Origin of the sequence: Actinomycetospora callitridis, assembly GCF_028737265.1 — a bacterium.
Lineage (GTDB): Bacteria > Actinomycetota > Actinomycetes > Mycobacteriales > Pseudonocardiaceae > Actinomycetospora > Actinomycetospora callitridis.
Genome location: NZ_JAQZAK010000016.1, coordinates 1 through 54,681 on the forward strand (window position 1 = coordinate 1; position 54,681 = coordinate 54,681).

Genomic DNA, 54,681 nt, shown 5'->3' on the forward strand with positions numbered 1-54,681 from the left:
CTTCGGGGGCTTCGGGGGCTTCGGGGGCTTGGGGGGGTCCGGGGGGTCCGGCGGTTCCGGGGTGTCCGGCGGTTCCGGGGCGTCCGTCGTCGTGGCCACCACCGGGGCCTCGGGTGCGGTCAGGGCCTCCGACACGACGTCCTCCACCGCGACGCCGTTGGTCTGCTGCTTCTTCTTCCCCTTGGCCATCGTGCGACGCTACGCCCGAACGGGGGTGATCCGGGAGGGTCAGGCGCCGACCGCGCGGGCCCAGGCGTCGGGGGACGCCACCGGCCGCCCGTGCAGGGCCACCACGAGCGCCGGGCGCAACGCGGCGAGCCGGCGACGCGAGGCGTCCGCGACCGCCGGGTCGTCGTGGAGGCCACGGGGGAGCGGCAGCCAGCGCGGCGAGGTCGGGTCCGAGGACACGTTCACCGGGCCGTCGCCGACGACGAGGACGCCGTCCGCGGCCCGCCACAGCGCGAGGGTGCCGGGGCTGTGGCCCGGCACGGCGAGCACCTCGAAGCCCGCGACGCGGTCGCCCTCGACCAGCCGGCGGTCGACCGGCCGTCGTTCCCGGGCCAGCCCACCGAGCACGAGGCGCCCGGCCGCCCCGGAGTGCGTGTCGATGCGGCCGCTCTCGAAGAGCGGGGCGTCGGCGGCACCCATCGCGAGCGGCGCGCCGGTCTGGCGGCACAGCCAGGCGCTCGCGCCGACGTGGTCGCCGTGCGCGTGGGTGACGGCGTGCTCGACGATGTGACGACCGCGCAGCAGGGCGGCGAGCCGGCGCGCCGACCAGGGGAACCCGGCGTCGACGACGACGTCGCCGTCCGGACCCTCGAGCAGGACCGTCTGCAGGAGCTCCGCGGGGGCCAGGGCGCCGAGGTGCACTCCGTCGGTGATCTCCCGCAAGCGCGCTGCCATGCGGGGAGCCTGTCAGGTCCGGAGCACCGCGGTCACGAACCCGTCGCGCAGGGCGGTGCCGGTGACGGATACGGGGACGGGGTGCGCGAAGCCCGGTCCGTCGGTGACGAGGGTGTGGAACTCCCCGTTCTCGCCGCACGGGTCGACGTCCTCGGGCAGCGCGCGCAGCAGGTCGGCGTCCCACGTCCGCCCGGCGAGCTCCGCGGGCACCCGGTTGGGGTCGACACAGACCACGACCGCGCGCACCCCGCGGTCGAGCATCTCGCGGGCGAGCCCGTCCGTCGCGCGCTCCCAGAGCGGGAAGCGCGCGGTGAGCTCGGTCCCGGCGAGGGCCCGCTCGCGGAAGGCGCGGATGTCGGCGAGGAACAGGTCGCCGTACACGACCTCGCTCGCGCCCCGGCGTCGCAGCGCCGCCCACGACGCACCGGTGCGCTCCTCGTAGGCCTCGTCCGGGCACGGCGAGGGCGGCTCGACGGTCTCCAGGGGCAGCCCGAGCGCCGCCGCCTGCGCCTCGACGAGCGCCCGCGGGACGTAGCTCGCGGCGACCTCGCCGCCCGCGAGGACGGTGGTGTGGAGCCCGGCGATAGGGCCGCGCTCGCGGGTCACGGCGAGCGCGAGAGCGCCGTCCTTGCCGCCCGACCAGCTCACCCAGGTCGTCACGGTCACCCGTCCCGGTCGCCACGCCCGTCGTCGGCACGGCGGCTCTGGGCGAAGAGTGCGCCCCCGAGGGGGATGAGCAGGAAGAACACCCAGGAGTTCGCGATCGGCACGGTGAAGAAGAGGATCAACGCGATGATCGGCAGCGCCCCGCTCACGGCCGGTCCCCACCGGGCGAGGGCGCTCGGGCCCCCGGGCCGGTTCGCCGGCGGGGTGCCCGTCCCCGGGGCCGCCACCGCGCCCGGCCCTCCGTGCGGGCGGGGCTCGGGCAGGTCGGCGAAGAGGGGCTCCAGGTCGGCCGCGGTGCGAGCCTCGGTGACCTTCGCGCTGCGCTCGCCGTACTCCTCGGGGTCGAGTCGCCCCGCTTCCAGGTGCGTGCCGAGATCCGCCATGGCGGCCTCGCGCTCGGCCGTGCCGATGCGGGGCGAGGGGTTCGGGACCGGCTCGGTCATGGTCGACAGCATGGCACCGGCGAGGTGTCGTCGGCGCTACCGTCACCGCGTGCGGACCGGACTGTCCCCCCGGCTCGCGGCGGTCGTGGACGCGCTGCCGCTCGCGCCGGGGATGCGGGTGCTGGAGATCGGGTGCGGGCCCGGCGCCGCCGCCCGCGCCGTCGCCGCCCGGGTCGACCGCGAGGTCGACCCCGGTTTCGTCCTGGCGACCGACCGGTCCGCCACCGCGGTCCGTCAGGCCCGCGAGGGCGCCGCGGCCGAGATCGCCGCCGGCCGGATGGGTGTGCGGCAGGTCGCGGTGGAGGACCTGGTGCTGGAGGACGGCGAGGAGCCGTTCGACCTCGCCTTCGCGGTGCGGGTCGGCGTGCTCGACGGCCGGCACCCCGCGCACCACGGCCGGGCCCTCGCCGCGGTCGCGGCGGCGCTGCGCCCGGGCGGGCGGTTCGTCGTCGACGGCCGCGAGGTCGCCCTGCCCTGAGGCACGGTCAGCCCGGGACGAGCGCCAGCGCCACCGCGTAGGAGGCGGTGCCCGTCGCCATGCTGAGCAGGGCGTTCCGGCGCCAGAGGTGGACGGCGACGGTGACCGCGACCGGCACGAGCTCGCGCACCCCCACCAGCGCGCTGTCGAGGGGGACGTCGCTCAGCAGGTGCACCACCAGGATGATCATGATCCCGGCGGGTAGGTGGCGGGCGAGGTCCGCGACCAGGGCCGAGGAGCGCAGCGTCGCCGACATCGCGAACGGCGCGGCGCGCAGCGCGACGGTGATCGCGGCCGCGACCGCGACGACCGCGACGAGGTGGCCCGTGCCCGGGTCGCCGGTGTCAGGCACGAGCGGCTTCGCGCGCGGCCGAGAACCGGTGCCGGACCAGCAGCAACGCCACGAAGAGCCCCATCGCGACCAGCAGCATCTCGCCGGGCGCCACGAGCTGGGCGACCAACGCGCACGCCACGGCGAGCAGGGGCCCGGTGGCCTCGCGCCCGGCGACGGTGGCCTCGGTGGCGAGCACGACGAACAGCGCGGTGAAGACGAACTCGAGCGCGGGCAGGTGCAGGCCGAACCCGCTGCCGGCCAGGGCGCCGACCGTGCCGCCCCCCACCCAGCACGCCTGCATCAGCGCCTGGCCGGTCAGGATCCGCGGTCCCGACAGCGAGGTGGCGGGAGGGGCCGTGTAGATCGCGTACGCCTCGTCGGTGAGCGCGAGGACGCCGTAGACGCGGCCCGTCCGGCTGCGGATCCGGTGCAGCGGGAACGACAGGCCGTAGAAGGCGTGCCGCCCGTTGACCAGCAACGTCGTGAGGGCGATCGCGGCCAGCGGGGTGCCGGCCACCGCGAGGGCGACCAGCAGGAACTCCAGCGAGCCGGCGAACACCACCACGCTGAAGACCGGCGCCCACCACCAGTCGAGTCCCGAGCCGACGACGAGCAGCCCGAAGCTCGTGCCCAGCACGCCCATGCCCGGGCCCACAGCGGCGACGTCCCGCAGCGCGTCCCGGAGGTCGACCTGTCTCATGGGGCAACGTTAGGACGAATGCCGCGCCACCCGATGGCGAAGTGGATGCGCACTCGTCGCAACCCCGGCATCATCAGTGCGTGGACGAGATCGATCGCGCAATCCTCGACGAGCTGCGCCGGGACGGCCGTATCCCGAACGTCGACCTGGCCGAACGCGTCGGGCTCACGCCGGCGCCGTGCCTGCGCCGGGTGCGGCGGCTCGAGGACGACGGCATCATCATCGGCTACCGCACCGAGATCGACCCCGTGGTCGAGGGCCGCGGGTTCGAGGTGCTCGTCAACATCGACCTCGTCAGCAAGCACCGCGACGACTTCCTCGCCTTCGAGGAGGAGGTGTCGGCGTTCGACGAGGTGGTCGAGCTCCGCCGCATGTTCGGCCTGCCCGACTACTTCGTGCGCGTCGCCACCCGCGACCTCGAGTCCTACGAGGCGTTCGTGGTCGACCGCCTCGCCCGCACTCCCGGACTGGCGCGGATCGACTCGCACCTCACTCTGAAGAAGATCAAGTAGCGGGCGGCGGCTGCACCAGCATCGCGACACCCTGGTGGGGGTTGAGGTCGATCACCACCGCGTGCAGGTCGTCGACGACGCCCACGGCCTCCTGCGTGAACATGTCGATCACGGTGCCGCCGGGAGGCAGCACCGTCGAGCGCACGGTGGCGGGCACGGGCTCGGCGCCGAAGTTCAGGATCGTGAGCGCGTGGCGGGGGTGCTCTCCGGCGTCGAGGGCGTGCACCAGCACGAGGACGCTGCGATGGCTGACGTCGGGGACGTCCACCTGACGGCTGGTGGCGATGCCGTAGTGCTTGCGCACCCCGAGGATCGCCTGGAGCTGGCGCAGGAAGCTCGCCTCGTCGGCGAGCTGGTCGGGCACCGAGCCGTAGAGGCTGCGCCCGCGCGGCATGCCCTCGGCGGAGCGGGTCGCGTCGGGGTTGTGGCCCATGAGGTCGTGCGCGGCCCGGTGGATCCAGCGGGTGTCGCCCTCGGCGAGCAGGTCGGAGACCTGCTCGGGCGGCAGCGTGAGCATGCCGCAGAGGTCCCAGCCGGAGAGGGCGAAGACGCCGGGCTGCATCGCGTTGTACATCGCGAGCAGCAGGTGCACGCGGCGGATGTCGACGACGTCGGCGTCGGTGATGTCGTCGAGGCGCCGGATGCCGAGGGCGGCGGCGATCACCGTGGCCGAGGTGGAGGCGATCCCGTTGGTGGTGAACACCAGGTTGTAGGGAGCGTTCTCGCCGGCGAGCGCGGACGCGAGCTCGCGGCGCACCGTGTCGCCGATCTCGGCGCCGGTGGCGGGCTCGCCGCGGAAGGTGAAGACGTCGTCGCGGTGCCCGGTGGACCAGTGGACCAGCTCGTAGGTCATCTCGTCGTGGTTCTGCAGGGCGTGCACGAGCGAGGCCGGGTCGATGCCCGTCTCCAGGCTCGTGCGCAGGCACAGCCGCAGGAAGTCGGTGTCGCCGGTGGCCAGCGCGTGGTGGTAGGCGGGCCGGGTGACGAAGTCGTAGGACAGGTCCGCGCCGGCCTCGCCGACCTCGCGGATGTCGTCCATCGTCAGGTTCAGCTCCTGGAAGGTGAACCCGCCGACCTTGCGGACCATGCTGGCGATGAGGTGGTTGGCGGCCTCGGACAGCGGGTGGCCCTCCGACCAGGCCGGGCCCTCCGCCGCGCTCTTCTCGATGCCGAGGAACCCGTTGGCGTCGAGGCGCAGGGCCCCCGACCCGAGGTCGGCCAGGGAGTGCAGCGCGTCGCCGATCGTCAGGCGCATGCCCGCGAACGACGGGTCGAGCCAGTTGATCGAGGGCTGGCCCTCCTTGAAGTAGTGCAGGTACACCCAGCGGCGCTCGATGCCGTCGACGCCGGCCACCGCAGCCGTCGCGCTCCAGTTGGTCTCCTTGACCCCGGGCGCGTGGAAGATGACGCGCTGCAGGCGCCCGATGATGTAGCCGGCCTTCTCCAGGCGCTCCTCGGTGGCGGCGTCGAGGTTGATCGAGTCGCGGCCGGCCGGGACGTCGGGAAGGTAGTGCCAGTCGTCGGGCTCGATCTCGACCATGTGGTAGATGCCCGGGTAGTCGGCGAAGCCCATCTCGGCGAGCCGGAAGTCCGCGCCCTTGCCGGTGTGGCCGGGCACGACGTCGTCGATGATCGTGCCGCCGTAGAACGTCGCCATCCCGCACATCGCCCGGAACTCCTGCTCGGAGCCGAACGCGGGGTCGATGACCGTGGAGATGCGGTCGAAGTGCCCGTCGACGCTGGGCGTGTGCCCCCAGCCGGAGATGCCGCCCGCGCGCTTGACGGGGCCGGTGTGCACGGCCTCGATGCCGATGTCGGCGAACGACGACCAGAGCTCCTCCTCGCCGAGCGCGGCGAGGAACGACTGACCGGGGCGGGTGATCAGCGACAGCGGGTACGCGGTGAACCACACCGACGCGGTGTCGACGGCCAGGCGCGGGTCGGGGTCGGCGTAGGGGTTCTGCCACATCGAGCCCTGGCCGGAGAACTGGCGGGCGATCGTGTTGGCGTCGGCCAGCATCGACTCCGAGAGCAGCCACGAGACGTACGTCGGGTTGGTGCCCACCGGCTCGCCGTCGCGCGCGCTGGACCGGCGCTCGAAGGGAGAGCGGACCCGGGCCCGGTGACGCAGCGCCCGTGGGCGCGCGGGGTGGAGGTGCTCCGCGTACGTGATCTCACCGGGTTCGTGGACCACCTCGTCGTCGGTCGACGGATCGTCCGCATCGTCGGCCCGGGCGTCCACACGCACTCCTTCTCCACCGCGTCCAGCAGGACAGGCCGACCATCGTCACACGAGGCGGGCGCGCCACCGACGAGGGCTCGCTGTCCGCCGCGCTCCCGTCCGTGTCACGCAGGTGCCAGGTGGGTGCCGGGCGGCCGTCAGGCCATCGCGGCGCCGTCGGGCACCTCGTCGATCAGGTCGGAGAGGCCGGTGAGGTCGAGGACCCGACCGGCCACGCTGCCCCGACCCGCGCGCAGTCGCAGGCCCGGGAGCGCCCCGCGGAGCTCGTGGACCGCCTGTACGGCGGAGCTGGAGAACACGGTGACGGCGTCGAGGTCGACGGTGAGCCCGCGGGCGCCGCCGCGGGCGGTGGCGAGCAGCCCGTGGCGGAAGCGCTCCACGGTCCCGGTGTCGATCGGCCCGGCCACGGCGAGCACGCCGGGCTCCGGCTCCGTGGTGGTGAGCTCGCGGTCGACGCCGCGCAGGCCCGAGACCGCGGCCTCGTCGTCGTAGCTGCCCACGGAGACCTCGCGGTGCACCGGCGCCACCATCGTCACCGTCGTGCCGGTGGGTCCGGCCGCGACGTCCACGTGCTCGACGAGCCCCCGCATCATCATCAGGCCGCGCCCGCGACCGCCCGGGTCGTCGGGCGCCGGGAGCCAGCGCCCCGTATCGGCCACCGTCACGTGCATCCGGCCCTCGTCGTCGAGCACCGCCCGGACGCGGGCGCCCACGCCGTCGGCGGGCGGCTCCGGGTAGGCGTGCTCGATGGCGTTGGTGACGGCCTCGCCCACCGCGTGGACCAGCGCCATCGCGTCGTCCTCGCCGACGCCGGCGTGCTCGAGCCAGGCCCCCACCGCGCGGCGCATCCGTCCGAGGCGACGGGGGTCGGGGGCGACCTCGAGCGTGAGCGGGGCCAGCGGTTCGGCCGTGCGCTGCACGGCGAGCAGGGTGGCGTCGTCGGTGTGGCCGCCGCCGGTCCAGCCCATCCGCTCGACGGTGAGCGCGGCGATCCGGTCGACCTGCGCGGTGGGCACGGTCGCGTCGTCCTCGACGGCCTCGTGGCCGGCCGCCACCGCGGTGCGGGCGAGGGCCTCGAGGCTGTCGTCGAGCGTGCGCCCCGGCCGCTCGACGAGGCCGTCGGTGTAGAGGACGAGGACGTCGTCGGGCCCGAGCCGGTCGGACGTCACCCGCGGTGCCCCGGCACCGGTCCCGAGCGGTGCCCCGGCGGCCACCTCGACCCAGCGCGGGGTGCCGTCCGCGCGGACCACCAGCGGTGGCGGGTGCGCGGCGGCGGCCACCTCGAGGTCCCCGGTGCGCGGGTCGAGGACGGCGACGCACACGGTGGTCGCGCGGGTGGCGCGCTCGCGGCCCGCGAACCGGTCGAGCTCGGCGAGGGTGCCCAGGACGTCCCGGCCCCCGGCCAGCGCGTTCGCCCCGACGGCCCGCAGCCGGCCCATGGCCGCCGACGCCGCGGCGCCGTGGCCGACGACGTCGCCGACCACGACCGCCACCCGCCCGTCGGACAGCGGCACCGCGTCGAACCAGTCGCCGCCCGCGGCGAGCTCCCGCCCGGCCACCACGTACCGCGCCGCCAGGCGGACCTGCGGCAGCACGGGCAGCCCGGCCGGCAGCAGCGAGCGCTGCAGGGTCAGCACGACGTCCTGCGCGGCCTGCCGGCGCTGCTCGGACTCCGCGGCCGAGAGCTCGGCCTGCCGCCGGCGCAGCACCTCGTCGGTGACCCGCGCGATGTGCACCGTCATGCCCCGCATCGACCCGTCCGGGTGGTGGGTGGGGACGAACGTGTACGAGTACCAGTCCTCCTCGAGGCGGCCGTCGCCGTCGCGGTCGACGAGGATGCGCCGCTCGTCGCCGATCACCGGCTCGCCGCGTGCCCAGACCTCGTCGAGGGTCTCGAACACCTGCTGGCCGTCGAGCTCCGGCGCGACCTCGCGGATCGGCCGCCCGACGATCCCGGGGCGGAAGCCCATGCTCGCGCGGGCGAGGCGGTTCGCGGCGACGACGCGGTGCTCGGGGCCCTCGAACGCCCACAGCACGGCGGGGATGTCCTCGAAGGCGGCGACGACGTCGTCGGGGGTGCCCGCCGGTTGCTCGACGGGATCGTCCGCGGCCATGCGCCCATGGTTCTCCGGCCCGATCCGGCGCCACACGTCGGGTCCCTCCCCCGATCCGGGTGGCCCGACCAGTTCCTACCCCCGGTTCCCGGCCTGCAGATCGACGACCACCCCGGCGTGGTCGGAGGGCCACACCTCGTGCCACGGCCCTGTGCCGAACAGCCCGACGCGTTCGACCCGAATCGGCACGCGGCCCCGCCCGAGCCCGAGAAGGACGTGGTCGACGCGCGAGGGCGGCTCGCCGCGGGCGGCGACGGCCGGGTTGTCGGGGCGCCAGGTGGCCCCGTCCCACCGGTCGCTGCCGGTGGCCCAGCGCCAGGTGTCGGCGAGGAGGAGTCCAGGCTCCGCCGGCGCGGTCAGGTGTCCCTCGAGCAGGCGCATCTCGTCCGACGCCGGCTCCGCGTTGAAGTCGCCGACGACCACGGGCGCCAGGTCGGTCGCGTCCGCCGTCGCCACGTGCCGCGCGACGGCCCGGACCTGCTCGACCCGCTGGGCCGACGCGGTGAGCGACGGCGTGAGGTGGGTCGTCACGCACCGCAGGGAGCCGGCCGGGGTGTCCGCGACGACGCTGAGCAGCACCTGCGCCTGCCCGCCTGCCGGCAGGACCTCGGTGTGCACGTCGCGCAGCGGCCAGCGGCTGAGCACGGCGTTGCCGAGGCCGTAGCGGGCGTCGCCGAGCCGGTCGGTCCAGGGCGAGGCGTCGGGGACCGGCGCGAAGGCGACGTGCCGGTCGAGCTCGGCGGCGAGCCCGCCCGCCAGGTCGTCCCCCTCGAGCGACCACACCTCCTGCAGCCCGACCACGTCGGCGTCCAGCTCCCGCAGCACGGCCGTGATCGCGGGGCGGCGGCGCTCGGGGTCGCCGAAGCGCCACCAGAGGTTCCAGGTGGCGACGCGGATCGCCGTCACCGGGACGGGGTCCACGCGAGCAGCCGCCAGAGCACCCGTTGCGGGCCGTCGGGGAGCCCGGCCACGGTGAACGACCAGTCGTGCTCGGCGTTGATCCGGGCCAGCTCGCGCAGCGGCGGCGCGCCCGTCGCGGCCGCCATCGCCCGCAGCTGCGCCTGCAGCGGGCCCGCCGGGGTCTCGACCGTCCGCAACCGGACCGGCTCGTCGAAGGGGTTGGCGAACGCGTGCGTCGTCCCCGGCGGCACGCTCACGGTCTCGCCGGGCTGCACCAGGTGCCGCTCGCGGCCGAGCCGGACCATCAGCAGCCCGGACTCGACGGTGAACACCTCGCGCTCGCGGCGGTGCCGATGGGCGGGCGGGCCGGCGTGCCGGGGCGGCACGACGGCGGTGAACACGAAGTCGGGCTCCGAGGTCTCGATGGTGATGACCTGCCCGTCGGCGAACTCGATGGTCATCGCGCCTCCCGCGATCGGAGAACCTAGACGAGCGCGACCGTGTCCCCGCGCCGCACGGTGCCGCCGCGCACCACCTCCGCGTACACGCCGGCGCAGGGCAGCACCCCGAACCCCGGGACGTCGACGCGGTTGCCGGACAGCAGCGGGCGCAGCGCCTCGGGGGCCCGGGGCAGGTCGCCGTGCTCGAGCGTCGGCACCGAGCAGCGCGGCGTCGGTAGCACGATGCGCAGCGTCGCCTCACCAGCGGTGAGCTCCCGGCCCACCCAGTCGGTCTCGGCGAAGGGCTCGGTGTCGGACTCGACGACGAGGTTCGGCCGGTACCGCTGCGCGTCCATGCCCAGGTGGTCCAGGGTCGCGGTGGTGATCAGGTGGACGGGCGCGTAGTCGACGAACGTGTCCGCGGCGCTGCCCATCGAGATCTCCAGCGTGGGCGCCGCGACCTCGTGCTCGACGCCGTGCTCGAGCACGTCCTCCGGGTCGGGCCGCTCCACCTCCGCGCCGCCCGGCCGCGCCGCGGCGATCGTGACGACGCGGCCCAGGTCGGCCGCGAGCTCGTCGGACAGCCTCGGGTCGTCGACGTCGAGGGTGTGGCCGTCGGGGGCGGTGACGCGCACGCGGTCGTCCTCCACCGACGCCGTGTACTGCAGCAGCCGGCGCCACAGCCGCGGGTGCTTCGCCGTCGCGACGAGCCCGGTGGTGGCGTCGAGCAGCCCGTACCGGCGGTCGAGCGGCAGCCCCGCGGTGGCGAGCAGGGCCTCCTCGAGCGGCTGGCCGAGCATCGACTTGACGGGGTAGCGGGTCAGCGTCGACACGCGCACGGTGATCGCTCCAGGAGGGTGCGGGGGAGGGGCGTCACGAGGATTCACCGCGGCCGAGCGCCTCGTCCAGCACCCGGACGGCCTTGGGTCCGACACCGTGCAGGCCGAGCAGCTCCTCCCGCGGCACGGCGGCGACCTGCGTGAGGGTGGTGACGCCGGCGTCGGCCAGCGCGCGGGTGGCCGGTCGCCCGATCGCCCGCGGCAGGTCGCCCACCTCACCCGGGCGTGCCGTCGCCGCGGCGGCCGCGGTCTCGGCGAGCTCCGGCGGTGCCCGGAACGCCCAGGCGCGGCGGACCCAATGGTTGAGCTGCTGCCCGTCGATCCCCTCCAGGGCCAGCGTCACGCCGTCGGGTGCGGGCTCGGCGGCCGGGTGGGCCGCGGTGATCGCGGCGACGTCGGGGGCCGGCAGGTGCAGGCGCACGCGGCTCCCGTCGAGCACCGCGAACACCCGCCCGTGGACGGCGAACGTCGCCCGTCCCTGGTCGTCGGTCGTCTCCTCGGCGTGCACCAGACCGAGAGCCGCCGTCCGCAACCGGCGCACCGTCGTCATCGCCATCACCTCGGTCGGAGGCTAGCGAGGCCCCCCGACACCCCTCGACATCGCGAGATCCGACATGCGGTTGCGGCGCGGAGGTGGCGGCGGCGGCTACTGTCGGATCGATGAAGGCGATGTACTCGGTCGACGAGCAGCCGGTTCCCGGACACCCGCTGGCCAAGGGGGCGTCGCCGGCGGCCATCCGCGTCGTGCTCGCGCCCGAGGACCGGGCGGAGTTCGACGCGGCCTACGCGCAGGCGCTGGACGACGCGAAGGCCAGCGGCGACCTCGTCGAGCTCTTCACGACGCTCGACCGGTGGCGGCGGGTGGCGGCGCTGACCTCGGACCCCGAGGTGTTCCGCCGGGTGGCGCTCCGGGCGGCCATGCGGCAGACCGCGAGTCCCGGCGACGACCCGGTGGCGGCGACGCAGGCCCTACCCGACCGCTAGGCCACGTGAGGCGCCACGAGGTGGCGAGCCTGCCGGTCAGCCCTCCCGGGGCGCCGACGACGGGGCCACCGGCGGCAGGGTGAGCACCTGGGCGGCGTAGGTCAGGCCTGCGCCGAAGCCGCAGACCAGGGCGAGGTCGCCGGCCCGGACCTCGCCACCCGTCAGCAGCGCGTGCATCGCGAGCGGCACCGAGGCGGCCGAGGTGTTGCCGGTGTCGACCACGTCGCGGGCCACGGCGACGCCGTCGGGCAGGGCCAGGGCGCGCACGATCCCGTCGGTGATCCGGTTGTTGGCCTGGTGGGGCACGAAGGCGTCGAGGTCGTCGACGCCCACCCCGGCGGCCGCGAGGGCCTTCTCCGCGAGCGGCGCGATCTGGGTGCTGGCCCAGCGGAAGACCGCGGGCCCCTGCATGCGCAGGCCCGGCACCCCGTCCCCCGCGCCCCGCGCCGCCTCCTGCCAGGTGGGGGAGTGGACGATGAGGTCGGCCTGACCGCCGTCGCTGCCCCAGGCCACGGGGCCGATGCCGGGCTCGTCGGCGGGCCCGACGACGACCGCCCCGGCCCCGTCGCCGAAGAGGAACGCGGTACCCCGGTCGCGCGGGTCGAGCAGGTCGCTCATGCGCTCGACGCCGACGACGAGCACGTAACGGGCGGTGCCGCCGCGGATGAGCGAGGCCGCCACCTCGAGGCCGTAGCAGAACCCGGAGCACGCGGCGCCGAGGTCGAAGGCCGGCGCGGTCGTGCCGAGCTCGGCGGCGACCCGGGTGGAGACCTGCGGGGACGCGGTGTCGGGCGACATCGTCGCGACGAGCACGGCGTCGAGGGCGGAGGCGGTGAGGCCGGCCGCGGTGAGGGCGTCGCCGGCGGCGGCCGTGGACATGGCCACGACGGTCTCGTCGACCCCGGCGAACCGGCGCGTCCGGATCCCCGAGCGCGCGACCACCCAGTCGGGGTCGACGTCCTCGAGCGGCGCGCAGACCTCGTCGTTGTCCACCGTGCGCCGCGGCCGGTACGCGCCGAGTCCCAGCAGTCGTTCCCCGGTCATGACCGGGGCGGGACGGGCGGCGATGGGGGCTGGCGGCACGAGGGGGACCTCCACGAGGGTGCGGTCACGCCGTGGTGGACGACGCCCGCACTCCACGGTGCCGGTGGTCCGCGGTTACTCGGAAGTCCTACTAATCAGTACGGCCATGTCAATGGTCACAGGCCGGCGAGGTGTAGGCGCACCGGCTGGGTCGCGAAGGCGTGCATCGTGTTGTTGAGGTGGCGCGTCGGCTCGGCCGCGACCTCGATCCGTGCCACGCGAGCGGCCAGCGCGGTCAGCAGTGCCTCGGCCTCGAGGCGGGCGACGTGCTGGCCGACGCACTGGTGCAGGCCCATCCCGAAGCCGACGTGGCCCGAGGGATCGCGGTCGAGGTCGAAGGCGTCGGGGTCGTCCCAGTGCCGGGGGTCGTGGTTGGCGGACCCGAGGAACATCAGGATCTTGGCGCCCTCGGGGACGACGGTGTCGCCCACCGGCACGTCGACCTCGGCGGTGCGGAAGAACGTCTGGACCGGCGACTCCCAGCGGATCGCCTCCTCGAACGCCACCCGCGACAGCGTCGGGTCGGCGCGCAGCCGGTCCCAGGCCCCGGGGTGGGTGGCCATCGCGCGCAGCACGGCCCCGAGGCCGTGGACCGTGGTGTCGACGCCGGCCGAGAGCAGCGAGCGCACCACCAGCGGCGCCTGGTCGTGGGTGATGTCGCCGCGGTCGGCGGCGGCCCAGATCTCCGCGCCGAAGCCGTCGTCGGAGAGCACCTCGCGGGCGCACTGGGCGTTGACCCAGCCGGCGTGCTCCGCGACGTGCGGGGCGCCCTTCGCGACGAGGTCGTTGGGCGGGCCGAAGGCGTTGAACAGGTGGTCGCCGTAGGGCAGCAGGTGCTCGCGGCCCTCGCGGGGGATGCCGACGGCGTCGGGGAACACGCGCAGCGGGAACGCCTCGGCCAGCGCCGGCATGGCGTCGACCTCGAGGACCGGGCCTGCGCCCGCGAGCAGGGCGTCGACGTGCTCCTCGGCCACGGCGAACCACCGCTCGCGCAGCCGGCGCAGCGCCCGCGGGCCGAGGATCGGCGCGAGCACCCGGCGCGGCGCGTCGTGGTGCGGCGGGTCGGCCTCGAGCAGCAGCGACGGCGGACGCCACGGCGCCTCGCGACGGAAGTTCGACAGGCCGACCCCGGCCGACGAGCAGAACCGCTGCCAGTCGACGAGCGCGGCGTGCACGTCGGCGTAGCGGCCCATGCCGTACAGGTCGTCGTAGCGGGTCAGCGGGACGACGGGCCCGGCGTCGCGCAGCGCTGCCTGGAACGGCAGCGGATCGGCGAGCACTTCGGGGGAGAACGGGTCGACGGCGGCGACCGCGGGCAGGGCGGTGCTGGTCACGGGGGTGGTCGTCATGAGGCGCTCTCAGAGGTCGAGGACGAGACGGTCGGTGCAGGACCGGGAGACGCACGGGAACATGCAGTCCCCGGCCGCGCGCTCGTGGTCGGCGAGGATCGAGTCGCGGTGGTCGGGCACACCGCCGAGCACGGTGGTCTCGCAGGTGCCGCAGGTGCCCTTCTCGCAGGACGAGAGGGTCGTCGCCCCGGCGTCACGGGCGGCCGCGAGCACCGAGATCTGCGGGGTGACCGTGACGGTCGTGCCGGTGCGGGTGAGCTCCACGGTGAACGGGGCGTCCCGGACGGGCGCGCCGACCTCGGTGGCGGTGAACCGCTCGGTGCGCAGCCGGTGGGGCGCCCAGCCGACCGTGGCGACCGTCTGCTCGACGGCCGCGAGCAGCGGGGCCGGGCCGCAGCAGTAGACGACGGTGTCGGTGCGCGGCTCGCCGAGCCAGGACGCCAGCGGCAGCAGCCCGGCCTCGTCCTGGGGCACCACGTGCACCCGGTCGCCGTACCGGGCGAGGTCGTCGAGGAACGCCATCGAGGCGCGCCGGCGGCCGCCGTAGAGCAGCGTCCACTCCGCGCCGACCCGCTCGGCCTGCCTGATCATCGGCAGCAGCGGCGTGATCCCGATGCCGCCGGCGACGAAGACGTAGCGCGCCGAGGGCACCATCGCGAAGTTGTTGCGCGGCCCGCCGAGCGTCACCGGGTCGCCCGCCGCGAGCTCGTCGTGGACGTAGGCCGACCCGCCCCGGCCGTCGACCTCGCGCAGCACCGCGACCCGGTAGCGGTGGGCGTCCCACCGGTCCCCGCAGAGCGAGTACTGGCGGGTCTCCCCGTTCGCGAGCGTCACGTCGATGTGGGCGCCGGGCGTCCAGTCCGGCAGCCGGCGCCCGTCCGGCCGCGCCAGCTCCAGGACCGCGACGCCCTCGGCGGCCGACGACTTCCCGGTGACGACGAGCCGGTCGACGGCGGTGCTGTCCATGCGCCGAGGATGACGAGGCCGCCGCCGTGGTCGGAACGCCCTTCTCATTCAATGGGACGTCCTACGTGAGCGAAGTTCCCGGCTATGGCCGGGAACTTCGCTCACGGGGGGGGGTGGTCCTGCGTGAGCCGGCGCTCGATCTGCCGGGCCCCGGCCGTGAGCACCGGGACGTACCCGCGGGCGTGCTCGTCGTTGGGCACGATCACCGACACCGCCGCCGCGACGTGGCCGGTCTCGTCGCGCACCGGCACCGCGATGCCCGTCGCGTCGACGTGGAGGAAGCCGGGGCAGAGCACGAACCCCTGGCGGCGCACGTCCGCGAGGCGGCGCCGCAGCTCGCCGGGGTCGGTGATCGTCATCGGCGTGAAGCGCGCGAGCGTCCCGGCGAGGATGCGCTCCTGGAGCACCTCGGAGCCGTAGGCGAGCAGCACGAGGCCCGACGACGACGCGTGCAGCGGCAGCCGCGCCGCGATCCGGGTGTAGTTGATGACGGCGTGCTCGGCGGAGAGCCGCTCGACGAACAGCACCTCCTCGCCGTCGAGCACCCCGAGCTGCGCGTGGTGGCCGACCGCCCGCAGCAGGTCCTCGAGCACCGGCATCGCGAGCTCGCGCAGCGACGACGTCGGCGAGGCCCGCGAGCCCAGCTCCCAGAGCCGCGTCCCGACCCGCACGCGGCGGTCCTCGTCGCGGGAGAGCAGGCCGTGCCCGACGAGCTCCGCGATCAGCCGCGACGCCGTCGCCACCGGCAGGTCGGCGCGGCGGGCGACCTCCCCGACGGTCAGCACCGGGGACCGCGGGGTGAAGGCCTCGAGGATGCGCACGACGCGTTCGAGCACCGACTCGCCCGACCCGGATCGCGCCACGGCGTGACCGTAGGACGTCGACGCCGGCCCGGTGCTGCTCCAGGAGGCCCAACCGCGCCCGCTCCCTTGTCGGACACCACAAGGTCGCGCGTCCGAACCTTGGTGTCGGCCCCGAGGGATCGGCGCCGTCGGGCTGCCAGGCTGGGATGCGCGTCACACCCTCGGCTTTCGGTGGTCAGGAAGGACCCGTGTGGACCCGGTCCCGGACACCTCGTGGCCCCGCCCGCGCACCCCCCGGATCTCGGCGCGGGCGAGCTACGCCGCCCACGCCCTCCTCGCCCGCAACGGCGCCTACCGGGCGCTGGCGTCGTTCGTCGAGCGCCACCCGGGGCTCGAGCGGGCGTTCACCCGCGGCGAGCGGGTCAGCAAGGAACACCTCTTCGGATGCCGGATGTGCGGGCAGTGCGCCCTGCCCGCCACCGGCTACGCGTGCCCGCAGACCTGCCCGAAGCAGCTGCGCAACGGGCCGTGCGGGGGCGTCTCGCCGGAGGGGCGCTGCGAGGTGCACCCGGAGATGACCTGCGTCTGGGTCACGGCCTACGAGCGCGCCGAGGCGTCCGGCCACGGCGAGGACCTGGACCGCCTGCAGCGACCGCTCGACCACCGCCGGTGGGGCCGGAGCTCCTGGCTCAGCTACTGGCAGGGACGCGACGCCGACCTGTGGACCGCGCCGGGCGAGGACCGGCCGCTGCTGCGCCGCGAGCTCGGGCTGACGCCGCGGTGAGTACGAGTCCTGGGAACGGGCTGCGCGCGACCCTCGCCGCCGGCCGCTTCGCCGTCACCGCCGAGATCGGGCCACCCCGGGGTGCCGACGCCGGCGCCGTCGTCGCCAAGGCCGAGATGCTGCGGGGCTGGGTGGACGCCGCGAACGTCACCGACAACCAGGGCGCGCACGTGCGCATGGGCAGCCTCGGCGCGAGCGTCCTGGTCCAGCGCGCCGGCGTCGAGCCGATCATGCAGGTGACCTGCCGCGACCGGAACCGGATGGCGCTGCAGTCCGACCTGCTCTCCGCGGGCGCGCTCGGCATCCCGAACGTCCTGCTGCTCACCGGCGACCACCCGCGCTACGGCGACCACCCCGACGCGATGCCCGTCTTCGACCTCGACGGCGTCCAGCTGACGTGGACCGCCCGGACGCTGCGCGACGAGGGCGAGCTGCTCTCCGGGCGCGATCTCGCCGGGCGGCCCGGCTGGCTCATCGGGTCGGTGGAGAACCCGTTCGCGCCGCCGGCCTCGTTCCGCGCGCGGCGGCTCGCGAAGAAGGTCGCCGCCGGCGCGGAGTTCGCCCAGACCCAGTACGTGTTCGACGTCGACGGGTTCGCCCGCTGGATGGCCGACGTCCGGGACCTCGGGCTCCCGGAGCGTTGCGCGGTGCTCGCCGGCGTCGGCCCGGTTCGGTCCCTGCGCGTGCTGGAGTACCTGCGCACCGGGGTCCCGGGCATCCACGTGCCCGACCACCTCGAACGCCGGCTGCGCGGCGTCCCGTCCGACCGCGTGGCCGCCGAGGGCATCCGCGTGTGCGTGGAGACGATCGACGCGCTCCGCGAGGTCCCGGGCGTCGCAGGCGTGCACCTCATGGCGTTCGGCTACGAGCGCGGCGTCCCCGACATCCTCGCCGCGGCCGGGTTCTCCCCGGATCGCGGGCCCGCCCACGATGCGCCGCCGCGCGCGTTGTCCGCCGTTCCCGGAGAGGGCTGACGCCATGCTGGTGGACCTCCGACCCCACGCGCGCCTGCGCGGCACGACGCCGGTGGACCTCACCACCGCGGTCACCCCGGTGCTCGAGGCGCTCGGCGAGGACGACGCGGACCTGGACCGGGTCCGGGTGGTCTGCGACTGGGTGCAGTACAAGCAGAGCTTCCGCGACGTGGTCGACGTGCGGCCGATCCTGTCGTGCGACGGGACGGGGCTGGGCCCGACCCCGACGCCGATCAGCGTGCGCGACGACGACCTCGAGGTGGCCGTCGACCTGCGGCGCAGCGGCGGTGTCGCGCTCAAGGAGCTGACGGCGGCGCGGCTCGGCGCCGACCCCGGAGCGCGCGTGCACCTCGAGGACTGGGGGCCGGGCAGCAGGAGCTGCATCTGGGACTTCAACGCCCTGTACTGGTCGTACCTGCGCCTGTGGGAGGAGGCCACGGGTCAGGGTTACGAGCAAGCGCTGCCCGGTGGGGAGAGCGATGCGCGCAACCGCGACGGTGCCCGGGCACTGATCGACGACCTGTTCGAGGTGTGGGACGGCCTCCTGGCGTCCGGCGCGTTGCCCGACCAGCTCTACGTCGTCGAGCTCGGCGTCGGCAACGGCAGCCAGGCTCGGGTGTTCCTCGACGAGTTCCGCGCCCGCGACCGGGCCCACGGTCGCGGCTACTACCGGCGCCTGCACTACCTGATGTGCGACTACTCGCAGCACGTCCTGGACCTCGCGCGGGCGACCGTCGCCGAGCACCGCGACCACGTCAGCTCGTTCGTCCTCGACGCCACGCGGCCGCGGACCTCGCTCGGTTTCCTCACGGTCAAGGTCTTCCTCGTCTACATCTCCAACGTCTACGACAACCTGCCCACCGACGAGGTCGCCCAGCTCGGTGGCCGTACCTACTGCGTGCAGACCCGCGCGCACCTGCCGGCCGCGCCCGCCGCGGAGATCGCCGCACAGGTGCACGCCGAGCCGCGCGAGCTCCCGGGCCTCGTGCGCAAGCTGCTGCGTCTCGGACCCGAGCTGCTCGTCGACGCCGCTCCCGCGCACGTCCCGGACCTCGCCGCAGCGGTCGACTTCTGGCGCCGCGTGTGGGCGGAGATCCGGCTCGAGGAGCGCTACGTCCCGCTCGGCGGGCTCGACCTCTACGCGCTGGCGCCGGGCGTGAGCGGCGAGATGCTGCGCCCGCTGCTGGAGTCGGGCGCCGACCTGCGGATGCACGTCAGCAACGGCGCGCTGGCGAGCTTCGTCGACACCCTGCCGCTGCTGCACCCCTACGGGAAGCTGGTGTGCCACGACCTGTTCGTCACCGAGACCCAGGCCTACCGCACGCACTTCCGCGGGCCCGGGAAGTACGACGGCTCGGTGGTCAACTGGGTCAACGGCCGGCTGCTCGCCCACGTCGCCCGCCGCCGGGGCTTCGACGTGCAGTACGCGCCGTTCGCGCACCGCCGTGGCGGCAACATCGTGACGATGTCGGCGCAGGTGATGGACTGATGACCGGACTTCCCGTGCTCCCGACCACCGTCGTCGGCTCCTATCCGGTGCCGGAGTGGATGGAGCGGCTGACCAGCGACTACTACCGCGGGCGCATGAGCCGCGCCCAGCTCGACGACCTCCACGAGACCGCGATCAAGGCCGCGCTGCGTGACCAGGAGAACGCGGGCGTCGACATCGTCTCCGACGGCGAGCTGCGCCGGGACAACGACATCGACTACCTCCTCGCCCGCCTGCCCGGGGTCGAGCTCGCCGAGACGGTCAAGGACTTCGCGTCCGACTACTACGACATCACGGTCCCGCGCGAGTTCGGCGACACCGACACCGACCGCGCAGAGCCGGTGCTCGGGCTCGCCGACGACCTCGCGTTCACCCGTTCCCAGACCGCGGCCCCCGTGAAGTTCTCCTTCACCGGCGCGTTCTCGCTCGCCCGGCGCGCCCGCAACCTCGCCTACGACGACCGCCAGGAGCTGGCGCTGGCGATCGCCCGGGTGCTCAACGTCGAGGCCCGCGCCCTCGCCGCCCAGGGCGCGGAGCTCCTGCAGATCGACGAGCCCTTCCTCGCGGGCTACCCCGACCAGGTGCGCGGGGCCGTCGAGGCCGTCAACGTGGTCACCGAGGGCGTGGACGCGAGCTGGGCGCTGCACGTCTGTTACGGCAACCGCTACGCCCGCCCGCTGTGGGAGGGGCACTACGACTTCCTGTTCCCGGCCGTGCTCGACGCCCGGGTCGACCAACTCGTCCTGGAGTTCGCGCGCAAGGGCGACGACGACCTGCCCGTGATCGAGAAGTTCGGTTGGGACCGCGCGATCGGGCTGGGCGTCATCGACGTGAAGAGCGCCGAGGTCGAGACGCCCGACCTCGTCGCCACCCGCATCCGCCGGGCCCTCGACCTCGTGCCCGCCGACCGCCTCGTGATCAACCCCGACTGCGGGCTCCGGCACCTCACCGGCCCCGTCGCCCGGGCGAAGCTCGCGGCGATGGCGCAGGGGGCGGCGCTGGTGCGGGCGGAGCTCTAGGGGCCGGCCTGGTCGCGGTCACGGCGCCCGAGCACCGCGACGGGCCGGGACGTGGCCTGTCTCAATCCCGGACAGTTCACGGAGAAGGTCCCTGAACCTGCCTATGGTCGCGGCAGTCGAGGAAAGGGGACCTGGGTGCCGGACACGGGTGAGCAGCTCCGCGGGTCGGAGCGGGCGGTGCTGTCGAGGTACCTGGTCGAGCGCTACGCCGCCGGCGAGAGCCTCATGCGCCTCGCGCAGGACACCGGCCGGAGCTTCGGCCACGTCCGGCGGCTCCTGATGGACGCCGGCGTCACCATGCGCCCCCGCGGCGGCAGCCGCCCCCGTACCACCTGAGCGCCCCTACGTAGGTCTGCGTATCGCTGACGGTCCCGCGCCGGTGGGACGCTGCTCGGCCCAGGTGACCGGGCAGGAGGGGCGACATGACGGACACGGCCAAGACGTTCGAACGCTTCGGCGAGGTGTGGGAGACGGGCGACGTGGACGTCGTCGACGAGCTGCTGCCCGCCGACGTCGTGTACCACCTGGCCCCGTTCCCCGACATGGACCGGGCCGGCCTGAAGCAGTTCATGTCCGCCTTCCACGACGCCTTCCCGGACTTCTCGCTGACGGTCCAGGACGCGTTCGACGCCAACGACCGCAGCGCTCACCGCTGGTCGTGCCGCGGGACGCTCACCGGCGACTCGGGGCTCCTGCCGGGGCCGCCGACGGGTGCGGCCACGGAGGCCACCGGCTGCCACGTCATCGCCTGGCGGGACGGCACGCCGATCGAGATCTGGCACCACGGTGACTGGCTCGGGTGGTTGCAGAAGGCTGGCGTCGTCCCGGCGCTCGGCTGAGGGCACCCGCCCGGAATACCGTAGCCACTTCAACACTTGTAGCTGCTATCAGTACGAGTGATGGGGTGACGAGAATGACCGAGCTGCTGCTGGTCCCCGTCGACGACAACGTGATCTTCCCGGGCATGACCGTCGTGGTCCCGGCCGCCGAGGTCGGCGCCGAGGAGGGCGAGCAGGTCCTGCTCGTCCCACGCCACGAGGGTCGGTTCGCCACGGTGGGCACGGTCGCCGACGTCACGGGCCGCACCCGACTCCCGAACGGCGTGACCGCCGTGCAGCTCACCGGAGTGCACCGCGGCCGGGCCGGGACGGGCAACACCGACGAGGCAGGTCACCTGCGCGTCGACGTGACCCCGTACCAGGACAGCACGGACCGCGACGGCCGGATCCGCGAGCTGGAGAGCACGTACCGCGTGGTGGTCGAGGAGATCCTCGAGCTGCGCGGCGACGACGGCCGCGTGTCGACGTTCCTGCGCGGCATCGACGAGCCCGGCGCGCTGGCGGACACCGCCGGCTGGGCGCCCGAGACCCCCTACGACGAGAAGGTGTCCCTGCTCGAGACGCTCGACGTGCGTGAGCGCCTGGAGCTGGCCCTGCGCCTGCAGCGCGAGCGGCTCGCCGAGCTGCAGGTGCGCAAGACGCTGCGCGAGGACGTCGAGTCCGGCGCGGCGAAGCAGCAGCGCGAGTACGTCCTGCGCCGCCAGCTGGAGTCCATCCGCAAGGAGCTGGGCGAGGGCGACGAGTCCGGCGGCGGGGACGACTACCGCGCGAAGATCGCCGAGGCCGGCATGCCGGACCACGTGCGCGAGCAGGCCGAGCGCGAGCTGGCCCGCCTCGAGCGCGGCGGCGAGCAGTCCGGCGAGTCCTCGATGATCCGGACCTACCTCGACTGGCTGCTGGCCCTGCCGTGGTCGAAGGTCTCCGAGGAGCAGCTCGACCCGGCCGCGGCCCGCACCGTGCTCGACGCCGACCACACCGGCCTCGAGGACGTCAAGGACCGCATCGTCGAGTACCTGGCCGTCCGCAAGCTGCGCCGCGACCGCGGCGTCGAGGGCGACAAGAAGGCCGGGACGATCCTCACCCTGGTCGGGCCTCCGGGTACCGGCAAGACCTCGATCGGCGAGTCGGTCGCGCGGGCGATGAACCGCGAGTTCGTCCGGATGTCGCTGGGCGGCGTCCGCGACGAGGCCGAGATCCGCGGTCACCGCCGCACCTACGTCGGCGCCCTGCCGGGGCGCCTGGTGCGAGCCCTGCGCGACGCGGGCACGATGAACCCGGTGATCCTGCTCGACGAGGTGGACAAGGTCGGCGCCGACTGGCGCGGCGACCCGTCCGCCGCGCTGCTCGAGGTGCTCGACCCGGCGCAGAACCACGCGTTCCGCGACCACTACCTCGACGTCGAGATCGACCTCTCGCAGGTCGTGTTCCTGGCGACGGCCAACCAGCTGGACACCATCCCGGGTCCGCTGCTCGACCGCATGGAGGTCATCTCCTTCGACGGCTACACCGTCGAGGAGAAGGTCGCCATCGCCCGGGACCACCTGCTGCCGCGGCAGATCACGAGCGCCGGCCTCACGGTGGACGACGTGAGCGCCGACGAGTCCGCACTGCGCCTCGTGGTGTCCGAGTACACCCGCGAGTCCGGTGTCCGGCAGCTCGACCGCGCGCTGGGCAAGCTGACCCGCAAGATCGCCACCGAGGTGGCGACGGGGTCGCCGAAGGTCGTCGTCGACACCGAGGTCGTGCGCAAGCACCTCGGCCGCCAGAAGGTCTTCACCGAGGCCGTCGAGCGGACCGCGGTCCCCGGCGTCGCGACCGGCATGGCCGTGACCGGCGCGGGCGGTGACGTCCTCTTCATCGAGGCCGCCGGCATGGCGGGCGACGAGGGCCTGATCCTCACCGGGCAGCTCGGCGACGTCATGAAGGAGTCGGCCCGGATCGCCCTGTCGTGGGTGCGCTCGCACGCCGCGGAGCTGGGCATCGCCGAGGACGCGTTCTCGGGACGGTCGTTCCACGTGCACGTCCCCGCGGGCGCGACCCCGAAGGACGGGCCGTCGGCCGGCGTCACCATGGCCACGGCGCTGGTGTCGCTGCTGACCGGACGCCCGGTGCGGCACACGGTCGCGATGACCGGTGAGCTCACGCTGCAGGGCCGGGTCCTGCCGATCGGCGGGGTGAAGCAGAAGGTGCTGGCCGCGCACGCGGCGGGCCTGACGCAGATCGTCGTCCCGGAGCGCAACCGCGCCGACCTCGACGACGTCCCCGCCGACGTGGCTGCGCAGCTGGAGTTCCACCCGTCCATGACGATCAGTGAGGTCCTCGACGTGGCCCTGGAGCCCGTGCCGCAGAGCCTCGAGGTGGCCGCCTGACATGTGCTCACGGGAGCCGGTACCGCCCGAGGTGCGCGCGCTGACGGCACTGCTGGAGCGACGCTGGTCGCTCTCGGTGCTCTACGCCGCGCACCTCGGTGCGGTCCGGTTCTCGGAGTTCGAGCAGGCCCTCGGCCAGGTGCCGCCCGCGACGCTCGCGGCGCGCCTGGCCGACCTCGAGGCGGCGGGGCTGCTCGAACGGCGGGTGCTCGACGCGCGGCCACCGCGCACCGAGTACGCGCTCTCCGCCGAGGGTCGCCGCCTCGCTCCGCTGCTCGAGGCGCTCACGACCTGCAGCCGGGATCGCCGGCCGCGCTGAGCAGGCGGTCTCCGGCCGCGACGGCGTGCGCGAGGCGCAGCGTCGTCGACAGCCAGAGCAGCACGTCGTGCAGGCGCAGGCGGGTCGGACGGGCGTCGCCCGTCGCCGCCGCCACGGCGTCCTCCAGCGCGGCGAACGCGTCCGCGTTGCCCCGCAGGTCCCGTCGCACCACGGCCTCCACGCCGCTGTCGCCCTCCTCGAGATGGGGGAGCAGCGCGCGTCGGGTGGTCCGGGTCAGATGCGGGACGAGCTCGGGGTGCCGGTGGTGCAGGGCGGCCAGGACGTGCGCGGAGTGCGCGCCGGACTCCTGCCCGATCCGGCGCAGGTACGCCCCGACGGTGCCGGGCTCGCCGAGCACCGAGAGCTCCTCGTCGGACAGCTCCCAGAACGGGTGCTCGCCGGCCCGGGCGACGAGGGCGTCGACCAGCCCGCCGATCCCCGCGAGGGTGTCGTGTACGGCGTGCCAGCCGGCCTGGTCGAGGCGTCCGTGCAGGCCCTCGGCGAGCAGGACGTCGGCGTCGAGCCCCCCGCTCGCGGGACGCGCGTCGAACCGCGCCCAGCCGAACGCGGGCACCTCCACCCACCGGCCCTCCGGGGTACCGGGCGAGCGGAAGCGCAGCCAGCGCCGGGCGCGGGCGTACCCGACGACCGCGGCCGTCGCCTGTGCCACCGGCATCGGCTCGGGACCCAGGCACGGCAGGCGGAGGATCACCTCGGTGTCCTGCGTCCGCGTGGCCACGCCCCCATCATGGGGCCGAGGGCGGGTCGCCGTCAGGCGGCGAGCAGATGGTGCCGCCCAGAGGGTGGCGACCAGAGGGTGGGGGCTAGATGTTGCCGCGCTCCTTGACCTCGCCGACGACCATGTCCTTCTGGCCGCTCCGCTCGAGCTTCTTGTTGCCCGTGGCCTTGCCCGTGACCTCCTTGGCCTTCCCCTTGACCTGCTTCGAGCGGTTCTTGACCGTGTCGTCGGCACCCATGTGATCACGATTCCCTGATCAGGAGGGTTCAGACCGCCACCACCGGAGTTGGGCCGGACGCGCGACGGAAGAGTCCGTTCAGAAATCCCGCCGCTGGTCCCTAGAGTCCACGACATGGGTCTCTTCTCCCGCACCCCGCCCGTGCCGCTGCCCGAGCGCGAGGACCTGCGCCGGGCCCTGAACGGCATGCACGCCAAGGACGCCGAGCGCCTGCGGTCGAAGCGCCACCTCGCGGAGGCGCTCGCCGCCGTGCCGGAGACGACCTCGGTCCGGGCCATCCTCAGCGCCGTCATCACCGAGCCCCACACCACCGACCGCGGCCTGTTGTGCGTGACGTCGATGGCGGTGACGTTCGACGGCGAGCACTCCGGACGCATGGAGTTCCCGATCGCCGCGCTGCGCGAGGTCGGCACGGTCGGCGCCGGCACCCTGCGCGTCGAGTTCGACGAGCTGGGCCCGGGCGTGCGTGCCCTCCCCGGGCGGGAGGCGGCCGACCACCTGGACTTCAGCGTCACCGCCCGGCCCGAGTCGGTGCGGTACTTCGTCGGGCAGGTGGAGGCGTCCGGGCTCCGGAGCCGTTAGCCCGTGTGCCTACCCCGTGTGGTTGTCCCGTTTGCGCATCGCGATCGGCACGCCCGCCAGGTCCTCCTCGTTGCAGAGGAGCTTGAGGTCGTAGTACGGCGAGCCCTTGGCGTCGTCGTAGTCGAGGTGCACGGCGATGACGTCGAGGGGCTCACCGAGCCACTGCTCGGCCTCCCGCAACCAGGTCGCCGAGCGCTCGAGGGCGGTCGGGAGGTCGTCGTCGAGGAACTGGATCGGTCGGTAGGGGACGCCTTGGATCTGGTCCTTGCCGCCGGGCCGGGGAAGGTCCCGGGCCACGCCGAGGTCGTCGAGTGCCAGGTGCGTCGGGTGTTCGCCCACACGTACAGGGTCCCCTGCGCGGTGGAGCGCTCGCAATCGCCCCGGCGGACGGAGCGCCGGGCGTCCCCCGCGGTGCGCCCGGAGTCACTACGGTCGTGATCCATGACCACGTCCGCGGTGGCGGCGTCGACCGGTGACGGGGCACCCGCGCGTCGCCGGCTCCGCGGTCCCGTGCCGCGGGAGGACGCCGCCCGCAACGTGCGGCTGGTGGCCGTCGCCTTCGGGGTCACGGTGGTGGTCACCCGCCTCTACCTGGCGCTCACCGGCTACCCCCAGATCGGCGGGGCGACCTACCACCTCGCCCACGCCCTCTGGGGCGGGCTGCTCCTGCTGCTCGGCGGCCTCGCCGCCCTGATGTGGAGCAACCGCTGGGTGCCGACGGCCACCGCGGTCCTCGTCGGCGTCGGCTCCGGGCTCTTCGTCGACGAGGTCGGGAAGTTCATCACCCAGCGGAACGACTACTTCACGCCGCTGGCGGCGCCGATCATCTACGTGGTCTTCCTGGGCGTGCTCGGGCTGGCGACGGTGACGCGCCACGCCCGGCTCGACCGGCCCCGGGCGCTCGCCTACTCCGTGGCCGTCCGGTCGAAGGACCTCGCGGACGGCGCCCTGCGCCCGCACGACCGCGCCGCGCTGCTCCGCGACCTCGCGTCGCTGGAGGCCGACACGTCCCGTCCCGACCTCGTCACCTACGCCGCGGCGCTGCGCCCGGTCGTCGAGGCCGCCCCGCTCGAGGAGGCGCCGAGCCGGTCCCGCACCGGGATCGAGGGCCTCGCCCGGGCCGAGGCGGCGCTCGTCCCGCGCTGGCTGCACCGGCTCGTACTCGCCGCCGGCTCGGCGCTGCTCGGCCTGCTCTCGCTGGTCGGCCTCGTCGTGCTCGTCGCCCTGTGGAGCAGCGACCCGGACACGCAGATCGTCCTCGACGACCAGGTGGTGCCGCCGGGCACGCGACCGCCGATGCTCGTCGTCGCCTCGGCGGGCGAGGCCGTCGTGGGCGTCCTGCTGCTGGTCGCGGCGGTGGCGCTGGTGATCGGTCGCGATCGGGCGGGCGTCCGCCTCTGCCGGATCGGACTCGTCCTGGCGCTCGCCGGCGTCAACGTGGCGTTGGGCTACCTCGACGCCGAGCTCGTGGTCGTCGCCGTGGTGGCCGAGCTGGCGCTGCTCGTCGTCGCCACCCGCTACCGGGCGCGCTTCCTGGAGTGACTCAGCGGCGCGGCGGGATGTCGATCGACGGCAGCCCGGCCACGTCGGCGAGCCCCAGCATGTGGAGCAGCTCGCGGCAGTCGTCGGCGTCGATGGCACGCCCGGCGATCACGGGCACGGCGCGGCGGCGGGCCAGGTGGTGCGCGGCGACCTCGGCCTCGTGGCTCTTGAGGATGCGCTCGGGAGGGACATCACCGTCGACGTTCGGACCGACTGACGCCATGGGAGCTCCGACCACCAGGAGGGGAACGGGGCTCGCCGGGTGCCGGGGCCAACTCCGTCAGTGACCTCAGCCTACGCGCACCCCACGACACGGCGTAGCGTCGGCGAGACCCGGTACCTGCTCCGCCGGGCTGTCGCCCCTCGCGTCCGGAGCCACTCCAGCCGCTCGAGAAGGGCATGCCATGGGCACTCACGAGGCCTCGGTCGTCGAGGATCCCACCGACCAGGTGCTGGACGGGACGGGCGAACCCTCGTGCTCCGCCTGCCCGCACACCTGGTCGGGGCACGACGCGCTGGGCCGCCGGTTCTGTGCGGCCACCCACGACCACGGCTGGGACCGCGGCTGCATCTGCCGCTGACCGGCGGATGACCGCGCCCGGGCCGTGATCAGGCCCCGGTCGGCTCGTCGGCGACCGGCCCGATGCGCCCGGCGCCGTCGGCGACGTGCAGGTCGGCGATCGCCAGCATGTCCTCGTCGGTCAGCGCGAAGTCGAAGAGGGCGTGGTTCCCGGCGATGCGCTCGGGGCTGTCGGACTTGGGGATCACGACCGTGCCCTGCTGGAGGTGCCAGCGCAGCACGACCTGGGCCGGCGTACGACCGAGTCGCTCGGCGACGGCCACGAGGGTCGGCTCGCCGAGGACGGCGCCGCGTCCGAGCGGGCTCCAGGCCTCGGTGGTGATGCCCAGGGCGGCGTGCAGGGCGCGCAGCTCGTGCTGCTGCAGGTGCGGGTGCAGCTCGATCTGGTTGACGGCGGGCACGGTGCCGCCGAGGTCGAGCAGGCGCCGCAGGTGGCCCGGGCGGAAGTTGGACACGCCGATCGCCCGGGCGCGGCCCTCGGCGAGCAGCTGCTCCATCCCGTCCCAGGTCTGCACGCCCTCGGCGAGCACGGTCGCCGGCCAGTGCACGAGGTGGAGGTCGACGAAGTCCAGGCCGAGCCGCTCCAGGCTGCCGGCGGCGCAGTCCCGGGCGTGCGCGCACCCCTCGTGGCCGCGCCAGACCTTGGTGGTGACGAACAGCTCGTCGCGCGGGATGCCCGACGCCGCGATCGCGCGGCCGACGCCCTCCTCGTTGCCGTAGACCGCGGCGGTGTCGATGCTGCGGTAGCCCTGCTCGAGGGCCTCGGAGACCGACGCCTCGGCGTCGCGGGCCTCCGAGACCCCGAAGCCGAGCTGGGGCATGCGCAGGCCGTTGTTCAGGACGACGGTGGTGTCCGGCGCGAGGAGTGTCGGGGCCATGATCGTGGTCAACGCCCCGAGGGTGGGGCACCTTCCGCGTCGTGACGACCCCGACACGACCTCAGGTGCCGCCCGACCGGATCGTCAGCCGCTGGATCCGGCCCTCGACGAGGACGGGCTGCTGCAGCCCGATCAGGTGGACCCGCACTCGGGGTACCGCTACTACTCCACCGACCAGGTCCCCACCGCACAGGTGATCCGCCGGTTCCGGGACCTGACATGCCGGTCCGCGAGATCGCCCGCCTGCTCGCTGCGGACGTCGACGAGCGCGCGACGCTCATCACCGACCACCTCGCCCGCACGGTGCACCCCGGGCCGCACGACGACATCGACGTCACCTACGGCGCGCTCGGCGCCCACCTCGCCGAGCACGTCCTGCTCGTCGACGGCCCCGTGCACGAGACCTACCTGGTGGGGCCCCGCGACACACCCGACCCCGCCGCGTGGCGCACGGAGATCGGCTGGCCGGTGTTCACGACCGCGCCCGTGTAGGGAGCTCGGCGAAGACGTCGGCCACCCAGTCGGCGACGAAGGTGCTGACGTGCGGGAGGTGGTCGAGCCCGATGTGCTCGGTCGCGCCCTCCTCGGGGGTGAACACGCGCAGCTCGCGCCGTGGGCTGTTCACCGCCTGCTCGTAGGAGCGGTGGGCGTAGGACAGCGGGATCTGCCGGTCGTTCTCGCCGTGGGCGACGAGGAACGGGACCGTGATGTGCTCGACGACGCCGTCGAGGTGCACCCCGTCGGCGAACTCGATGAACGTCTCGAGGTCGTCGTGGCCCCACACCCAGAGCACGTGCTCCCAGTAGTGCGGCACCGGCCGCTCGCCCTCGCGCTCGAGGCGCCGGCGCTGCACCGCGCCCCAGTTGTGGTTGGCGCCCCACGCGACGCAGAGGGCGAGGCGCTTCTCGAACGCGGCGGCGCGCGGCGCGAAGTAGCCGCCGAGCGACCAGCCGACGATGCCGATGCGGTCGGCGTCGACGTCGTCGCGGGCCTCGAGGAAGTCGACGGCTGCGCCGGCCCAGACCTCGGTATCGATCCGGGCGGTCAGACCCTGCAGGCGCAGCGCCTCGCCGGTGCCGGGCTGGTCGAGCATGAGGCAGGAGATGCCGCGGGCGGCCAGCTCGGCCCAGTGCCCGGAGCTGTACATGTGCTCCTTGGCCGAGTCGAGCCCGTTGACCAGGATGACCACGGGCGCGGGTCCCGCTTCGGTCGCCGGGGCCGCGCTGAAGTAGGCCGGCAGCGTGGTGCCCTCGTAGGGGATCGCGACGCGGGTGATCCGCGTGTCCTGCAGGTCGAAGGCCTTCTGGGCCAGCTCGAGCACGCGGCGGTAGGTGGGGACCCGGTTCTCGTCGGAGTGGGCGAGCATCCGCTCGGCCTGGCACAGGTAGTTCGTGGCGCGGGAGTAGAGCTGCCCGGCGGTGCGGGTGTGCCCGGCCTTCTCGGCCTCCTCGGCCTGGCCGACGAGCTGGTCGGTCAGCGCGGTCCAGGCGCGCAGGAAGTCCGGCGTGCCGGCGTCCTCGCCCTGGGCCGCGGCCTCCTTGATGGGGCGGCACGCGCGGTCGACCTCGTCGATGAGCCCGCCGCTGTTGAGGGTGGCGACCACGCCCAGGTTCCAGACGTAGTTGCCGGGGAAGTACTCGAACACTTCGGGGTCCTCTCGGGATTCGGGGTCAGCGCAGCGCGTCGGAGATCGACGTCACGCCACCGTGGGCGGTCACGCCGCTGACACTCGTCATGACCCGACCGGCGCAGCGGACGGGCGGGTGCGGGGACGCGGGCGGGCGGCGGGGACCGGGATCGGGTCGACGCCCGGGACGACGCGGTTGGCGATCGTGCCCAGGCCCTCGACGGTCAGGGTGACGACGTCGCCGGGGCGCAGCGGGGGGAGCTCCTCGCGCGAGGTGCCGCGGCCCCAGAGCTCGGCGAGGCAGCCGCCGTTGCCGCAGGTGCCCGAGCCCAGGACGTCGCCGGGGCGCACGAGGGTGCCGCGCGACGCGTAGGCGATCAGGTCCTCGAACGGCCAGCCCATGTTCGAGAGCAGGTCGTGGCCGACGACGCGGCCGTTGACCTCCGCGGTCATGGCGAGGGCGAGGAAGCCGTCGGCGTCGCGGTACGGCTCGAGCTCGTCGGCCGTGACCAGCCACGGACCCAGCGTCGTTGCGGTGTCCTTGCCCTTGGCCGGGCCCAGGTTGACCTTCATCTCGCGGGCCTGGAGGTCGCGGGCCGACCAGTCGTTGAAGATCGTGTAGCCGGCGATGTGCTCGCGCGCCCGCTCCGGGGACAGGTGACGGCCCTCGTGGCCGATCACCACGGCGACCTCGAGCTCGAAATCGAGCACCGCGCTCCCCGGCGGGACCGGGACGTCGTCGTCCGGGCCGATCACCGCGTAGGGGTTGGTGAAGTAGAACGTCGGTGCCTCGTACCACTCGGGCACCACGCCGCCCACGCCGTCGATCGACTTCCGGACACCCTCGACGTGCTCCTCGAACGCGACGAAGTCGCGCACCGTCGGCGGCTCGAGCGGCGCCAGCAGGCGCACGTCCCCGAGGGCGACCGGGCGGGAGCGCAGCGCGTCCCGTCCGGCCGCCGTCAGGTCGCCGGAGCGCAGCAGGTCGAGCACGGTGACGGGGCGGTCGAGGAGGTGGACGCCGTCGCCCTCGACGACGCCCACACGCACGACGCCGTCGTGCAGCACCGAAGCGATGCGCATCAGACCGGCGGCGCGACGAACACGCCGCGGTCAGGGTCGTTGAACGACTTCTTCGCGACGAACTCGCTCATCGGGTTCGCGGTGCCCCACTGGTCGGAGACCATCGGGTCGGTGAAGTCGTGCAGGCTCGGGTGCCAGGTGTCCTCGTCGAGGTTCTCCAGCTCCGTCGTGTACTCGACGGTGTTGCCCTGGGGGTCGAGGAAGTAGGAGAACGTGTTGTTCCCGGCCATGTGCCGCCCGGGACCCCACACCTTCTCCACCCCGGCGCGCAGCAGCCGCCCGGTGCCGCGCATGTACTCGTCGATGCCGCGCAGCTCGAACGACGCGTGGTGCAGCGAGACGTGCGGGCAGCGCGCGATCGCGAGCGAGTGGTGCTGGGGGTTGCAGCGCAGGAACCACATCATCTCGCCCATGTGCGGCGAGTACAGGGTGTCCGAGAGCTTGAAGTCGAGGTGGCGGTCGTACCAGGCCACCAGCGCCTCGGGCTGCGGCGAGTTGATGACGACGTGGGAGAGCTTCACCGGCACCGACTCGCCCTCCTCGACGCGGCGGTGCTGCCGGACCGCGACGTCGGACGACACCTCGACGGTGCGGCCCTCGAGGTCGAAGAAGCGGAAGCCGTAGCCGCCGCCGGGGGTCTGCAGCTTGTCCGGGGTCGACACGAGCGTGACGCCCTCGCGGCCCAGCTTCTCGGCCAGGGCGTCGACGTCGGCGGCCGACGCGGCACCGAAGGCGATGAGGTCGACGCGCTTCTCGGCGTCGGCGCGCAGCCGCACCTGGTACTGCTCCGGCGAGCCCTCGGTGGCGAGGAAGGCGATGCCGGTGTCGGTGGTCTCGGGGCTCAGCTTCCACAGGTCGGTGTAGAAGGCGAGCTGGCGGTCGAAGTCGGGCACGCCGAGGTCGACGTGCCGGAGGTGGGTGATGAGGCGGTCCATGTCGCTCCTGTCAGGGTCGCTGCGAGAGCAGCGCGGCGGTGCGGCCCATGAGGCCGGGGACGTCGGCAGCCCCGCCCTTCTCAGGGGGAGGGACGTGGTCGAGCAACCAGCGCGACAGCTGCACGGAGTTCTCGACGACGGTGCGGGCGCGGGGGAGACGGCGGTCGGTGAAGGTGTCGAGCACCGTGCCGTCGAGGCGGTCGGCGTCCAGCAGCACCTCGGCGAGGACGGCGGCGTCCTCGAGGGCCTGGGCGGCGCCCTGGGCGAGGGTGGGCGGGCAGGAGTGCGCGGCGTCGCCGATCAGCACGACGCGCCCGCGGTGCCACGGCCCGTCGAGGACGTGCCACTCGAACCAGGTGTAGTTGACGCGCGCGGCGTCGGTCATCAGCGCGCGGATGTCGTCCCACGGCCCGTGGTACTGCGCGGCGAGCCCGCGCATGACCTCGAGCTGCTCCTCGGGCGTGAGCCCGGAGCGGTCCTGCGCGTCCTCGACCAGGTAGGCGTAGATGCTGTCCTCGCCCGTCGGGCAGTACCCCGCGATGTAGCAGGCGCCGTGGTAGTAGAGGTCGGTCCGCTCGAGGCCGGCCGGACGGGGCGTGAACACCCGCCAGATGCCCATCCCGAGCGGGGCGACGTCCACGTCGACCCCGATCAGCGACCGCACGTGCGACCGGACGCCGTCGGCGCCGACGACCAGGTCGTAGCGCCCGGTGCTGCCGTCGGAGAACGCGACGTCGACGCCGGCGTCGTCCTGGGCGAGGGTCTCGACGGTCGTGCCGAAGCGCAGCTTCGCGCCCACCTCCTGGGCGCGGGCGACGAGCACGCGCGCCAGGTCGGCGCGCCGGGCGCCGACGGTGGCGGGCAGGTCCGGACCGCCCGTCTTCGCGTCCGGCATCTCGACGAGCACCGTGCCGTCGGGTGCGCGCAATCCGAGGGTGTCGAAGCCGTAGCCGACGGCGGCGACGTGGTCGTACACGCCCAGATCGCGCAACACGCGCAGCGCGTTGCCCTGCAGCGTGATGCCCGAGCCCACCGCCGTGACGTCGTTCTTGACCTCGACGAGGTCGACGGCGACGCCGTCGCGGGCGAGCTGGATGGCCGTGGCGCAGCCGGCGGCTCCGCCGCCGACCACGAGCACGGATCGGACCGCAGCCATGAGGTCCTCCTACTTGACGGCGAGCGGGTTGAGGGGGGAGCCGACGGCTCCGGTGATGCGCAGGGGTGCGGCGGTGAGCCAGAAGTCGTAGACGCGATCGGCCGCGCAGTCGGCGGCCAGCGCCTCGAGGTCCCACATCTCGCCGATGAACAGCCCGAGGTGGGGGATCGCGATCTGGTGCAGGGGCTGGAAGGCGACGTCGAACTCGTTGGGCCGGACCTCGAAGCCCCAGGTGTCGGTGGCGATCGCGGCGATCTCGGTGTCGTGCAGCCAGTCGGCGGTGGTGAACGACAGGCCCGGCGCGGGGCCGCCCGCGTAGGTGCCCCAGCCCTCGCGGCGGGTGCGCGCGTACTGGCCGGTGCGCACGCAGACGATGTCGCCGCGCCCGACCGTGACGCCCTGGGCGGCGATGGTCCGCTCGAGGTGCTCGGTGGTGATCGCGAAGCCGTCGGGCAGCTCGCCGGCGCCCGCGCCGGTGGTGGGGCCGAGGGCACGGCCGACGTCGAGCAGCACCCCGCGCCCGGCGAGGCGGTCGGCGGCGGTCTCGATGCCGGTGACGCGGTCGCCCGCGCTGGTGACGACGTCCGCGGCGGCGCGACCGTTCCAGGCGTGGCCGTGGTCGAAGATGTGCCCGAGCCCGTCCCACTGGGTCGAGCACTGCAGCGGCATGGCGATGACGTCGTCGGCGCCGCCGAGCCCGTGCGGGAACTCGCCGTCGAGGGCCTCGCGGCCGGTGTCGAGCATCGTGTGCACGGGGTTGGTGCGCCGCCGCCACCCACGCTGCGGCCCGTCCATGTCGAACGGTTGCGACAGCGAGAACGCCGCACCCCGGCGCACGAGCCGGGCGCCCTCCACGCGCTTGGCGTCGTCGAGGAGGTTCAGGGTGCCCAGGACGTCGTCGGCACCCCAGCGGCCCCAGTTCGAGACGCGGGCGACGGTGGCGGCGATCGCGTCCTCGGGCTTCGCCGGGTCGAGGCCCGCCGCGAGGATGGCGCGGGTGTCGCCGCCGGTCGGCTCAGTCGGCACTGCTGGTCCCTCCCGAGGACTCGGTGTGTGTTGCCTCACCGTGCGGGACCCGAGCACTATCCGGGAACACGAACCTGACGATGCGGGGTATGGCGATTTCCGATGGGCGAGCGGTGAGGGCGCGGCGCAGCGTCGCGTTGCAGAACCTCGACCTGAACCTGCTCGTCTCCCTCGACGCGCTGCTGCGCGAGCGGTCGGTCACCCGGGCGGCGGCCGGCCTCGGCCTGAGCCAGCCCACCCTGAGCACGGCCCTGTCGCGGCTGCGGCGGCACTTCGACGACGAGCTGCTGACCCGCGTCGGCAACAGCTACGAGCTGACGCCGCTGGCCACCGACCTCGTCGAGCGCGTCACCGGCGCCGTGGGCGTCCTCGAGCGGGTCTTCGCCGGTCAGCCCGAGTTCGACCCGGCCGTCTCCGACCGCGAGTTCACCGTCGTCGTCTCCGACTACGCGGCCACGGTGCTGGGCGGGCCGCTGAGCGAGCTGCTCGCCGCCGAGGCGCCGTCGGTGTGCCTGCGGTTCCAGCAGATGCGCACCGAGACCGTCGACGCCGCGCCCGAGAGCCTCCGCGCGGTCGACGGCCTGCTGCTGCCCCACGGCTACCTCACCGACCTGCCCCACCAGGACCTCTACGACGACCAGTGGGTCTGCATGGTCGGCGCCGGGAACGAGGTCGTGGGGGACACGTTCACCCTCGAGCACCTGCACGCGCTGCCGATGGCCGTCACCTACCGCGAGCCCACCCGGTTCACCCCCGCGGTCAAGCAGCTCCACATGGTCGGCATCGAGCCCCGGGTCGTGGCGGTCTCCGAGAGCTTCCTCGCCCTGCCGTTCCTCGTGGCCGGCACCGACCGTTTCGCGCTCGTCCAGCAGCGCCTCGCGGCCCGGCTCGCCGCCGCCGCGGATGTCCGGATCCTGCCCTGCCCGTTCCCGGTGACGCCGCTGGTCGAGGCGCTGTGGTGGCACCCGGTCTACGAGCGCGACACCGGCCACCAGTGGCTGCGCACCGTCTTCGGCCGCGTCCGCGACCGCCTCCGGCACGAGACGGTCTGACACGAGTATCGGCAGCCCCGATACCCGTCATCAGGTCTTCGGGCTTCCTCGCCCCCTGAGAGCGCCGTCACCCTGACGGCCACCGCAACCCGCCGACCAGCACGAACGGTCGTGTCACCTCAGGGCCGAGGAGCCAATCACCCATGACCACCAGTCCCACCACGCCGCCCGTCCCGGGGGCCGCCGCCACCGCGGGCGACGCGGTCGTCGACCCCGCCACGGGCCGTCCCGCCGGCCGCGCGCAGCTGATCCTGCTGCTCGCGGCGAGCTGCATGTCCGTGCTCGGCGCCGTGCTCATCGCCCCGGTCCTGCCGCAGATCCAGGCCGAGTTCGCCGCGGTGGCGGGCGTCGAGGTGCTCGTCCCGATCGTGCTCACCGTGCCCGCGCTGATCATCGGCCTGATGGCGCCGTTCGCGGGCGCGATCGCCGACCGCTTCGACCGCAAGCGCCTGCTGCTCGTCGCGATGGTCGGCTACACGATCTTCGGCACGGCACCGCTGTACCTCGGCTCGCTCGGCGCGATCCTCGGCAGCCGCGTCCTGGTCGGCGTCTGCGAGGCCGCGATCATGACCTGCGCGACGACGCTGATCGGCGACTACTGGTCGGGCGAGCAGCGCAGCCGCTACCTCGGGCTGCAGACGCTGGTCGCGACCCTCTCCGCGACGGTCTTCCTCGGGCTCGGCGGGGCGCTCGGCGCCGCGGGCTGGCGCACGCCGTTCTGGCTGTACTTCGCCGCGATCCTGCTGGTCGTCCCCATGGCGCGCTCCCTGTGGCAGCCGGCCCGTCCCACCGCCGAGGCCCGGACCGGCGCCCGGCTCGCGGGCGTGCCGTGGCGGCGGCTGGCTGCGCCGTGCCTGGTGACGCTGTTCGGTGGCGCCGTCTTCTACGCGCTGATCGTCGAGCTCTCGTTCGTCCTCAACGGCCTCGGCGTCACCTCCACCGCCGTGATCGGCGGCATCAGCGCCGTCATGTCGCTGGCCACGGCCGCCGGCGCCATCGTGTTCGGCCGGATCTCCCGGCTCTCGCCGCGGGTCCTGCTGCCGACCGCGTTCGGCCTGTCGGCCGTCGGCCTGGTGGTCGTCTTCGCCACGACCTCCCTCGTGGTCGTCACCCTCGGCGCCGTGATCACCGGCTTCGGCACCGGCATGCTGCTGCCGACCCTGCTGACCTGGGCGGTCAACCGGCTCTCCTTCGAGCAGCGCGGCCGGGGCACGGGGCTGTGGACCGGGTCCCTGTTCCTCGGTGAGTTCCTCGCCCCGCTGGTCATCGCGGGCATCGGGGTCGGCGTCGGCGGTCTCCAGCCGGCTCTCGCCGTGCTCGGCGTCGCCGCCGCGGTCATGGCCGTGGTGACGTGGCTGGCCCTGCGCGGTCGCGACGAGCCCCTCAACACCGGCCACCTCTAACATCGGGGCGTGAGCACGCGGGGGCAGGTGGCCCTGCCCGGTGGGCGCTTCGCCATGGGCGACCACTTCGGTGAGGGCTACGTCGACGACGGCGAGCACCCGGTGCACGAGGTCACCCTGGCGCCGTTCGGGCTCGACGCCACCGCGGTCACCAACGCCGCGTTCGCGACGTTCGTCAAGGACACCTCCTACGTCACCGACGCGGAGCGCTGGGGGTCGTCGGCGGTGTTCCACCTGGCCTTCCGGGGGGATCGCGCCGACGTCCCGACCAGCGTCGACGGCGCCGGGTGGTGGCTCGGGGTGCGGGGCGCCTGCTGGCGGCGACCGGAGGGACCCGGCTCGTCGGTGGGCGACCGCGCCAACCACCCGGTGGTGCACGTGTCCTGGAACGACGCGCAGGCCTACTGCGCGTGGGCGGGCAAGCGGCTACCCACCGAGGCGGAGTGGGAGTACGCCGCGCGCGGCGGGCTCGAGGGCGCCCGCTTCCCCTGGGGCGACGAGCTCCGGCCCCGCGGGCGGTGGCCGCTGAACATCTGGCAGGGCCGCTTCCCCGTCCAGAACACCGAGGAGGACGGCTACCTGACGACCGCGCCCGTGAAGACCTACCGGCCCAACGGGCACGGGCTCTGGCAGATGGTGGGCAACGTCTGGGAGTGGTGCGCCGACTGGTTCTCCCCGGACACCTACCGGGAGTCGCCCTCCGCCGACCCGGTGGGGCCGGCGGAGGGCGTGAGCCGGGTGATGCGCGGCGGCTCGTACCTCTGCCACGACTCGTACTGCTACCGCTTCCGGGTGGCGGCGCGGTCGTCGAACACGCCGGAGTCCAGCTCGGGGAACCTCGGGTTCCGCTGCGCCACCTGACCTCTCACTGGGCGGCCATCACCCGCCGGTAGAGCCCCCCGTCCTCGGCGGTCCCCTCCTCGTCGCCGGCGTCCCCGAGCTCGATCCGCACCGTGTGCACCGTCCCGGTGAACGCGTTGCCGACGATCGGGTAGTCGGTGCCCACGGGGGTCCCGAGGTCGACGCCGACGTCGAAGGTCTCGTCGAACGAGAAGTAGTACGGGATGGTGGCGTCCACCGTGCCGTGGGCGACCTTCACGTCGTCCACGGTGAGCACGACGGTGCCGCCGCGCCCGAGGCCGCCGCCGTCGTACTGGAAGTCCATCCGGACCTCGTGGCGCCCGGTGGTCATCGGGTCCTCGGCGCGCAGGACGTGGCTGGTGGTCCCGAAGTAGTTGTAGACGTAGCAGGCGCGCCCGCCGAGGCAGTAGAGCGCCCAGCCCCCGAAGCGCCCGCCCTGGGCGACGATCACCCCGTCGGTCAGTGAGCCGTCGGTGTCGACGTCGGCGATCACCGTGTGGGAGCGGTTCTTGACGTTGGGCGTCGTCTCCTCGATCAGCCGTCGCGTCCGCCCGTGGTAGGTCACCGAGCGGCGGTCGCCGAGCAGGTCGAGCCGCCCCGCGATCCGCGGGTTCTCCCGTTCGGTGACGCGGTTGTCCAGGGGGAAGACCTGGTACTTCGACGCCTCGATGAGGAACAGCTCGCGCAGGGAGGCGAGCTTCTCGGGGTGGCGGTCGGCGAGGTCGTGGGCCTGGCTCCAGTCGGTGGTGGTGTCGTAGAGCTCCCAGACGTCGTCGCGGAACGACTTCCCGGCCTTCGGCACCATGTCCCACGGGACGCCGTGACGGGTCACCGCGGTCCAGCCCTCGTGGTAGATGCCGCGGTTGCCGCACATCTCGAAGTACTGGGTGCGGCGGCGGTCGGGCGCTGCGGCGTCGTCGAACGTGTACCGCATGCTCGTGCCCTCGATGGGCTTCTGCGTCACCCCGTCCACGGTGACCGGGGCGGGGATGCCCGCGCAGTCGAGGACGGTCGGGAGCACGTCGATGACGTGGTGGAACTGGTGGCGCAGGCCGCCGCCGTCGGCGATGCCGCGGGGCCAGTGGACCACCAGCCCGTCGCGGGTGCCGCCGAAGTGCGACGCCACCTGCTTGGTCCACTGGTACGGGGTGTTCTGCGCCAGCGCCCAGCCCACCGGGGCGATCGGGTAGCTCGTGACGCCGCCGATCTCGTCGATGCGCCCGATCATCTCGCCGGGGTCGTCGACGAGGCCGTGCCCGAGGCGGTGCTCGTTGAGCGTGCCCTCGAGGCCGCCCTCGCCCGAGGCGCCGTTGTCGCCGATCAGGTAGACGATCATCGTGTTGTCGAGCTCACCGAGCTGGTCCAGCTCGTCGACGAAGCGCCCGAGCTGGGCGTCGGCGTGCTCGGTGAACCCGGCGAAGGTCTCCATGAACCGCGCCCCCAGCGCGCGCTGGTCGTCGCTGAGCTCGTCCCAGTGCGGCACCTCCTCGGCCCACGGGGCGAGCTCGGCGTCCGGGGGGACCACCCCGAGCGCCTTCTGCCGGGCCAGCGTCATCTCGCGCTGCCGGTCCCAGCCGTGGTCGAAGCGCCCGCGGTAGCGGTCCCGCCACTCCGGGCGGACGTGCAGCGGCGCGTGCGACGCCCCGAAGGCGAGGTAGGTGAAGAAGGGGCGGTCCGGGGTCAGGGTGCGCTGGGTGCGCACCCAGTCGACGGCGTGGTCCACGAGGTCCTCGGAGAGGTGGTAGCCCTCCTCCGGCCGCCGCGTGGGCTCGACCGGCGTGGTGCCCTGGTAGAGCAGGGGGTACCAGTGGTTCATCTCGCAGGCCATGAAGCCGTAGAAGTGGTCGAAGCCCTCGCCGGTGGGCCAGCGGTCGAACGGGCCGACGGGGCTGATCTCCGACGGCGGGGTCTGGTGCCACTTGCCGAACGCGGCCGTCGAGTACCCGTTGCCCTGCAGGGTCCGGGCCATCGTCGCCGCGCTGCGCGGGCGGAAGCCGGAGTACCCGGGGGCCGACGTGGCCATCTCGGTGGTGCCGCCCATGCCGACGGAGTGGTGGTTGCGGCCGGTCATCAGCGCCTGGCGCGTCGGCGAGCACAGCGCGGTCACGTGGAAGCGGGTGTAGCGCAGCCCGTCGGCGGCGAGCCGATCGGCGGTCGGCATGTCGCAGGGTCCCCCGAAGGCGCTCGAACTGCCGAACCCCAGATCGTCGAGGACCACGACCACGACATTCGGGGCTCCCTCGGGCGCGGTCGTCGGACGGACCGGCTCGAAGGGTTCGGATTGTTCGTCGATCCCGAGGGCGGTGACCACCCCGGCCGGCTGCTCCGGCTCGGGCAGAACGTGACGGCCACCGTTGAACCTGCTCATCCCGGCTCCACGATCCCTTCTGTCGATGATGGACCGCCCGCGGCTGGACGGCCCGGGTCGGTTTAGCACAGGCAACAATCGTCAGCAAGGAATGGCGTTCAACATCGCACCCCGACCATTCTGCAGTTCGTCGAGGAATTGTCGTCGAGATGGAGGGTCGCTGTTCTCGGGAATACGTCACCGGAATCGGTGGGTTGGTCCGTCGCGGATCGGGCACCCAGGACGGACCATGCCGAACCCGGACGCCCACGGCGCCGCCGCCGTCCCCCGATGGCCCGACACCCTGCAGGTCAGTACGTCGGCGCAGGGGAGCCACGTCCGTCTGCTCCGCCGGCGCCTCGCGCAGTGGCTCGGCGGGGACGACCTCGACGCGGACGTGATCGAGGACCTCGTCCTGGCCGCGTCGGAGGCGCTCGAGAACTGCTGCGACCACGCCTTCTCCGGCGGACACGGCGCCGGCACCATGACGCTCACCGCGTCGCAGGCCCACGACCGGCTGGTCATCACCGTCGCCGACGACGGGTCCTGGCAGCTCGAGGGGGCCGAGACCGGTCACCGGGGCCGGGGGCTGACCATGATGCGGCAGCTGGTCGACGACGTCGCCATCGAGGCCGGCCCGGGGGGCACCAGCCTCGCCCTGACCCGCTACGTCTGACTCACGCCGTGGGCGAGCGGAAGCCCCCGGCCGCGCTGGACCGGACCTTCTCCGGTCGCTGCGACGGCGGGGTCGATGCCGTCACGTCCCGGGCGACCGAGGGCAGCAGGTGCTCGTGCGCCGTGGCCGACCAGTCCACCATCAGCAGGGTGGCGTCGTCCTGCAGCAGCCCGCCCTGGTGCTCGAGGACCGCGGCGGCGAGCCGTCGCAGGGTCTCGGGCGCCGAGACCTCGTCGAGCTCCGCGCGTTCGCTGAGGTCGACCAGCCGGCGCTCACCGAAGAACCGCCCGTCGGCGCCGCGCGCCTCGGTGATCCCGTCGGAGTAGAACACCACGCGGTCGCCGGGCTCGAGCCACTCCACGGCCTCCTCCACCGGGGCGGCGTGCTCGCCGACCCCGAGCGGCGGCCGCGGTGTCGCCCCGAACGCGCCGACGAGGTGCCCGTGTCTCAGCAACAGGGGATGGGGGTGGCCGGCGACGAGGTAGCGCAGCTCGCCGGTGCGCAGGTCCAGCCGGGCCAGGATCGCGGTCACGAACCGCGGGAGCGCTCCGGCCGCCTGCATCTGGACGTCGGCCTCGACGGCGAGCGCGGCGAGGTCGGTGACGCCCCGGCGGCGGGCGTTGCGGATCGCGCTGACGGCCAGGGCGGTCGCACTGCCCGCGGCGAGGTCGTGCCCGACGCCGTCGAACACCGCGACGTACGCGGTGTCGAGGTCCACGACGTAGTCGTAGCCGTCGCCCGCGACCCGGTCGTAGGGCTCGAGCAGTGCCGTGACGCAGACGTTGTGGGTGGCGAAGGTGCGCGGCGGGACCAGCTGCCAGAGGAGCTCGGCGGCCACCGTGAGCGGTCGGGGGGCGCGGATCCGTCGGATGCGGTCGCTGTAGGGCAGTTTCGCGATCGCGATGTGCCCCATCAGCCCGGACAGGGTCCAGCACCGACGGCGGAACTCGAGGTCGTCGACCACCTCGGGTCCGAGCTCCAGGCTCACCACGCCGGCCCGCTCCGTGCCGTCGAGCATGGGGACCCACAGCATCCGGCGACCGTCGTCGCTGAAACCGGCGACGAACTCGCCGTACTGGAACGCCCGCCCGGCGAGGGTCCCCTCCACCGACTGCGGCGGCGGGGGATCCACCCGCACCGAGGTGAGCACCCGCTGACCGAGGTCGACCAGCAGCACGTCGGCGTGCAGCCCGAGGGGCCGGACGGCCTCGTCGATCATGGCCGAGAGGCCCTCGCCGACGACGAGGTGGGACCGATCGGTCAGCGCCGTGAAGACATCGCCCCACGTCGCCCCGGTCGTCACGTCGAGGACCCTACGGCGCGCAGCCGGATCGCTCGCCGAGGTCACGGTGTCCGGTGTCACGACGTTCCGGATGACGGCCCTGCGTCGGCCACACCAACCCGCCGGGCCCGCTCGTAGGGCTCGGCCGTCGGCGCGGGCCGCTGCGACCAGCCCGAGCCCGACCAGCGCGTGACCCAGGGGTGCACCGCGATGGTCGGGAGGAGCCCGACCCACGTCGTGGTCATGCGCTCCCACGTGGTGGGGCCGTCGGGCTGGGCCTCGGCGAGGTAGTGGTGCCCGACGACCGTGCTGAGCAGCGTGGTGCTGATCGCCGCCGGGTCGGTGTCGGCGGTGAGCAGCCCGTCGGCGCGGGCCCGCGCGAGCAGGACCTCGCTCTCGGCCCGCCAGCCCTCGACCCACTTGTGCCGATCGGCCTGCATGCCCGGGTCCTCGCGCATCACGCGCAGCCCGCCCTGGACGACGGGATCGTGCATGAGCCGGGCGATCTGGGCGTCGTAGACGACGAGCAGGGTCTGCAGGGGATCGAGGTGCCGCGTCGCGATGCGCTCGGTGAGGTCCTCCCACGAGGCGTGGACCTCGTCCACGACCGCCCAGCCCAGGGCGCTCTTGGAGCCGAAGTGGAAGAACAGCGCGCCTTGGTGCGGCCGCAGTCCTCGACCACCTGGACGAGCGACGTCGCGTGGTAGCCCTGGGAGGCGAAGCGGCCCGCGGCCGCGCGGATCAGCTCGTGGCGGGTGGCCCCCGCCCTGGCCGGGAGGCCCGCCACGGCGGCCCGGTCCGACCAGCGCGAGACCGGGAGCGTGAACCACGGCTGCGTGGACTCCACGAGAGGATGCTGGCAGCTCGGCGCGGCTCCGCACCAGCCGCCGCGACATCCTGCTCCGGGGACGTTCGGTGACGAAAGGGATGATCGACGTGCTTCTTCGCGGGGTGGACCACATCGCGTGCCTGACCCACGACCCGGCGCGGCTCGGGGAGTTCTACGCGGCGGTGTTCGACGCCGAGATCGGGCCGACCCGGACGCACGGCCAGGACGGCGAGGAGACGATGACGGTGATGCGGATCGGGCCGCACACCGAGCTCAACGTCGTCACCGTGCCGAGCAGCGCCGAGGCCGACCGGCAGACGCCGATGTGGCACCGCGGACGCCTGGACCACTTCGGGCTCCACGCCGCGTCCTACCCGGCGTTCGCGACCATCCGTGAGCGGCTGATGTCCAGGGGTGCCTCCGACGGCACGGTCAACGACTTCGGCGCCGCCTTCAGCATGTTCTTCCGCGATCCCGACGGCCTCGAGGGCGAGGTGCTCGTGCCGAAGGCCGAGGACGGGTCGCACCCGGTCGCCTGACCCGAGGTCACCGTCGGTGCTTCCGGCGCGTTCGCATCGTCCCTATGCTCACCTGTTGGAACGAGTCGTCGGTGACGGGGCGTCACAAGGGCGTGTGCCTCTCGGAGGGAGCGGGCATGACCCTCGTCCTGGAGTCCACCGCCCATCCACCGGGCGAGCGGGCCGAGCTGGTGCAGGAGGTGATCGCCCGCAGCGGCGTCCGACGCCGTGTGGAGATGAAGGCGCCGGCCGAGTCCGTGGACGTCCGCGCCGAGGCGTGGCAGCTCGGCGGCACCGGCGTCCTGCGCACCCTGGGCACGGCGTTGACGCTCACCCGCACGGCGCGCGACGTGCGCCGCGACGCCCCCGAGCTCGTCGGGATCGCGCTGGCGCGCAGCGGGTGCACGTATTCGGCGCACGGCACCGACCAGCGGCTGGGCCGCGACGGCGTGGTGCTCGTGGACTTCACCAGCCCGTACGCGTTCTCCCACGCCGGATCGCGCATGAGCTCGATCGTCGCGCACATCTCCCACGCCGACCTCGGCCTCGGTGTCGACGTCGTGCGGGCCGCCGTTCCCCGGCTGGCCGCCAGCGATCTGCTGCCCCTGGTCCGGGCGCACCTCGTGCACATGTCGGGTGCGATCGACGAGCTCGCGGCGAGCCCTGTGGTGGCCGCGGACCTGGGCGCGGCGACGGCCGACCTGACCCGGGCCCTGGTCGTGTCCGCCGCCGGGCACCGGGAACGGGAGGTCCTGGGGGAGACGCTGCGCGCGCGGGTGGTCGCCCACGTCCGGGCCCACCTGGGCGATCGCGACCTCACGCCCGCGCGCATCGCGGCCGCGCACCACGTCTCGCTCCGCACGCTCTACACCGTGTGGGGCGACCAGGAGGAGACCCTCGCCGCGTGGATCCTGCGCGAGCGGCTGGAACGCGTGCGGCGGGAGCTGACGTTCCTGCCACCCGACGTCACGATCTTCGCGGTGGCGCGCCGATGGGGGTTCGTCGACGCCGGCCACTTCGGCCGGCGGTTCCGCAGCGCCTACGGGCTCACGCCGTCGGAGTGGGTGCGCCGGTCCCGTCCCGCCACTGCCGGGGCGTGACGCCGAACGCCGTGCGGAAGCGCCGCGAGAAGAAGCTCGGGTTGTCGAAGCCCCAGGTGCGGGCCACGGTGGCGATCGAGTGGTGGCGACGGCCGGGGGCCGCGAGGTCGGTCCGGGCGCCCTCGAGTCGTCGCTCGATGATCGATCGCTCGAGGCCGACGCCGCGCTCCTCGAAGATCCTGTAGAGGGCGCGGACCGAGATGCCGTTCTCGGCGGCGATCTCCGCGGGAGCGAGGTCGGGGTCGCGGAGGTGGGTGCGCACGTAGGCGTCGACCCGGTCCGCGGTGGTCGCCGGCGTCGCGTCGTCGAGGGCCCGGGCCTGCTCGGCGGCGGAGAGGACGAGCGCGCGCACCAGTCGCACCGAGGCCCGGCCGAGGTCCACGGCGGCGGCACTGTCGGCGAGCGTCCGCGCGTGGGCGGTCACGCGGACGACGTGGTCGCGGACGAGGGGATAGAGCGGGCTGGACCCCAGCCTGGGCGCGGCCGCCCGGACGACGTCGAGGGGCAGGCCGAGCTCGTGGAGGTCGACGTGGAGGGCGCGAGGGGCATCGGCGGACGGGTCGACGAGGACGAGGGCGCAGGACCCGGGGTCGCCGGTGGACAGGACCAGCGCGATCTCCGGGGCGTTCGTGGCCCGCTCGGGAACGAGCACGGTGCTCCCCGATGTCGTGGGTCGTCCCGTTCAGCGTCGGGCCCCGGGACGGCGGGGTCAACGACCACCACGACGTGCACACCGGTGGGCACGTCGCGTGGTCGTGTCGTGGGACCCGGCTCAGACGGTCATCGGCTCGGCCGGTGCCGCCGGCGCGGGCACGATCGCGGGCGGGGTCGTCGCGTGGCGCAGGGCCCAGGCCAGGGCGTAGTCGGCGATCTCCTCCCAGCCGGGCGCGGCGGGCAGGAGGTGGGGCTTGCTGCCGAACTCGACCACCTCGGTGATGGTCTTCTCGCCCTTGTAGTGCCCGGCGTTCGACCACTGGATCTTCGGCGGCATGATGTTGTCCTCGCTGCCGGCGACGAACAGCAGCGGCGCCCGGTCCTCGTTGTGGTAGTTCACCCACGTCCCGCTGTGTCCCGGGGTCAGGTTGGCCAGCGCGCTCTCGAAGATGATGCCGCCGGACACCGGCACCGCGTAGCGCTCGTAGAGCGCGCGGGCCTCGGCCTCGGGGAACGTGTTGGTGAAGGCGTAGTTCCAGTGCTCGAAGTCGTAGCGGATCGCCCGGTGCCGGTTGGCCGGGTTCTTGAGCACCGGGAAGGTGGCCCTGGCCTGGGTGAGCGGGATGATCGGCACGCCCTCGGTGGGCGCCGAGTTCAGCGCGACGCCGGCGGCCCCGAACCCGTGGTCGAGCAGGATCTGCGTGAACGCCCCGCCCGCCGAGTGCCCGATGATGATCGGCGGGCTCTCCAGCCCGCGCAGGACCGATTCGAAGTGCTCGACGATCGCGGGGACGGTGAGCGCCTCGACCGGCGAGGGATCGGCGTTGAGGGCCTCGACCTCGACCTCGAAGCCGGGGTAGGCCGGGGCGATCACCCGGTAGCCCTTGGCCTCGTAGTGGGCGATCCACTGCTCCCAGGAGCGTGGGGTCACCCAGAAGCCGTGGACGAGGACGATGGTGTCGGGGGCCGGGCGGGCGGCGTGCGTCATGACGGGGTCCCTTTCTCGGGCCGTCGCGAGGACGAGCAGGTCGTCCCAACCTGGCAGCGGGAGTCCGGGCGGAATGTCCTCTCCGCGCAGAGCGGTGGGCTGTGCGTGCAGGGTCGCGCGGTGTGCCCCCTGCGGCCGCCTGCGGTCGGCTGCCTCGTCGGCACCGCGCTGAGGGGTCGGCCGATCATGATCGACTTCGTTGTCGGGGGTCGGGTCTAGCGTTGCTGGTGTGAGCATCGACCTCGATCCGACCCCCGGTGGTGTCGCCGGGTTGGTGGGTCTCGCGCCGGGGTCGGTGCTGGTGGCGGCGTTGGAGGGGATCGATCCGACGTGCCTGGCCGGTGCGGAGTCGGTCGAGTATCTGCGGGGTTGTGCGCGGGCGCGGAACCGGGCGGCGGCGCGGTTCCTGACCGCGGTGCACGAGGCCGGGCGGGCGGAGGACGGCACGACGACCCGGCGGGCGTTGGTCGACGAGTTCTCCGGTGACGAGGTGTCGACGGCGCTGGGGTGGTCGCGGTCGATGGCGGGGCGGTGTCTGGAGTTCGCCGACGATCTGCACCGGCGGCTGGTGGAGGTGGCGGCGGCGATGGGCTCGGGGGAGCTCGACGAGCCCAAGGCGCGGGTGTTCTCGGAGTGGACCCGCGACCTGGCGGACGACCACGCCCACCAGGTGTGCCGGGTGTTGTTGCCGGAGGCGCCGGGGTTGCCGGTGGGGGCGTTGATCGCGCGGTTGCAGGAGGTGGCGGGGGCGCTGGATCCGGAGTGGGCGGTGCGCCGGGAGCGGGCGGCGGAGAAGCGGCTGCGGGTGGTGGCGTCGCGGAACCCGTCGGGCACGGCGAACGTGTCGGGCTGTGATCTGCCGATGAGCAGCGGTGTGGCGATCATGGCGCGGGTGGATGCGTTGGCGTTGGCGGTGCGTCGGGGTGGTGTGACGCGGCGGATGGCGTGGCTGCGGGGCAGGGTGTTCGAGCGGCTGCTCGACGGGTTCGCGGCGGGGTTGACCGACGAGCAGCTGGTGCCGCTGCTGGTCGCCGAGCTCGGCGCCGAGGCCCCGGATGACGATGACGATCCCGCTCCCGCGGGAGGCGCCGGTGACACCGAGGACGACGGTGGCCCCGAGGACGACGGTGGCCCCGAGGACGACGGTGGCCCCGAGGACGACGGTGGCCCCGACGACGGTGGCCCCGAGGACGACCGTGGGCCCGACGACGACCAAGGGCCCGATGACGACAGTTGGGCCGACGACGAGGCTCCCGACCCCGGTGGCGCCCCCGAGGACCCCAGTCCTTCGGGCTCCGGCCGCGGTGACGGCGGCGACGGCGGGCCCGACGGTCGGGACGACAGCGGCCCCGATGAGCGTGAGCCCGCCGGCGATGGGTCCGACAGCCAGGACGCCGGTGACGACACCGACGACGACGCCGAGGGCGATGAGCTGATCACGGGCCTCGACCCTCGGGCGGGTGTGGTGCGGGAAGGAATCGTGGAGGTCCGGCTGCGGCTCTCGACCGCGCTCGGGCTCGACGACCTGCCGGCCCACATCCCGGGGTGGGGCACGGTGCTCGCCGGCACCGCCCGCGAGTTGCTCGAGCGTCACCGCCGCAGCGAGTGGCGGCTGGTGCTCACCGACGACGACGGCCGCCTGCTGCAGGTCCTGCTCCCACGCCGCCGCCCGCGATCGGCGGATCGACCAGCCGGCCCCCACCGGCCCGGACGCCGGCGGGGGACGGGCAGCAACGCCATTGTCGAGCTCCAGGCTCCGGCAACGCTGCTGGCCGCCCTCACCCCCGACGACCACGACACGTGGGCCCCGATGCTGCACGAACTGCAACACCGACTCACCGCCGACCACCCACCCGACCAGCCGCCCGGTCGTCCACCCGACCATGCCGCGACCCCGGCGCAGGCCCGGCGGCGACATCCCGGCGCCGAGGTGGACCGGTGGGTGCGCATCCGCGACCGCCACTGCGTGGCCCCGGGCTGCCGCCGCCCGGCGCATGCCAGCGACCTCGACCACACCCTCGACCACGCCCTCGGCGGCCCGAGCGTGTCCTGGAACTGCGGGGTCTGGTGCCGCCACCACCACCGCACCAAACACGAAGGTGGCTGGCGGGTCACCCAGCCCTCCCCGGGCCGGTTCCACATCACCACCCGCGCCGGCGCCCGCCACACCGTCGAACCACCCCGCATCATCGACCCGCTCCCCGAACCGCTTCCCGCACCCCACCCCGGCGAGGGGCCCCGGCCCCTGCCCGCCCACGAAGCCCTCGACCCCGCCGACGACGACCAGGACAACGAGGACGACGACGACCAGGCCGACGACCTCGCACCCTCGCTCCCACCGGACACGACTGACTCGGCAGCAGACACCGCCCACCGCCGCGGCGAAGCCCTCATCGACCCGCCCCCACCCTTCTGAGGTGGGCCGCACGGCAACGGCACCGGCGGGCGAGCACAGTGACGCCGTGCGCGGACGCCGTCGGCTGTGGACGTGGGCGCGGCGGGTCGGCCTGACCCTCCTGGTGCTCGTCGTGCTGGTGTTCGCCGTGTCCGGGGCCTACCTCGGCTGGGACCGCCTGAGCCCGGAGCAGCTCGACGTCTCGCCGCCCGGGTTCGACGTCGACGCCGCCGGGGTCCGCACGCACGTCGAGCACTGGCCCGCCGCGCGGCCGTCCGGCAAGGCGCCGCTCGTGCTGGTGCCGGGCTTCGCGGAGTCGACCTACGTCTGGTCGCGGGTCGCGCCGCTGCTCGCCGCGGACCGGGACGTCTACGCCTACGACGTGCGCGGCTACGGGTTCACCGATCGCGTGCCGCCCTACGACCTCGCGTCCGACACCGACCAGCTCGTCGGCCTCGTCGCCGCTCTCGGGCTCGAGCGCCCGATCGTCGTCGGGCACTCGTCGGGCGTCGCGATCGCCCTGTCGCTGGCCCTGCGTGCGCCGGAGAGCGTCGCCGGCGTCGTCGCGGCCAACGGGGACGGCACCCCGTACTTCGGGGCCGACCGCACGAGCTCCGGCGGCGGGGCCCGCTGGGTGCTCGTCGACCCGATTGCGCCCGCGCTCGTCACCGCGGCGATGCGGCACCGCGCCCCGATCCGCTCGATCGTCGCCGCGCAGTGCGGCCCCGGGTGCCCGGTCGACGACGAGGCGATCGACCGGTGGCGCGCGCCGTTCCTGCTCCCGGGGGCCGTCGACGCGCTGACGAGCATCCTGCGGCAGCCGCTCATCGGCCTCACCGACGCGCAGGAGACGACGATCGCCGTCCCCACCGCGGTCCTCTACGCGGGCGAGGACGGCAGCTTCACCCGGGAGCAGGCGCAGGCCACCGCCGCGCGCCTGCGCACCTCCCTGATCGCGGGGCTCCCGGGCGCCCGCCACCTGGCCCTGCTCGGCGAACCGGATCGCTTCGCCGCCGCACTGACCCCGCTGCTCGACGGCCTCGATCGGCGCTGCCAGGCCGGCGATTGACGAGCGTGGTGAACCGCGGCTCAGATGGCCCCGTGACCCTCGTCGACGAGACCCCGTTCTCCCGTCCGCGCCCGATCCCCGACGACAACCTGGTCCCGGACCTCCACGGGGTCGACGCCTTCGCCGGCGACGCGATCGCGTCCGGGGTCGTCGAGCGGTACGCGCCGTGGGCCCGCGAGCGCGCCTCCGCCCTCGGGTCGCGCGTCTGGGACCCGGAGGTGCTCGAGACCGCGCGCAAGGCCCAGCGCCACACCCCGGAGCTTCGTCCGCTGGACCGGTTGGGCCGCGAGGTCTTCGACGTCGACTTCCACCCGAGCTACCACGACCTGATGTCGCTGGCCTTCGGCTCCGGGGTGCACTCGCTGGCGTGGACCGCCGACGAGCCCGGCGCGCACTCGGCACGCGCGGTGCTGTCGTACCTCTGGAACCAGGTCGACGGCTCCACCGCCTGCCCGACGGGCATGGCCTACGCGTCGATCCCGATCCTGCGTGGCCGGCCCGAGCTCGCGCCGTGGGCGGAGAAGGTGGTCGTCGAGGGCTACGACCCCGCGGACGTGCCGGTCACCGCGAAGTCGGCGGCCACCATCGGCTACTTCATGACCGAGAAGCACGGCGGCTCCGACCTGCGGGCCAACGTCACGGTCGCCCGCCCCGTCGGCCGGCGCGGGACGGGGGAGACGTACCTGGTCAACGGCCACAAGTGGTTCGCCTCGGTCCCGATGGCCGACTGCTACCTCACCGTCGCGCAGACCGAGGGCGGGGTCTCGTGCCTGCTCATCCCGCGGCGGCGCGCCGACGGGAGCCTCAACGGCATCCGGGTCAACCGGCTCAAGGACAAGCTCGGCAACCGCGCCAACGCCTCCTCGGAGATCGAGTACCACGACGCCGAGGCGCTCCTGGTCGGCGAGGAGGGCAAGGGCGTGCGGACGATCCTGTCCTCGGCCGAGTACACCCGGCTGGACTTCGCCATCGGGTCCGCGGGTCTGATGCGCGCGGCGCTCTCGCAGGCCCTGCACGTCAACGACCACCGCACCGCCTTCGGCGTCCCGCTCTCGCAGCTGCCGATCCAGGCCCCGGTGCTCGCCGACCTGGCCCTGGAGTGGGCGGGGGCGGCGCACCTCGGGTTCCGGGTGGCGCGCGCCGAGGACCACCAGGACGACGTGTCCGAGCAGCTCGTGAGCCGCCTGCTCACGCCCGTCGCCAAGTTCTGGAACTGCCGGCGGGTCTCGGGGGTCACCGAGGAGGTCATCCAGTCCATCGGCGGCAACGCCTACATCGAGGAGCACCCGCTGCCGCGCTACTACCGCGAGGCACCGCTGAACGCGATCTGGGAGGGCACCTCGAACATGATGGTCATGGACGTCGGGCGCGTCCTGGCCCGCGAGCCGAAGGCCCTCGAGCCGGTGCTCGACGACATCCGGCCCGCCGCGGCCGAGCACCCGCTGCTCGCCGGTGCCCTCGCCGACATCGAGGAGCTGGTGAACGAGCCCGAGGACACCACGCGCTACCTGGTCACCCGGCTCGCGCTCGCGGCGCAGGCCGCGCTGCTCGTCGAGCACGCGCCCACCGCCGTCGCCGACGCGTTCGTCACCTCGCGGCTCGGGACGGGGTGGGGCCCCGGCTACGGAACGCTGCGCGGCGTGGACTTCGAGGCGATCATCGATCACGCGCGCCTGGGCTGATCGCCGGCACCTCGGTGACGAGGATGCGGGACGACCGCCGGGCCTGGACCTCGGCGAGCTTGTCGATGCCCTCGAACTCGTTGCAGAGCAGGAACAGGTGGCGGCCCTCCGGGCCGCCGAGGACGCACGAGAAGCAGGGCAGCTCGGTGTCGATCCGGTGGGTGATCTCCCCGCCGTCGAGCACGCGGACGCAGGCCCCGCCGGGCGCGTCCGGCCGCTGGGAGTGGGCGAACGTGTCGGCGGTCTGGGCCCAGATCGCCCCCTCGGCGTCGACACCGATGCCGTCGGGGCCGAGGCCGTCGGCCCACACGCGCCGGCCGGTGAGGCTGCCGTCCTCGCCGATGTCGAACGCCGACAGCCGGCCCGCGAACGACTCGGACACGACGAGCGTGCCGCCGTCCGGGGTCACGACCATGCCGTTGGGGAACTGGATGTCCTCGGCGACCCGGCGGGACGACCCGTCCGGCGCGACGAGGTCGATCCAGCCGGGCTCGGGGGCCGCGCCGCCGGCGAAGTCGAAGTCGGCGCCGTCGACGTAGACGTGGCCGCGCGGGTCGACGACGACCTCGTTGGCGCCGTGGTCCCGCAGCGTCGTCGCCGGCCCTCCGGACTCGCGCAGGGTGACCGACCCGCCCGTGGTGACCAGGCGGCCGTCGGGCAGCCAGTCGATCGACCAGCCCATGGAGGCCGGCCCCGGCGCCATCACCTCGGCGTGGCCGTCCAGGTCGACGGCCACCACCTCGCCCACGCCCCAGTGCGCGAACCAGAGCCGCCCCTCGTGCCAGCGGGCGGACTCCACCATCGCCAGGCCGGTGAGCAGCGTGCGCGCCGGCGGCAGGTACTCGATGTCGATGCTCATGCCTCCCCACGAACGGACCCCGGCGGGATCGACAGGTCGGACGGTATCGATTGACAGAACCGTTCCCCGAGGAAGACTCTTACATCTTGTAACGATTACCGAGATGAGGAGTTGCGATGTCCGTCGACACCGCCGCCACCGACCGCCCCTCGGCACGCCGCGGACGGGGCGGCCCGCCGCTGCCGATCCCCGCCGTGGCCTACGGCGCACTGACCGTCGCCGCCGGGCTGACCTGGGCCGGTCCGCTGCCCACCGAGGACGCCGTCGGCGCGCTGGCGACGCTGCAGGCGCACCCGGTCGCCGCGCAGGTCTCCGCCGTGCTGCTGATCGGGGCGTCCGCTCCGCTCGCGGTGTGGACGGCCTCCGTGACCCAGCGCCTCCAGGCGCTCGGCGCGCGGGTCGCCGGACCGGTCATCGGGCTGGTCGGGGGCGTGCTCGCTGCGGCGTCGCTGCTGCTCAGCGGCCTCGTCGCGTGGACGGCGGCCGGGGCCGCGCCGCTCGGGGACGCCGCGCTGGTCCGGGCCCTCTCCACGCTCGCGTTCGCGCTCGGCGGCGTCGGGTTCGCGGTCACCTCGGCGCTGCTGATCGCCGGTCTCGCGGTCCCGGGCCTGATCCTGCGGCTGGTGCCGCGCGGGCTCGCGATCGCCGGGCTCGTCGTGGCCGTCGTCGGCGTGCTGTCGCTGGTGAGCCTGCTGGTCCCGGCCCTGGCCGTGCTGCTGCCCGTCGCCCGCTTCGGAGGCGTGGTGTGGCTGGTCGCGATCAGCGTCGCGCTGCCGCTGTCCCGTCGTCGTCGCACCGCGGACTGAGCTGGCCCCGGCGACCACCATCGACGACAGTGGCGCCGTGCGGACGCGGCGGGACGAGCCGATCGAGGGCGGCTCCCGCGGCGGGATCGCGGCCATCGGGGTGGTCGGCGGGGTCGTCGGTGGCCTGATCGGCGGCGGCGGCGGGGTGCTGTTCGTCGCGGGGCTCGATCGCTTCACGGCGATGTCCCGGGCCCGCGTGCACGGCACGTCGACGATCGCGAACATCGGCGTCTGCGTGGCCGGCTCGGCCGCCTACGCGCTGGGCGGCGGCGCCGTCGACCTGCGCGTCGGCACCGGGATGCTGGTCGGCGGCACCCTCGGCGGCCTCATCGGGCCGCGCCTCCTGGCCCGCGCGTCGGAGCGGCTGCTGCGGGTCCTGCTGGTCGTGATCCTGGTGCTGACGGCCGCGAAGTTCTCGGTGGACGCACTCGGGCTGCCGCTGCTGACCCACGCCCTGCTGCCGGCCGGTCTGCTCGCCGACCTGTGGTTCGTCGTCCCGGCGACCCTCGTCGTCGGGACCGTGATCGGCGCCTGGTCGGGCGCGATGGGCCTCGGCGGCGGGCTGCTCGCCGTCCCGGCGATGGTGCTGCTGTTCGGGGTCGAGCTGCACGTCGCGGCCGGGACGTCGCTGCTGATGTTCATCCCCAACTCGATCGTCGGATCCTGGGTGCACATCCGCCAGGGCACGGCGTCCGCCCGCTGGGGCTGGCTGCTGGGCCTGACGTCGGCGCCCGGGGTCGTCGCCGGGGCACTGCTGGGTCTGGCGCTGGACACGGTGGTGCTCGGCCTCGTCTTCGCGGCCTTCGCGCTGCTCATGGCGGTCCGCGAGACCGTGGCCCTGATCCGCCGCCCGGCTACCGCTCGTGCCAGGTGACCGCGACGGCCGTGACGAGCACGACCAGCACACCGATACCCGCCACCGAGTGGAGCCCGAAGCGTGACGCCTCGTCGCGGAACCTCGCCTCGGTGAGGAGCAGCACGAGGACGAGGGTCATGAACCCCGCGGAGCCGGCGAGCACCGCGACCAGCGTGGTCGCGGCCTTCCGAGCGCTGTTCAGCCCGATCCGCAGCAGCGCCACCGAGTAGAAGACCGCGGCGGACGACAGCGCCCCGGAGCCGACGAACCCGACGGTGTTGAGCGCCATCAGCGGGCTCGCCGTCGCGACACCGGCCAGGGTGGCCAGGGCGGCGGCCGACCCGAGGACGGCGACCGTCCCGTGCACCAGGATCGCCATGTTGGGCGGCACCGGACGAAACTAGACACCGGCGGGTACCGCGTTCGACGACGGGGTTCGACGACGGGGGGGAGACGAGGTGCTGCGCAGCCAGGCGGCGATCACCGGAGCCGTCGCGGCCGGCGGCGCGCTCGGTGCGCTGGCCCGATGGGCTCTCGAGTCCGCGTGGCCCGCTCCGCCCGGTGGCTTCCCGGCGACGACGTTCGCGATCAACGTCGGCGGATGCCTGCTCATGGGCGTGCTGGTGGTCCTCGTCACCGAGGCCCGCGAGTCCCACCCGATGCTGCGGCCGTTCCTCGGCGTCGGCGTCCTCGGCGGGTTCACGACGTTCTCCAGCTACGCCGTCGAGGCCCAGCAGCTCGTCGACGGCGCCCACCTCGCCGTGGCCGCCCTCTACCTCGCCCTCACCGTCGTCGCCGCCCTGGTGGCGGTGGTGCTCGGCCTGACGGTCACCCGCCGTGCCGTCGGCCTGCGGCGCCCGGTGGTCCGCCCGTGACCGCCACCGCCGGCCTGCTGGTCGTCCTCGGCGCCGCCGTCGGCGCCCCGGCCCGCTACCTCACCGACCGGTGGCTGCAGTCCACCCACGGCACCGGCTTCCCGTGGGGGACGTTCACGGTCAACGTCGTCGCCTCGTTCGTCCTGGGGCTGGTGGCCGGCGGCAGCCCGCCCGCGGTGGCGGTGCTGGTCGGCACCGGGTTCTGCGGGGCCCTGAGCACGTGGTCCACGCTCGGCTACGAGACCGTCCGCCTCGCCGAGCAGGGCGCGTGGAGCTCGGCGGTGTTCAACGTCGTCGCCTCGGTGCTCGCCGGACTCGGCGCCGCGGGCCTGGGGATGGCGCTCTGAGCTCCGGCGCCGGACGACGTGATCAGCGGGTGCCGCGCAGCCCCAGCGTCTCGATCCACCCGGCGAGCCCGTCGAGGGCCGCCTTGGCGCCGGCCTCGGTCTCCTCGGGCGGGGTGAAGGTCCGCGCCTCGCCCTCGCCGGAGACGA

The 54,681-nt window shown here is 74.0% G+C and carries 62 protein-coding genes (1 of these 62 only partly in view); 28 read left to right on the forward strand and 34 right to left on the reverse strand.

Features of this window, described 5'->3' with window-relative positions; translation table 11 throughout:
* The 4 genes from PH191_RS28895 to PH191_RS28910 all read right to left on the reverse strand — a co-directional run.
* Positions 1-189 (reverse strand): hypothetical protein (locus PH191_RS28895; RefSeq protein WP_274198082.1); only part of this gene is annotated, 189 nt, incomplete at its 3' end.
* 39 nt (positions 190-228) lie between these two features.
* A complete protein-coding gene (locus PH191_RS28900; RefSeq protein ID WP_274198083.1) occupies positions 229-903 on the reverse strand; it encodes an MBL fold metallo-hydrolase in 675 nt (224 codons plus the stop codon).
* Between the two features lie 12 nt (positions 904-915).
* A complete protein-coding gene (locus PH191_RS28905; protein ID WP_274198084.1) occupies positions 916-1,563 on the reverse strand; it encodes a Dph6-related ATP pyrophosphatase in 648 nt (215 codons plus the stop codon).
* A 2-nt stretch (positions 1,564-1,565) separates the two neighbouring features.
* Positions 1,566-2,012, reverse strand: a complete 447-nt coding sequence (locus PH191_RS28910) for a DUF1707 SHOCT-like domain-containing protein (RefSeq protein WP_274198085.1) — start codon at positions 2,010-2,012, stop codon at positions 1,566-1,568.
* Positions 2,013-2,061: 49 nt separating this feature from the next.
* Between PH191_RS28910 and PH191_RS28915 the strand changes: the two genes are divergently transcribed.
* Entirely contained in the window at positions 2,062-2,490 is a 429-nt protein-coding gene (locus PH191_RS28915; RefSeq protein ID WP_274198086.1) for a methyltransferase domain-containing protein, read from the forward strand.
* 7 nt (positions 2,491-2,497) lie between these two features.
* On the opposite strand, the gene PH191_RS28920 is transcribed toward PH191_RS28915, so the two are convergent.
* On the reverse strand, positions 2,498-2,842 hold the full coding sequence (locus PH191_RS28920; RefSeq protein WP_274198087.1) for a branched-chain amino acid transporter permease: 345 nt from the start codon (positions 2,840-2,842) through the stop codon (positions 2,498-2,500).
* Positions 2,835-3,524, reverse strand: coding sequence for an AzlC family ABC transporter permease (locus PH191_RS28925; protein WP_274198088.1), 690 nt, complete (start codon positions 3,522-3,524; stop codon positions 2,835-2,837). Before PH191_RS28925 ends, PH191_RS28920 begins: the two co-directional genes overlap by 8 nt.
* Positions 3,525-3,604: 80 nt before the next feature.
* On the opposite strand from PH191_RS28925, the gene PH191_RS28930 reads away from it, so the two are divergent.
* Positions 3,605-4,036 (forward strand): Lrp/AsnC family transcriptional regulator, encoded by a 432-nt coding sequence (locus PH191_RS28930; RefSeq protein WP_274198089.1) that lies wholly within the window; start codon positions 3,605-3,607, stop codon positions 4,034-4,036.
* Here the strand turns inward: PH191_RS28930 and treS are convergent.
* The 6 genes from treS to PH191_RS28960 form a co-directional block, all read right to left on the reverse strand.
* On the reverse strand, positions 4,029-6,278 hold the full coding sequence (gene treS, locus PH191_RS28935; RefSeq protein ID WP_274198090.1) for a maltose alpha-D-glucosyltransferase: 2,250 nt from the start codon (positions 6,276-6,278) through the stop codon (positions 4,029-4,031). The genes PH191_RS28930 and treS overlap by 8 nt on opposite strands.
* Before the next feature lie 137 nt (positions 6,279-6,415).
* The gene (locus tag PH191_RS28940; protein WP_274198091.1) at positions 6,416-8,392 is read right to left on the reverse strand and encodes a SpoIIE family protein phosphatase; all 1,977 of its coding nucleotides are present in this window, start codon (positions 8,390-8,392) and stop codon (positions 6,416-6,418) included.
* 75 nt (positions 8,393-8,467) lie between these two features.
* Complete coding sequence (locus tag PH191_RS28945) at positions 8,468-9,313, reverse strand: endonuclease/exonuclease/phosphatase family protein (RefSeq protein ID WP_274198092.1); 846 nt, start codon at positions 9,311-9,313, stop codon at positions 8,468-8,470.
* Positions 9,295-9,753, reverse strand: coding sequence for a cupin domain-containing protein (locus PH191_RS28950; RefSeq protein WP_274198093.1), 459 nt, complete (start codon positions 9,751-9,753; stop codon positions 9,295-9,297). The genes PH191_RS28945 and PH191_RS28950 overlap by 19 nt, the downstream gene beginning before the upstream one ends.
* A gap of 23 nt (positions 9,754-9,776) precedes the next feature.
* Positions 9,777-10,565, reverse strand: a complete 789-nt coding sequence (locus tag PH191_RS28955; RefSeq protein WP_274198094.1) for an MOSC domain-containing protein — start codon at positions 10,563-10,565, stop codon at positions 9,777-9,779.
* A gap of 40 nt (positions 10,566-10,605) precedes the next feature.
* Entirely contained in the window at positions 10,606-11,121 is a 516-nt protein-coding gene (locus PH191_RS28960) for a helix-hairpin-helix domain-containing protein (RefSeq protein ID WP_274198095.1), read from the reverse strand.
* A 110-nt stretch (positions 11,122-11,231) separates the two neighbouring features.
* Between PH191_RS28960 and PH191_RS28965 the strand changes: the two genes are divergently transcribed.
* The gene (locus PH191_RS28965) at positions 11,232-11,555 is read left to right on the forward strand and encodes a DUF6247 family protein (protein ID WP_274198096.1); all 324 of its coding nucleotides are present in this window, start codon (positions 11,232-11,234) and stop codon (positions 11,553-11,555) included.
* Between the two features lie 36 nt (positions 11,556-11,591).
* Here PH191_RS28965 and PH191_RS28970 read toward each other — a convergent pair whose 3' ends face one another.
* From PH191_RS28970 to PH191_RS28985, 4 genes are all read right to left on the reverse strand, one after another.
* Positions 11,592-12,638, reverse strand: coding sequence for a beta-ketoacyl-ACP synthase III (locus PH191_RS28970; protein ID WP_274198097.1), 1,047 nt, complete (start codon positions 12,636-12,638; stop codon positions 11,592-11,594).
* A 116-nt stretch (positions 12,639-12,754) separates the two neighbouring features.
* A complete protein-coding gene (locus PH191_RS28975; RefSeq protein ID WP_274198098.1) occupies positions 12,755-13,987 on the reverse strand; it encodes a cytochrome P450 in 1,233 nt (410 codons plus the stop codon).
* A gap of 9 nt (positions 13,988-13,996) precedes the next feature.
* Positions 13,997-14,953: a PDR/VanB family oxidoreductase gene (locus PH191_RS28980; protein WP_274198099.1), complete on the reverse strand. Its 957-nt coding sequence runs from the start codon at positions 14,951-14,953 to the stop codon at positions 13,997-13,999.
* A gap of 101 nt (positions 14,954-15,054) precedes the next feature.
* Positions 15,055-15,816, reverse strand: coding sequence for an IclR family transcriptional regulator (locus tag PH191_RS28985; protein ID WP_274198100.1), 762 nt, complete (start codon positions 15,814-15,816; stop codon positions 15,055-15,057).
* A 190-nt stretch (positions 15,817-16,006) separates the two neighbouring features.
* On the opposite strand from PH191_RS28985, the gene PH191_RS28990 reads away from it, so the two are divergent.
* From PH191_RS28990 to PH191_RS29025, 8 genes are all read left to right on the forward strand, one after another.
* Positions 16,007-16,540, forward strand: a complete 534-nt coding sequence (locus tag PH191_RS28990; protein WP_274198101.1) for a methylenetetrahydrofolate reductase C-terminal domain-containing protein — start codon at positions 16,007-16,009, stop codon at positions 16,538-16,540.
* A complete protein-coding gene (locus tag PH191_RS28995) occupies positions 16,537-17,514 on the forward strand; it encodes a methylenetetrahydrofolate reductase (protein ID WP_274198102.1) in 978 nt (325 codons plus the stop codon). Before PH191_RS28990 ends, PH191_RS28995 begins: the two co-directional genes overlap by 4 nt.
* Positions 17,515-17,518: 4 nt before the next feature.
* A complete protein-coding gene (locus PH191_RS29000; protein ID WP_274198103.1) occupies positions 17,519-19,003 on the forward strand; it encodes a hypothetical protein in 1,485 nt (494 codons plus the stop codon).
* The gene (locus PH191_RS29005; protein WP_274198104.1) at positions 19,003-20,022 is read left to right on the forward strand and encodes a uroporphyrinogen decarboxylase/cobalamine-independent methonine synthase family protein; all 1,020 of its coding nucleotides are present in this window, start codon (positions 19,003-19,005) and stop codon (positions 20,020-20,022) included. The genes PH191_RS29000 and PH191_RS29005 overlap by 1 nt, the downstream gene beginning before the upstream one ends.
* A gap of 135 nt (positions 20,023-20,157) precedes the next feature.
* The gene (locus PH191_RS29010; RefSeq protein ID WP_274191466.1) at positions 20,158-20,358 is read left to right on the forward strand and encodes a helix-turn-helix domain-containing protein; all 201 of its coding nucleotides are present in this window, start codon (positions 20,158-20,160) and stop codon (positions 20,356-20,358) included.
* An 86-nt stretch (positions 20,359-20,444) separates the two neighbouring features.
* Complete coding sequence (locus PH191_RS29015) at positions 20,445-20,861, forward strand: ester cyclase (protein WP_274198105.1); 417 nt, start codon at positions 20,445-20,447, stop codon at positions 20,859-20,861.
* Positions 20,862-20,935: 74 nt separating this feature from the next.
* On the forward strand, positions 20,936-23,230 hold the full coding sequence (lon, locus tag PH191_RS29020) for an endopeptidase La (RefSeq protein WP_274198106.1): 2,295 nt from the start codon (positions 20,936-20,938) through the stop codon (positions 23,228-23,230).
* A 1-nt stretch (position 23,231) separates the two neighbouring features.
* The gene (locus PH191_RS29025) at positions 23,232-23,549 is read left to right on the forward strand and encodes a winged helix-turn-helix transcriptional regulator (protein ID WP_274198107.1); all 318 of its coding nucleotides are present in this window, start codon (positions 23,232-23,234) and stop codon (positions 23,547-23,549) included.
* Here PH191_RS29025 and PH191_RS29030 read toward each other — a convergent pair.
* Together PH191_RS29030 and PH191_RS29035 are read right to left on the reverse strand one after the other, a co-directional pair.
* Complete coding sequence (locus tag PH191_RS29030; RefSeq protein WP_274198108.1) at positions 23,515-24,288, reverse strand: hypothetical protein; 774 nt, start codon at positions 24,286-24,288, stop codon at positions 23,515-23,517. The two genes, PH191_RS29025 and PH191_RS29030, sit on opposite strands and share 35 nt — an antisense overlap.
* Before the next feature lie 85 nt (positions 24,289-24,373).
* On the reverse strand, positions 24,374-24,526 hold the full coding sequence (locus PH191_RS29035) for a CsbD family protein (RefSeq protein ID WP_274198109.1): 153 nt from the start codon (positions 24,524-24,526) through the stop codon (positions 24,374-24,376).
* 114 nt (positions 24,527-24,640) lie between these two features.
* Here PH191_RS29035 and PH191_RS29040 point away from each other — a divergent pair, with 114 nt between their 5' ends.
* Positions 24,641-25,108, forward strand: coding sequence for a hypothetical protein (locus PH191_RS29040; RefSeq protein WP_274198110.1), 468 nt, complete (start codon positions 24,641-24,643; stop codon positions 25,106-25,108).
* A gap of 9 nt (positions 25,109-25,117) precedes the next feature.
* Here PH191_RS29040 and PH191_RS29045 read toward each other — a convergent pair whose 3' ends face one another.
* Positions 25,118-25,447: a hypothetical protein gene (locus tag PH191_RS29045; protein WP_274198111.1), complete on the reverse strand. Its 330-nt coding sequence runs from the start codon at positions 25,445-25,447 to the stop codon at positions 25,118-25,120.
* 102 nt (positions 25,448-25,549) lie between these two features.
* Here PH191_RS29045 and PH191_RS29050 point away from each other — a divergent pair, with 102 nt between their 5' ends.
* On the forward strand, positions 25,550-26,650 hold the full coding sequence (locus PH191_RS29050; protein WP_274198112.1) for a hypothetical protein: 1,101 nt from the start codon (positions 25,550-25,552) through the stop codon (positions 26,648-26,650).
* Between the two features lies 1 nt (position 26,651).
* Here the strand turns inward: PH191_RS29050 and PH191_RS29055 are convergent, their stop codons facing one another.
* Positions 26,652-26,873, reverse strand: coding sequence for a hypothetical protein (locus PH191_RS29055; RefSeq protein ID WP_274198113.1), 222 nt, complete (start codon positions 26,871-26,873; stop codon positions 26,652-26,654).
* Between the two features lie 181 nt (positions 26,874-27,054).
* Between PH191_RS29055 and PH191_RS29060 the strand changes: the two genes are divergently transcribed.
* Complete coding sequence (locus tag PH191_RS29060; RefSeq protein WP_274198114.1) at positions 27,055-27,231, forward strand: RGCVC family protein; 177 nt, start codon at positions 27,055-27,057, stop codon at positions 27,229-27,231.
* A 28-nt stretch (positions 27,232-27,259) separates the two neighbouring features.
* Here PH191_RS29060 and PH191_RS29065 read toward each other — a convergent pair whose 3' ends face one another.
* The gene (locus PH191_RS29065; protein ID WP_274198154.1) at positions 27,260-28,108 is read right to left on the reverse strand and encodes an aldo/keto reductase; all 849 of its coding nucleotides are present in this window, start codon (positions 28,106-28,108) and stop codon (positions 27,260-27,262) included.
* 219 nt (positions 28,109-28,327) lie between these two features.
* On the opposite strand from PH191_RS29065, the gene PH191_RS29070 reads away from it, so the two are divergent.
* Entirely contained in the window at positions 28,328-28,600 is a 273-nt protein-coding gene (locus PH191_RS29070; RefSeq protein ID WP_274198115.1) for a GyrI-like domain-containing protein, read from the forward strand.
* Here PH191_RS29070 and PH191_RS29075 read toward each other — a convergent pair.
* From PH191_RS29075 to PH191_RS29095, 5 genes are all read right to left on the reverse strand, one after another.
* Positions 28,581-29,753: an alpha/beta hydrolase family protein gene (locus tag PH191_RS29075; protein ID WP_274198116.1), complete on the reverse strand. Its 1,173-nt coding sequence runs from the start codon at positions 29,751-29,753 to the stop codon at positions 28,581-28,583. The genes PH191_RS29070 and PH191_RS29075 overlap by 20 nt on opposite strands.
* Before the next feature lie 87 nt (positions 29,754-29,840).
* Entirely contained in the window at positions 29,841-30,818 is a 978-nt protein-coding gene (locus PH191_RS29080; protein WP_274198117.1) for a fumarylacetoacetate hydrolase family protein, read from the reverse strand.
* A complete protein-coding gene (locus tag PH191_RS29085; RefSeq protein WP_274198118.1) occupies positions 30,818-31,753 on the reverse strand; it encodes a VOC family protein in 936 nt (311 codons plus the stop codon). Before PH191_RS29085 ends, PH191_RS29080 begins: the two co-directional genes overlap by 1 nt.
* Before the next feature lie 10 nt (positions 31,754-31,763).
* Entirely contained in the window at positions 31,764-32,909 is a 1,146-nt protein-coding gene (locus PH191_RS29090) for an FAD-dependent monooxygenase (protein WP_274198119.1), read from the reverse strand.
* 9 nt (positions 32,910-32,918) lie between these two features.
* Positions 32,919-33,935 carry a cyclase family protein gene (locus PH191_RS29095; RefSeq protein ID WP_274198120.1) on the reverse strand — a complete coding sequence of 339 codons (1,017 nt, stop codon included), beginning with the start codon at positions 33,933-33,935 and terminating at the stop codon, positions 32,919-32,921.
* A gap of 89 nt (positions 33,936-34,024) precedes the next feature.
* Between PH191_RS29095 and PH191_RS29100 the strand changes: the two genes are divergently transcribed.
* The 3 genes from PH191_RS29100 to PH191_RS29110 all read left to right on the forward strand — a co-directional run bounded on the left by PH191_RS29100 (position 34,025) and on the right by PH191_RS29110 (position 37,251).
* A complete protein-coding gene (locus PH191_RS29100) occupies positions 34,025-34,987 on the forward strand; it encodes a LysR family transcriptional regulator (RefSeq protein WP_274198121.1) in 963 nt (320 codons plus the stop codon).
* A gap of 143 nt (positions 34,988-35,130) precedes the next feature.
* Positions 35,131-36,390 carry an MFS transporter gene (locus tag PH191_RS29105; RefSeq protein WP_274198122.1) on the forward strand — a complete coding sequence of 420 codons (1,260 nt, stop codon included), beginning with the start codon at positions 35,131-35,133 and terminating at the stop codon, positions 36,388-36,390.
* A gap of 9 nt (positions 36,391-36,399) precedes the next feature.
* Positions 36,400-37,251 carry a formylglycine-generating enzyme family protein gene (locus tag PH191_RS29110; RefSeq protein WP_337994115.1) on the forward strand — a complete coding sequence of 284 codons (852 nt, stop codon included), beginning with the start codon at positions 36,400-36,402 and terminating at the stop codon, positions 37,249-37,251.
* A 4-nt stretch (positions 37,252-37,255) separates the two neighbouring features.
* Here the strand turns inward: PH191_RS29110 and PH191_RS29115 are convergent, their stop codons facing one another.
* The gene (locus PH191_RS29115; RefSeq protein ID WP_274198123.1) at positions 37,256-39,619 is read right to left on the reverse strand and encodes an arylsulfatase; all 2,364 of its coding nucleotides are present in this window, start codon (positions 39,617-39,619) and stop codon (positions 37,256-37,258) included.
* A gap of 229 nt (positions 39,620-39,848) precedes the next feature.
* Between PH191_RS29115 and PH191_RS29120 the strand changes: the two genes are divergently transcribed.
* Positions 39,849-40,274 (forward strand): ATP-binding protein, encoded by a 426-nt coding sequence (locus PH191_RS29120; RefSeq protein ID WP_274198124.1) that lies wholly within the window; start codon positions 39,849-39,851, stop codon positions 40,272-40,274.
* Position 40,275: 1 nt separating this feature from the next.
* Here the strand turns inward: PH191_RS29120 and PH191_RS29125 are convergent, their stop codons facing one another.
* Together PH191_RS29125 and PH191_RS29130 are read right to left on the reverse strand one after the other, a co-directional pair.
* Positions 40,276-41,577 (reverse strand): PP2C family protein-serine/threonine phosphatase, encoded by a 1,302-nt coding sequence (locus tag PH191_RS29125; RefSeq protein WP_274198125.1) that lies wholly within the window; start codon positions 41,575-41,577, stop codon positions 40,276-40,278.
* A gap of 56 nt (positions 41,578-41,633) precedes the next feature.
* The gene (locus PH191_RS29130) at positions 41,634-42,161 is read right to left on the reverse strand and encodes a hypothetical protein (RefSeq protein ID WP_274198126.1); all 528 of its coding nucleotides are present in this window, start codon (positions 42,159-42,161) and stop codon (positions 41,634-41,636) included.
* A 331-nt stretch (positions 42,162-42,492) separates the two neighbouring features.
* Between PH191_RS29130 and PH191_RS29135 the strand changes: the two genes are divergently transcribed.
* Together PH191_RS29135 and PH191_RS29140 are read left to right on the forward strand one after the other, a co-directional pair.
* Positions 42,493-42,924: a VOC family protein gene (locus tag PH191_RS29135; protein WP_274198127.1), complete on the forward strand. Its 432-nt coding sequence runs from the start codon at positions 42,493-42,495 to the stop codon at positions 42,922-42,924.
* Positions 42,925-43,040: 116 nt separating this feature from the next.
* Positions 43,041-44,003 carry a helix-turn-helix domain-containing protein gene (locus PH191_RS29140; RefSeq protein ID WP_274198128.1) on the forward strand — a complete coding sequence of 321 codons (963 nt, stop codon included), beginning with the start codon at positions 43,041-43,043 and terminating at the stop codon, positions 44,001-44,003.
* On the opposite strand, the gene PH191_RS29145 is transcribed toward PH191_RS29140, so the two are convergent.
* Positions 43,951-44,655 (reverse strand): helix-turn-helix domain-containing protein, encoded by a 705-nt coding sequence (locus PH191_RS29145; RefSeq protein WP_274198129.1) that lies wholly within the window; start codon positions 44,653-44,655, stop codon positions 43,951-43,953. The two genes, PH191_RS29140 and PH191_RS29145, sit on opposite strands and share 53 nt — an antisense overlap.
* A 120-nt stretch (positions 44,656-44,775) precedes the next feature.
* Positions 44,776-45,645: an alpha/beta hydrolase gene (locus tag PH191_RS29150; protein ID WP_274198130.1), complete on the reverse strand. Its 870-nt coding sequence runs from the start codon at positions 45,643-45,645 to the stop codon at positions 44,776-44,778.
* 229 nt (positions 45,646-45,874) lie between these two features.
* On the opposite strand from PH191_RS29150, the gene PH191_RS29155 reads away from it, so the two are divergent.
* Genes PH191_RS29155 through PH191_RS29165 form a run of 3 tightly spaced genes read left to right on the forward strand, consistent with a single transcriptional unit; the run spans position 45,875 to position 50,791 of the window.
* Positions 45,875-48,061: an HNH endonuclease signature motif containing protein gene (locus PH191_RS29155; RefSeq protein WP_274198131.1), complete on the forward strand. Its 2,187-nt coding sequence runs from the start codon at positions 45,875-45,877 to the stop codon at positions 48,059-48,061.
* A gap of 46 nt (positions 48,062-48,107) precedes the next feature.
* The gene (locus tag PH191_RS29160) at positions 48,108-49,109 is read left to right on the forward strand and encodes an alpha/beta hydrolase (RefSeq protein ID WP_274198132.1); all 1,002 of its coding nucleotides are present in this window, start codon (positions 48,108-48,110) and stop codon (positions 49,107-49,109) included.
* A 32-nt stretch (positions 49,110-49,141) separates the two neighbouring features.
* Positions 49,142-50,791, forward strand: coding sequence for an acyl-CoA dehydrogenase family protein (locus PH191_RS29165; RefSeq protein WP_274198133.1), 1,650 nt, complete (start codon positions 49,142-49,144; stop codon positions 50,789-50,791).
* On the opposite strand, the gene PH191_RS29170 is transcribed toward PH191_RS29165, so the two are convergent.
* Entirely contained in the window at positions 50,766-51,650 is an 885-nt protein-coding gene (locus PH191_RS29170; protein ID WP_274198134.1) for an SMP-30/gluconolactonase/LRE family protein, read from the reverse strand. The two genes, PH191_RS29165 and PH191_RS29170, sit on opposite strands and share 26 nt — an antisense overlap.
* Before the next feature lie 116 nt (positions 51,651-51,766).
* Here PH191_RS29170 and PH191_RS29175 point away from each other — a divergent pair, with 116 nt between their 5' ends.
* On the forward strand, positions 51,767-52,456 hold the full coding sequence (locus PH191_RS29175) for a DUF4386 domain-containing protein (RefSeq protein ID WP_274198135.1): 690 nt from the start codon (positions 51,767-51,769) through the stop codon (positions 52,454-52,456).
* A 37-nt stretch (positions 52,457-52,493) separates the two neighbouring features.
* On the forward strand, positions 52,494-53,330 hold the full coding sequence (locus PH191_RS29180; protein WP_274198136.1) for a sulfite exporter TauE/SafE family protein: 837 nt from the start codon (positions 52,494-52,496) through the stop codon (positions 53,328-53,330).
* Here the strand turns inward: PH191_RS29180 and PH191_RS29185 are convergent.
* Entirely contained in the window at positions 53,311-53,703 is a 393-nt protein-coding gene (locus tag PH191_RS29185) for a hypothetical protein (protein ID WP_274198137.1), read from the reverse strand. The genes PH191_RS29180 and PH191_RS29185 overlap by 20 nt on opposite strands.
* Positions 53,704-53,770: 67 nt before the next feature.
* On the opposite strand from PH191_RS29185, the gene crcB reads away from it, so the two are divergent.
* Both crcB and PH191_RS29195 read left to right on the forward strand, forming a co-directional pair.
* Complete coding sequence (crcB, locus tag PH191_RS29190; RefSeq protein ID WP_274198138.1) at positions 53,771-54,187, forward strand: fluoride efflux transporter CrcB; 417 nt, start codon at positions 53,771-53,773, stop codon at positions 54,185-54,187.
* The gene (locus PH191_RS29195) at positions 54,184-54,534 is read left to right on the forward strand and encodes a fluoride efflux transporter FluC (RefSeq protein ID WP_274198139.1); all 351 of its coding nucleotides are present in this window, start codon (positions 54,184-54,186) and stop codon (positions 54,532-54,534) included. The genes crcB and PH191_RS29195 overlap by 4 nt, the downstream gene beginning before the upstream one ends.
* Positions 54,535-54,556: 22 nt before the next feature.
* Here the strand turns inward: PH191_RS29195 and PH191_RS29200 are convergent, their stop codons facing one another.
* Positions 54,557-54,681: the 3' end of an NADPH-dependent FMN reductase gene (locus PH191_RS29200; RefSeq protein WP_274198140.1), read on the reverse strand. It continues 469 nt past the right edge of the window; 125 of the gene's 594 nt are visible here — the last part of the coding sequence; its start codon lies beyond the right edge, outside the window — the gene reads right to left on this strand; its stop codon occupies positions 54,557-54,559.

Bases quoted from the DNA above. Each gene is read 5' to 3' on its own strand.
- PH191_RS29055 (WP_274198113.1), bottom strand. From the start codon at position 26,873: ATGGCGTCAGTCGGTCCGAACGTCGACGGTGATGTCCCTCCCGAGCGC.
- PH191_RS29080 (WP_274198117.1), bottom strand. From the start codon at position 30,818: ATGCGCATCGCTTCGGTGCTGCACGACGGCGTCGTGCGTGTGGGCGTC.
- PH191_RS28900 (WP_274198083.1), bottom strand. From the start codon at position 903: ATGGCAGCGCGCTTGCGGGAGATCACCGACGGAGTGCACCTCGGCGCC.
- PH191_RS28975 (WP_274198098.1), bottom strand. From the start codon at position 13,987: ATGACGACCACCCCCGTGACCAGCACCGCCCTGCCCGCGGTCGCCGCC.
- PH191_RS29105 (WP_274198122.1), top strand. From the start codon at position 35,131: ATGACCACCAGTCCCACCACGCCGCCCGTCCCGGGGGCCGCCGCCACC.
- PH191_RS29070 (WP_274198115.1), top strand. From the start codon at position 28,328: ATGCCGGTCCGCGAGATCGCCCGCCTGCTCGCTGCGGACGTCGACGAG.
- PH191_RS29085 (WP_274198118.1), bottom strand. From the start codon at position 31,753: ATGGACCGCCTCATCACCCACCTCCGGCACGTCGACCTCGGCGTGCCC.
- PH191_RS28940 (WP_274198091.1), bottom strand. From the start codon at position 8,392: ATGGCCGCGGACGATCCCGTCGAGCAACCGGCGGGCACCCCCGACGAC.
- PH191_RS29065 (WP_274198154.1), bottom strand. From the start codon at position 28,108: ATGGCCCCGACACTCCTCGCGCCGGACACCACCGTCGTCCTGAACAAC.
- PH191_RS28980 (WP_274198099.1), bottom strand. From the start codon at position 14,953: ATGGACAGCACCGCCGTCGACCGGCTCGTCGTCACCGGGAAGTCGTCG.
- PH191_RS28925 (WP_274198088.1), bottom strand. From the start codon at position 3,524: ATGAGACAGGTCGACCTCCGGGACGCGCTGCGGGACGTCGCCGCTGTG.
- PH191_RS29025 (WP_274198107.1), top strand. From the start codon at position 23,232: ATGTGCTCACGGGAGCCGGTACCGCCCGAGGTGCGCGCGCTGACGGCA.
- PH191_RS28910 (WP_274198085.1), bottom strand. From the start codon at position 2,012: ATGACCGAGCCGGTCCCGAACCCCTCGCCCCGCATCGGCACGGCCGAG.
- PH191_RS29140 (WP_274198128.1), top strand. From the start codon at position 43,041: ATGACCCTCGTCCTGGAGTCCACCGCCCATCCACCGGGCGAGCGGGCC.
- PH191_RS29170 (WP_274198134.1), bottom strand. From the start codon at position 51,650: ATGAGCATCGACATCGAGTACCTGCCGCCGGCGCGCACGCTGCTCACC.
- PH191_RS29050 (WP_274198112.1), top strand. From the start codon at position 25,550: ATGACCACGTCCGCGGTGGCGGCGTCGACCGGTGACGGGGCACCCGCG.
- PH191_RS29060 (WP_274198114.1), top strand. From the start codon at position 27,055: ATGGGCACTCACGAGGCCTCGGTCGTCGAGGATCCCACCGACCAGGTG.
- PH191_RS29175 (WP_274198135.1), top strand. From the start codon at position 51,767: ATGTCCGTCGACACCGCCGCCACCGACCGCCCCTCGGCACGCCGCGGA.
- PH191_RS29115 (WP_274198123.1), bottom strand. From the start codon at position 39,619: ATGAGCAGGTTCAACGGTGGCCGTCACGTTCTGCCCGAGCCGGAGCAG.
- PH191_RS29005 (WP_274198104.1), top strand. From the start codon at position 19,003: ATGACCGGACTTCCCGTGCTCCCGACCACCGTCGTCGGCTCCTATCCG.
- PH191_RS28950 (WP_274198093.1), bottom strand. From the start codon at position 9,753: ATGACCATCGAGTTCGCCGACGGGCAGGTCATCACCATCGAGACCTCG.
- PH191_RS28960 (WP_274198095.1), bottom strand. From the start codon at position 11,121: ATGACGACGGTGCGCCGGTTGCGGACGGCGGCTCTCGGTCTGGTGCAC.
- PH191_RS29035 (WP_274198109.1), bottom strand. From the start codon at position 24,526: ATGGGTGCCGACGACACGGTCAAGAACCGCTCGAAGCAGGTCAAGGGG.
- PH191_RS29040 (WP_274198110.1), top strand. From the start codon at position 24,641: ATGGGTCTCTTCTCCCGCACCCCGCCCGTGCCGCTGCCCGAGCGCGAG.
- PH191_RS28965 (WP_274198096.1), top strand. From the start codon at position 11,232: ATGAAGGCGATGTACTCGGTCGACGAGCAGCCGGTTCCCGGACACCCG.
- lon (WP_274198106.1), top strand. From the start codon at position 20,936: ATGACCGAGCTGCTGCTGGTCCCCGTCGACGACAACGTGATCTTCCCG.
- PH191_RS29100 (WP_274198121.1), top strand. From the start codon at position 34,025: ATGGCGATTTCCGATGGGCGAGCGGTGAGGGCGCGGCGCAGCGTCGCG.
- PH191_RS29090 (WP_274198119.1), bottom strand. From the start codon at position 32,909: ATGGCTGCGGTCCGATCCGTGCTCGTGGTCGGCGGCGGAGCCGCCGGC.
- PH191_RS29120 (WP_274198124.1), top strand. From the start codon at position 39,849: ATGCCGAACCCGGACGCCCACGGCGCCGCCGCCGTCCCCCGATGGCCC.
- PH191_RS29000 (WP_274198103.1), top strand. From the start codon at position 17,519: ATGCTGGTGGACCTCCGACCCCACGCGCGCCTGCGCGGCACGACGCCG.
- PH191_RS29150 (WP_274198130.1), bottom strand. From the start codon at position 45,645: ATGACGCACGCCGCCCGCCCGGCCCCCGACACCATCGTCCTCGTCCAC.
- PH191_RS29015 (WP_274198105.1), top strand. From the start codon at position 20,445: ATGACGGACACGGCCAAGACGTTCGAACGCTTCGGCGAGGTGTGGGAG.